The following is a 57671-nucleotide window of genomic DNA, read 5'->3' as shown; positions in this document are numbered from 1 at the left end:
GATCTTCAGGTCCATCACGTTAACGGCACTTTCTTCCTTTTCGGCCATACCTTTATATTGGTCGGCTTCTTTTAAAGCATCGGCATGGGCCTGTGCCGCTTTGGCGGCAAGGTCGTTACCTTGTGTAGCGTCTAACTGGCCGGCATCTATCCTATCTAATAAGCCATTGGTTTTGTTTTCCCATTCTTCGGCTTTGTTGCGGGCCTGTAATTCGGCGGCGCGATGCGATAACGCTAAGGCTTTTATTTCGGCTTCGCCTTGTATGGCTTGCTGGTAATTTGACCTCAGTTCGCGAAGGATCTGATCGGCCATTTTTGATGGATCTTCTAATTTATCTACTGCGGCATTAGCTTCTGCTTTGCCTATACGGAATAATCTGTCGAATATGCTCATTATATTACTGGTTTGTTTTAAAGTTGAAATGTTGTAATGTTACAAGGCTATAACCTTGAATACTAAATTATAGTTTTATCTTGATACTTGATACTAACTACTTGTTACTAAAAATTATCTTCTCCTGCCAAAGCTACGGCTGCTGCCGAAACTTCTGCGTGATGATGAACCGCTGCTGAAACCGCTTGAGCGCCTTGAACTACCAAAGCCACCGCTACGAACTCCAGAACCACTGCTACGTGTACCAAATGAACGTTGAGAGCTTGACCCGCTAAAACTGCGGCGTGGTGAACTTACAGCCGAACTTGTAGTTGGGCGATAGTTGCTCACTACCCTACGGCTGGTGTACGAAGCCGGATATGCACCATAGTGATACATTGGCATATAATATGGGTGCGGGCGTAGCATGTAGCTTAACAGCAATATTTCGCCTAAGCCAAAGTGTGAGTGGTACATGTAGTTATCGCCCACGTAGCTTGGGTTACCTTGTATGTTTAAGTCGGCACTGTTGTTATCGGTTGGATTAACGTTAATGCTGGCTACCGTTACCGATTGATCTTTGCTGATATCATCAACCACGGCCAATTGGTTTTTGCCCGGCTCGGTTACTTTAAGATAATCGATACTGCCGTTTTTATCCAGATCAAGGTTATTGATGTTATTTTTAGGGTCGTTAATCGCTTTTTCTAATACTTGTGGATCAGTACTGGTTTTCACCATATCGCCCAGCTTATTTACATCAAAACCTGCGGTAGTGTTGCTCTCGATGCTTACATTATTTTGTTGCGGACGGTTAGAACAGCCTGCCAATACTACAGCGAAGGCAATGCTCACTAATATTTTTTTCATAGATGATTTTTGGTTTGATAAAGATAGAGAATTGGAAGTTTTCATTTCCGTTTTAAATTCTTTTGAATTTAGATGATCGGCTTGGCCGATTGTTACATCAAATATATTCAATTTAACCGTGTGTTTTAAAAATTGTTGTACGCGGCAAATTAACGTTGCATTAAATTACTGGGCAATGGTTATTGGGTAGGCGGTGGTGGAATGTCGGTGAAGTGGATGATTAAGGCGGTGAATAATCCGTGCGGCATTGCCGGAACACGAATCAATGTGGGCTTTGCATACCCTGTACTTCCTTCTTTGTAACAATATCAACACATCAGCACACTACAGGACGGCTCAACAAATCCCGATAATTACATTAGTTTCCTGTAAACCAATTGCTAGATCTGATGCTTACAGATTTTGTTTAATGTAATTATGATGAAGAAATTTCTCTCCCTGACTATATCGGCATTGCTGCTTGTTACGGCGCTTAAATCAAATGCGCAAACTAACCCTCCGGTTACCGTTACCGATGATGGTGCAACTTATACCATGAGCAATGGCTACCTCACCGTGAAAGTGAATAAGGTAAGCGGCGATCTGGTATCTGTTAAAACGCCCAAAACCACTACGCCTAATATTGAGCTGATGGGCTACCAATCCGGTCACCATGCGGGGTATTGGGAACAAAGTCCCGCCAAGGCAGCCCGTTTGGAAGCGGGTATTACTATCGACCCTAAAAATGTGAATGGCGAGCGTGCCGAGGTTTCGGTTAAGGGATATTCGGATGGCAGATCTATCCTCGGGGCAAACCCTACAGCGGCGGGGCAAGGTGGCGGTTTGATCGCCGATCTTGAAATTCGTTATACGCTTGAGCGTGGCGCGCATGGTTTATATACCTACGCCATTTTTACGCATCAGGATACTTACCCGGCTGGTTCGGTGGGCGAATCCCGGTTCGGGTTTAAACTATCGGGGAAAGTGTTTGATTGGTTATCTGTTGATGATCAGCGTAATTTTATTATGCCAACTGGTAAGGATTGGGATGAGGGCACTGATCTGAACATGAAAGAATCGCGCAGGTTAACTACCGGGGTTTATAAAGGCCGTGCCGAGCATAAGTATGATTATTCTGCCGATCAATCTAAGATCCCGGCGTTCGGCTGGTCGTCTACCAAACAAAAGGTTGGTTTGTATATTATCAATCCTTCGTTTGAATATTTATCGAGCGGTCCGCTGCATTTTGAGCTTACCGGCCACCTTGACGATGGCGATGGCGGCGACCCTACCCTGCTGAATTACTGGCGCGGTACACATTATGGTGGCAGCGAATTAAATTTTGCAGCTAACGAGCTCTGGACCAAAGTTGTTGGCCCAATGTTTATATATGTACCTACGGGGAATGACCCTAAAAATTTGTTTACCGATGCAAAAGCTAAGGCTAAAGCCGAGCAGGCCCGGTGGCCCTATAGCTGGATAAAGGGTGTTGATTATCTCTTAGCGGCAGAACGGGCTACGGTAAACGGCCGTGTAAAGTTAGTTGACCCGCAATTGGCTATGCCTAAGTTTTCGAATTTACTGGTGGGATTATCGTTTCCGGATCAGGCGCCTATAGCGCGTTTGCCCCGCCCGCAACGAATGGAAGTACCTTTACCCAAAGCACCTGTTATAGATGAACCTGTAAAAAAACCAGATACCACGAGGGCTCCCAAACTATTGCCCAATGGCAAACGTGCCAACCGGGGTACTTATTTAGCGCCACGATCTAACAGGCCACGGAATTTCAACTTTCAGCCGCAGGCGGTTACCTGGCAAAACGATGCCAAGCACTATGAGTTTTGGACCAATGGTAACGCCGATGGCACCTTTAATATCCAGAACGTTTGCCCGGGTACTTACCAGTTGCATGTTATTTCCGATGGCGTTTTGGGCGCTTATGATGGCATTGTAAATGTAACGGTTACTGCCGGACAAAAGCTAAACCTGGGTACCATTGAATGGAGACCTGTACGTTTTGGTGAGCAAATATTCCAGATAGGAACACCCAACCGGTCGGCTAAAGAGTTTTACAAGGGCGACGACCATTGGCATTGGGGTATGTATATTGAGTATGCCAAATACTTCCCTAATGATGTGAACTTTACGGTTGGTAAATCTGATCCCGCTAAGGATTGGTATATCTACCATGTTCCGCATGATATTGATAATAAACCCGATGGGCGCGACCAGGGCCGCGCCACACCGTGGACCATTAATTTCACCGTGCCGGCCAATTTAGCTACTACGGGTAAGGCCACTTTACGTTTTGGGATATGTGGCTCAAGCGCGCGATCGTTAGATATATCGGTTAACGGAAACAACGTTGGGCCTTTTAGCAATGTTGGTGGCGGTGGTGCCAGCATGATTCGCGATGGTATTGAGGGTACTTGGGTTGAGCGCGATTTTACTTTTGATGCATCGCTGTTAAAGGCGGGCGAAAACACTATTGTGTTAACTATGCCTGCCGGTGGTGTTGCCAATGGGCTTTGTTATGATGTGATCAGGCTGGAGGTTGCGCCGAGTAAGTAAAAACCCCATTGTCATTTCGAACGAGGTAAAAGAGCGGGCAGCGCTCTTTACCGATGAGAGAAATCTTCTGCAAGTGCTTAGTTTACGGTAAACTCATCGCTCGCAGAAGATTTCTCTTTCGCGCAACGCTCAATCCCCCCTTGGCTCTATCGAAATGACATAAATAAAAAAAGCGGATAGGTAATCAACCTATCCGCTAACAATTTAGAAAAAAACTAACACTTTACAAAAACATCTTTATCCTATTATAACACGTAACGCAATGTTATGCCTACTGTTCTTTGATCGCCAAGTACGCCTGCGTATTGGCCTGCATTGCCAGTAGCAGGCAGCAATTGCTCATAGTAGTTTTGATTGAATACGTTACGGCCCCAAACATAAGCTGAGATACCACGGGTGGCTCTGAAACCTAACCTCGCATTAACCAAAGTATAACCGGCAATATTTAAATAAGCCGATGGGGTTGGGCTTGAAGAAAAACGTGAACGGAAGTAATCATCTACACCAACAAAGAATTTTGAGTTGTCGCTGATGAATTTAGCATCGGTTGCAAACTCACCACCTGCTGATGTTGTCCATTTTGAAACGCCGGGAAGTTGTGATCCTGAAATATCTTTAAAAAAGACTTGCGTCCCCCCTACCGTTAAGCCTGTTTCCTCAAGCGGAAGCGGAGCATTGGTAAACTTAATATACTTAGCATCGGTGTAAGCACCCGAAACAAAGAACGAGAAGTTTCTGCCTGCCAGGTAGTTGGCATCAAATTCAAAGCCTTTAACATTCACTTTTTCGGCAGTAGCCAAATAACCGCGGTTTACACCCGGATCAGGCGATTGAACGTTGGTTTGATAGTCGCTGATATCAGAGTTATGGAACGTAATGTTGAAAGTCAGGTTCTCGGCCAGGTTGGTTTTAGCGCCAATTTCATAATGTTGTGTTTTCTCTGGTTTAATTACAGCCAGATCAAGCGCCGGAGCGCCGCTGATAACCGGCAAGCCTGCTACGTTAACACCCGATGGTTTGTAACTGGTTGAGTAAGTAGCAAACGCGTTAATGCGTTTGTTTGGGCGGTAAGATGCTGTAACCTGATAGGTAAAGTTTTTCTCATCAAAAGTAGTAGCATAAAATTGGCTGCTGTATAAAGCTGTCCTAAAGCCTAACAATGTAGGATCTGTTATAGCGATACCACCATCGGCTGTTCTATTGTAATAAACATCCTTTTTATCATAGTTGTAACGAACACCCGGAATAATATGGAACGCGTCGCCCAATGTCCAGTCAACGTTGGCAAATATTGCCGCAGATTGTGATTTGAGGGATGAGTTGGTTGTTATGCCGTAACCTTCAAACAGGCCAGGTGTTTGCCACAATGCTGTGTTGGTTGTGCTTTGTGCAAAACGCCATTGGGCAGCACCGGCTTCTTCCCTACCGTTAACTGTTACTTCCTGATTTAAATAATACACACCAATTACGCCGCTTAATTTATCGGCCAGATTGCCCGCGTAACGAACCTCTTCGGATATCTGGTGTTGTTTTGATGGGTTTTGTGATTTAGTTAACACCGGCAAACCTGTAAAGTCACGGTCGCTTGATGGTTTCCAATCCCAGTAGCGCCATGCGGTGGTGCTTGTAAGCGTACCCGAACCTATTTTAAAATCAGCATTCAATGTTATACCTCCCAATTGATTACCTGATCTCCACGGAGCATCCGAATCAATAACCCTGTCGAACGCGTTGGTTGATGGCAGTGTATAACCCAAACTGGTTATAATATTATTGAATTGGCGGTACCCGGCACGCAGCGTAGGCGCTACACCCGCAACAACTTGCGCATAACCATTAGGGTTTTGGTTGGATACATCGCCCGATAAGGTAACGGTTAATTTATCAGACGGCTGGAAGAGTAACTGGGCACGGCCACCAATATTATTGATATCGTTAACCGGCACCTGGGTTTTTGTGTTTTGAATTAAACCATCGCGCTGTGTTCCGGAGAAAGATAAGCGTAGCGCGAATGTTTTGCTTAACGGACCAGTAACAGAGGCTTTTGTTTGCAAATAACCGTAGTTACCAAAACTGCTTTCGAGCGATACGCCGGGTGTAAAGCTGGCTTTACGGGTGGTAATGTTAATTGCACCTGCGGAAGTGTTTTTACCAAACAATGTACCCTGCGGGCCACGTAATACTTCAATGTTTTCAACGTCGATAAAATCGAGGGTAGCGGCCGCCGGGCGGGCATAATATACACCATCTACATAAAAACCTACACCTGGATCCAAACCATCGTTAGTTAAACCAAACGGTGAACCAATACCACGAATGTTAATACCGGTGTTACGAGGGTTTGATGTATAAAGTTGTACCGATGGAATAAGCTCTTTGATACGGTTAACGTTAAACCCTCCGGTTTGATCGATCTGAGCACCACCTATTACCGAGATAGGAATAGGAACGTCCTGGGCTATTTCTTTACGTCTACGGGAAACAACTACAATTTCTTGTAACTGGCTGTCGTCTACCAATACGAATTCTGTTGGCGCAGTTTGCAGGTTTAAGATTTGAAAATCCTGAGGTTTAAAACCTACAGAGCTTATCCGGATATAAAATGGCGGTTGTACGGTAGCCTTCAACGAAAACTGACCGGCTTTATCGGTACTGGCACCTTGCTTTGTGCCTCGTATTATTACAGACGCACCGGGTAAAGTTTGGCCCTTACTATCTTTAACCGTCCCGGTTATAACGTTTTGGGCGAATGTGAAGCCCGCCGTGAGCAGGAATAGAACCAGCGTAGGCACAGCTATTTTAAGTGTTTTAGGAGAAAAATTCATGAAGGTTGTTATTAGTATGATTGATAAAGTGATTGAATTATTGATTTCGGATATCTGAATTTCGGATTTCCATTTCTGTGCTTTTTATCAGCAACAGCAGCATGCAGGTGAGCACTGCATTCGAGAGATAAGTAACATTGATTGACGATTAAACATATAAAGTCTATAGAATTAATAGACAAATATAATACGATTATGTTTTTACAACCAAATTTATTTTAAAATAAAATATAAATCACTCTATTATAGATATTTATAACAAATAGAAACATATCTAACACTAATATTCATTATAAAACAATTGTAAAATAAATATGTACATTTAGTCAATATTCGATTTATATGAAATTCAGTTCCTTATTGATTAGCCTGATTTTGCTTTATTTCAACGCGCCTGGCCAACGAATAGATAAAAATTATACCATTACATCATTCGAAGGAGTATCTCAAAAGGTAGAATTATCCGAAGCCGATCGCGGACGTACTATCATCATTAAAAGCGGCGCCAACCAAATTGCTATTTATGACTGTTATGGGGTTACAGAGGTACACCGTCTGAATGATAAATTTTTGGAGATTATTTACGAACAGCGCGGCGGATCAGGGTACACTCCATATAATGTATTGATATTATGCCTGAGCGATGGCAAATTGGTCACGGCAATGAATACTACTTATTCTGCGTGGACCGTAGGGGCAGACGCTGAAAGAAAATATAGTACCAAATTGCTACTGAAAGGGGGTGATAAAAAAGGATACAAACTATTAATAAGTATTAGTGATCGAGTAACAGGCAAAAGCCTAAAATGGGGCGGACCCTATAACAAGCACCAAACCGTAACATTAGCATTTGACCCTGTAATGCATTTATTTTACTCCGGGCATAAAAATCTTGACCAGATGTTCAAATTTTACGGTACCCCGAAACAAAGGCATATTAAAAGTGTCATTCCGTTTATTGATATCAATGGCGAAGTGAGTTATTTTATTGATGGATTATGGTATACATTAAGCCATGCTGATGACCCACCCGGACCTTACCAAATGAAAGGAGACTATCTAAATGCGGAGTTAACACGTATTAATTAGCCACAAAAAAAGCCGGTGATTAGCCGGCTTAATTGATTGAATATAGGTTTGATTTGTTGAGTGCTATTTTTAAAATACTTGTTCAAACATGTTAACGGCATCCTTGCTTTCGAGCGTGGTGTGGCCCATTAAAAACTCGTCTACTTTACGTGCACATTCGCGGCCTTCGGATATAGCCCATACTACCAGCGACTGGCCGCGGCGCATATCACCTGCTGTAAATATTTTGCTTACGTTGGTGCGGTAAACACCTTCGCGGGCTTTTACGTTCTTACGTTCGTCAAGCTCAACGCCTAATTGCTCCAGCATACCTACGTATTGCGGGTTTAAGAAACCCATTGCCAAAAATACGGCCTGGCAAGGTATTTCGCGCTCAGAACCTTCTACCTCGTGGAATTTTACGGGGCGGTTCATTACGTCAAGTTCCCAATTTACGTCGGTTACTTTTAAGGCGCGTAAGTTTCCGTTCTCATCACCCAAAAATTGTTTGGTATTGATACCCCAGTGGCGTTCAACACCTTCCTCGTGGCTGCTGGTAGTTTTTAGTACCATTGGATAGCTTGGCCAAGGCATATGCGCTGTACGCGTGGCAGGCGGTTGTACCATCACCTCAAACTGGCGAACTGATTTTGCACCCTGGCGGTTTGATGTACCTACGCAATCGCTGCCGGTATCGCCACCACCTATTACTACTACATCTTTGCCTGTAGCTAAAATATCTTCGGCGGTAACTTTAATATCGCTTACACGTTTATTTTGCTGCTTTAAAAAGTCCATCGCAAAATAAATACCTTTTAACTCACGGCCCTCTATAGGCAGGTTACGTGGTATGGTTGAGCCTCCGGCTAATACTACGGCATCAAAATTGCGCTGTAATTCTTCGGGAGCAATGTCTTTACCTATTTCAGTATTTAACTTGAATACGATACCATCATCTTCCATCAGCTTTACGCGACGCTCCACTACCCATTTTTCCAGTTTAAAATCGGGGATACCGTAGCGTAGTAAACCTCCTGGTTTATCATCACGCTCAAAAACGGTTACCAAGTGACCTGCCTTTGCCAATTGCGCGGCAGCAGCCAACCCAGATGGACCAGAACCTACAACGGCAACCTTTTTACCTGTTTTAACTAATGGCGCGGTTGGTTTAACCAGGTTTTTTTGGTACGCTATTTCGATAATGTGTTTCTCAATTTCTTCGATAGCTACCGGCGGTTTGTTAATGCCTAACACACAAGCGCTTTCGCAAGGTGCGGGGCATATCCTACCTGTAAACTCAGGAAAGTTATTGGTTGACGACAGAATGGTATAAGCCTCATCCCAATCTTTACGATACACGGCATCGTTAAATTCGGGGATGATGTTACCCAGCGGGCAGCCTGAATGGCAGAAAGGTACACCGCAATTCATGCAGCGGGCCGATTGCTCGTTCAGCTTTTCGTCGGTATACAGGCTTTCAAACTCTTTGTAGTTTTTAACACGCTCCTGCGGAGCTATCTTATGTGGAAGCTCTCTTCCAAATTCTTTAAATCCAGTTGGTTTTCCCATTGTATTAGTTACTGATGGTTTGATATTGTGCCTGTTGCAAAACGCGTTTGTACTCTTTAGGGAATACTTTTACAAATTTAAGTAGCGACTCTTCCCAATTTTCTAACAACTCTTTAGCTACTGTACTGCCTGTAATTTGAACGTGCTTGCGCAGCAATGTAACAACCTCTTCTTTATCCCGTGCCGATAGCGGATCAAGATCAACCATTTCGGTATTACAGTTTTCGGTAAAGGTATTTTCCGGATCATAAACCCAGGCTATACCGCCGCTCATACCCGCGGCAAAGTTGCGGCCCGTTGCTCCTATAATTAACGCGCGGCCACCCGTCATGTATTCACAACCGTGATCTCCAACACCTTCAACTACTGCTGTGGCACCAGAGTTACGCACCGCGAAACGTTCACCTGCCATACCGCGAACAAATAACTCGCCGGATGTGGCACCATAAAGGGCTACGTTACCGATGATGATATTTTCTTCGGGAACAAAGGTTGCTTCTTTAGATGGGTAGATGGCTAATTGCGCGCCTGATAAACCTTTACCTACGTAATCGTTGGCCTCACCTTCTAATTCAAAGGCTAAACCCTTGGTTGAGAAAGCACCGAAACTTTGTCCGGCTGAACCTGAGAATTTGTAGTTGATGGTATTCTCGGGCAAACCGGCAGAACCGTAGCGTTTTGAGATCTCGTTTGATAACAGGGTACCAATGGTACGATCGGTGTTTTTCACATCGAATGAGGCGAATACCGGGCTTTGATCTTCGAGCGCGGCTTTTGCTGTTTCGAGCAATTTCCAGTCGATGATATCGGCCATGCCGTGATCTTGTTGTTCGCTGTTATACAGGGTTACGCCTTTAGGGTTGTAAACCGGGTGAAGTATGCCGCTCAGGTCGATCTTTTTAGATTTCCAGTGTTTCAATCCTTCTTTTACTTTCAGGAACTGAACACGGCCCACCATTTCGTTAATGGTACGGAAACCTAATTCGGCCATGATCTCGCGCATCTCTTCGGCTAAAAAGCGGAACAGGTTTACGATATGATCGGCATTACCTGTAAACAGTTTACGCAATTCAGGGTCTTGTGTGGCAACACCTACCGGGCAGGTATTTAAATGACACTTACGCATCATGATACAACCGCCTACAACCAGGGCCGCAGTGGCAACTCCCCACTCTTCGGCACCCATTAAACAAGCTATAGCTAAATCACGGCCTGTTTTCATTTGTCCGTCGGCTTGTAATACTACACGGCTGCGTAGTTTGTTGCGTACCAATGTTTGGTGAGCTTCGGCAAGGCCTAACTCCCACGGTAAACCAGCATGTTTGATAGAGCTTATTGGCGATGCACCTGTACCGCCATCATATCCGGCAATCAGGATCACATCGGCGTGAGCTTTGGCAACACCCGCTGCTATGGTACCTACACCTGCTTTTGATACCAACTTAACGTTGATACGTGCGGCACGGTTGGCATTTTTTAAATCAAATATCAGCTGGGCTAAATCCTCGATAGAATAAATATCGTGGTGTGGTGGTGGCGATATTAAGCCTACACCCGGTGTGGCGTGGCGTGTTTTGGCAATCCAGTCGTCAACTTTGTGACCCGGTAGCTGGCCGCCTTCGCCTGGTTTTGCACCCTGTGCCATTTTAATTTGAAGTTCGTCGGCATTGGTCAAATAGTTTGACGTTACTCCAAAACGGGCTGAGGCGATCTGTTTGATAGCCGAGCGCATAGAATCGCCGTTAGGTAAACGCTCGTAACGCATTTCGTCTTCACCACCTTCGCCGGTATTACTTTTAGCGCCGATGCGGTTCATGGCGATAGCTAATGTACTGTGCGCCTCGTGCGAAATTGAACCGAAAGACATGGCACCTGTAGCGAAACGCTTCATGATAGACTCTGATGATTCAACTTCGTCTATACTGATCGACTCGCGGTGATGGGCAAAATCCAGCAATCCACGTATGGTGAAATGCTTTTCGGTTTGCTCATTAACCACTTTGGCGTAGTTTTTATACACGCCATAATCGTTGGTACGGGTGGCGTGTTGCAATAAATGGATGGTTGTTGGGTTAAACAAGTGAGCCTCTCCCCTGCGTTTCCACTGGTAAATACCACCTTCGGGCAGAATGTGCTTTTTGTCTTTAGTTTCGCCGAAACCTATTTTGTGTTTACATAAAGCTTCGCGGGCAATTTCGTCGGCACCTAAGCCACCTATCCGGGTAACGGCACCTACAAAGTAGCGATCGACAACGGATTTGTTTAAACCTAATATTTCAAACTGTTGTGAGCCATGGTATGATTGTAAAGTTGAGATACCCATTTTACTGAAGATCTTCAACAAACCATCGCTAACAGATTTGATGTAATTTTTTGATAATGTTTTAGTATCCAAACTGGCATCTATCTTACCATCTGCTTTAAGCGAATCAATAGTTGCTAAAGCTAAGTACGGGTTAATAGCGCTTGCGCCGAATGCCAACAAACAGGCAAAATGGTGAACTTCCCAAATATCGCCGGCCTCAACAACCAAGCCTACCGAACCACGCATACCCTTTTTTATTAAGTGGTGATGCACGGCAGATACGGCCATTAATGATGGAATTGGCGCGTGCTCAGAATCAACAGCACGATCTTGCAGGATCAATACTTCGAAACCATCGTCAACAGCATCTTCGGCGTAACGGCATAGGCGGGCTATACCTTTTTCTAATGAGCCTGGCTGGCCATCGGCTTTGAAATAGGTTTGCAGCGTTTTAGCGTGGAACAAGCCGGTATCAATACTGCGGAGCTTTTCGAGTTCGTAGTTATTTAAGATAGGTTGTTTTAGCGTTACGCAATGGCAATGCATTTTATCCTCGTCCAGCAAATTACCGTTGTTGCCGATGAAGGTAGCCAAACTCATTACCAAACGCTCACGGATAGGATCTATAGGCGGGTTGGTAACCTGGGCAAAAAATTGTTTAAAGTAGCTTGATAAGTGCTGAGGCTTATCAGACAAAATAGCCAAAGGTACATCGGTACCCATTGAGCCGATAGGTTCTTTACCATCAACCGCCATGGGCATAATGATGGTTTCGATATCCTCGCGAGAGTAACCAAATACCTGCTGGTAGCGGAATATCGCATCGGAAGATAAATTGGAGAACGATACACGCGGCTCCGGCAACTCTTCTAACCTGATCTTATAGTTTTCTAACCAACGGCCGTATGGCTGTTTCGAGGTTATTTTTCTTTTGATCTCGTCATCGGTAATGATCTTACCTTGCTCGGTATCAACCAGGAACATTTTACCGGGTTGTAAACGACCTTTGCGCAATATGTCCTTTTCGTGCAGACTGGCCAGAACACCCGCTTCTGAACCTGCAATAACGCGGCCATCTTTGGTGATCGCGTAGCGCAGCGGACGCAAGCCGTTACGATCTAACAGCGCTCCAATCAGTTTACCATCAGTAAAGGAAATAGCCGCGGGGCCATCCCAGGGCTCCATTAAGGTAGCGTGATATTCGTAGAATGCTTTTTTGATAGGATCCATACGCTCATCGCCATCCCATGCTTCGGGAACCAGCATCATCATTACGTGTGGTAATGAGCGGCCAGAGTGAAGCAAGATCTCGATGATGTTATCCAGACAAGCGGAATCGGACTGGTTGTTATCGATAACCGGTAACAGCATATCCATTTCTTCTTGTGTGAAGTATGGTGACACGTATGATTTCAGGCCTGAGTAAAACCAGTTCAAATTCCCGGTAAGGGTATTGATCTCGCCGTTGTGGGCTATCATGCGGAATGGCTGGGCCAAACGCCATGATGGGAAGGTATTGGTTGAAAAACGTGAGTGGATCATACCAAAACCCGATGCCATACGCGGATCGGAAAGATCGGTAAAGTACTGGCGAACCTGATAAGTGGTTAGCTGGCCTTTAAATATAATGGTTTTGCAGGATAGCGAGGTGAAGTAAAAATGCTCAACCGCGTCCTTTAAGGTTTCGTTTACTGTTTTGGTGATGAAACGGCGCAATACATATAGCTTGCGTTCAAAATCATCATCGTTAGTAATGTGGTGCGGGCGGGCGATGAATAGTTGTTCAACATCCGGCTCGGCCTGACGGGCGGTTTCGCCTATGCCTGAGCTATCAACAGGCACCTTGCGGTAGCCTAAGTTAATGAGGCCTAATTTTTCGACTGAGGCTTGAATAATGGTACGGCACGCTTTTTTAACTACGGAATCTTTAGGGAAAAACACCATACCAACGCCATACTCTCCCGGCTCGGGAAGGCTAATTTCGAGGCTGGCGCATTCTTCCATAAAAAATTCGTGGGGCAGTTGTATTAAAATACCTGCTCCATCCCCGCTAAGGGGATCGCAACCGCACGCGCCGCGGTGTTCCATGTTCTCAAGAATGGTAAGGGCATCAATAATAATCTGGTTAGATTTATGACCGTTAATATTGGTTATAAACCCCGTACCGCAAGAGTCGTGTTCAAATTCGGGGCGATATAAGCCCTGTTGGTGAGAATCGGTTTGTTCCATAACTTACTAAGCCTTTATTAAAAAGGGGTGTAATAACGAAGTTAAGCAATCAGAATAAATTATAAAAGGATTAAAGATTTTTTAGATATACACAAAAATCAGCTTTAATAACGAATGTTAATTATAAATATATCAATATATAATCGATTTCATTATCAAAATAAAAATATCGCCCACAAAAAATTTCTATGTTTGCATAATACAAAGCCTATAAAACCAATAGAATTTATATCAATAATGCTTAAAAGTGTTAAAGTATGATTAAAATCATGTTAAATGTGTGGTTTTATCGAAAACATAAGGCATTTTAAATTGTATTAGTGTTGAGTTGAGCACTTTACGCGAATAATCAGCAAAATATGTTGTAAATTGATCCAATCACTACAAATTTTAATTTATAAGCGATGAAAATAGGCATTATTGGCGCAGGTAAAATTGGCTCGACGGTTGCTAAACTGTTTATCAAGGCGGGGCATCAGGTGGCTATCAGTAATTCGCGCGGGCCGGAATCACTGAAGGGCCTGGTTAAACAATTGGGCGATAACGCGATTGCGATGAGCGTTAATGATGCGGCGGTTTTTGGCGATATGGTTTTGCTGGCCATACCCTGGATAAAACCCGAAGCCCTGCCCAGCCCAAAACACCTCAAAAATAAAATTGTGATTGACGCGATGAACCCCTATAAAGCCGATGGTGGTGTGGTTGATATGGGTGACAACACATCGAGCGAGGAAACGGCCAGGCGTTTACCTGGTAGCATTATTGTTAAGGCTTTTAATACCATACATTTTACGCATTTAGCTAACGGCGCCAAAAGGGAACTACCTTTACAGGAGCGCAGGGCCATTTTTTACGCGGGTGATGACGCGGCGGCCAAGGCTAAAGTTTCGAGATTGATTGAAGAGATTGGTTTTGGCGGGATTGATACGGGAAGTTTACACGAGGGCGGTAGGTTACAGGAACCTGATCAGGAATTGTATAATAAGGAGATGAGTTGCGGAGAAGCGTTGGAGAAATTGAGGAGGTGAGGAAGTTGGGAAGTCTGAGAAAGCTCCAAAATTGTCATTTCGAGCGAGGTACGAGAGAGAAATCTTCTTCGCGCTATAGGTAAACTGTAGACATATCTTAAGCAGAAGATTTCTCCTATCGTCGAAATGACATAGCTTTTATGCATGATTTTTTGTATTTTTACGTGAAGGGATCGTGATTAGGAAAATGAAAAAAAGTCTTTTTTAAAATCCCCCCTTAATCCCCCCACCGCGTTAGCGATTGTAGTGGAAAGCCCGGACGAAGGAGGACTTGGAACGGAAAGCGCGGGCCGAAGGTAACGCCCACCTTGAATAATGAATACTGAATTTCGAATTATAAAAACGCCCACATTTACCCATGACCTTTAAAAAAACAAGTTTATTAATTTTAAGCTTAACACTATCATTCAGCACGTTAGCACAGAGCTTAAAGGTGGCGGTGGCGGCTAATTTGCAATCGGTTATTAAGGTTTTGGGGGCTGATTTTAAGAGCAAGACGGGTATTGTGGTTGAGTCAATTATTGGGTCGTCGGGCAATTTGGTAGCTCAAATTAAGAATGGTGCACCCTTTGATGTATTCCTTTCGGCGGATATGGGTTTCGCGGAAATATTGTTTGACGATGGCTTCGCGACTGATAAGCCCGCGGTTTATGCCACAGGTACTTTAATTGTTTGCAGTACCGAAAATATTGATGTAAAAAACTGGGAAAGCCTTATTTTAAGCAGTACAGTAAAAAAGGTGGCCATTGCCAATACTTTAACCGCCCCATACGGGCAAGCGGCCCAGCAAGCTTTAACCAAATTGGGTTTAGTGAGCAAAATAAGCGCTAAAATGGTTAACGCCGAAAGCATAACACAGGTTAACACTTATATATTTAATGATGTGGTTTCGGTTGGGTTTACCAGCCAATCGTTTGTGCATGATTTGGCACAGCGTAAAAAACTGTACTGGAGCAAAGTTGACCCTAAATTGTATGACCCGATTGAACAAGGCATGGTTATTTTGAAACACGCTAAAGATAATACTGCCGTTGCAGCAGATAAATTTTATAAATACCTGCTATCTTCATCCGCGAAAGCTATATTTAAAAAGTATGGCTACCAAACTAAGTAGATGAACGTTAAAATCACTCTTCGCTAATGGACTGGGGGCCTATTTGGTTAACATTAAGGCTTGCCGGTATCACCACTGCCATACTGCTTGTGTTTGGCTTGCCGTTGGCTTATTGGCTATCGCGGGGGCGCGGGTTGGTTAAAATCGTTATTGAGGCTATTATTACTATGCCGCTGGTTTTGCCACCATCGGTATTGGGGTTTTATTTGTTGCTGGCTTTTAGTCCGCAACGTGGCTTGGGCCGATGGCTGTCGGATCAGTTTGATGTGCAGTTCGTGTTCTCGTTCCCCGGATTGGTTTTGGCATCGGTTATTTATAGTATGCCATTTATGATAGGACCTATTAAATCGGCTTTGCAGGGTTTGCCTTTATCGCTCTCGCAGGCATCATATACGCTCGGGAAAAGTAAGATGGAAACCTTCCGGAAGGTGCTTTTGCCTAACATCCGGGCATCGCTGTTAACAGCTATTGTACTCACGTTTGCGCATACCCTGGGCGAGTTTGGTGTAGTGCTGATGATAGGCGGGAACATTCCGGGTAGTACACGGGTGGCTTCGATAGCTATTTATGACGCCGTGGAGAGTATGGATTATACGAGCGCCAATAATTACTCGCTGGTGCTGTTCGCGTTTACTTTTGTTATTGTGATGGCTGTATTTATTTTTAACCGGCATAAGGCCAAAAGTCCGTTAGAATGATAGCTATTGATATAGAGAAGAAGATGCGTACTTACGAGGGGCACACTATTTTGCGGATAAATACGCAAATAGCCGAGGGCAGCATCACTAAGGTTTATGGTGCATCGGGCTGTGGTAAAACTACGCTGCTTAAAATTATTGCCGGGTTGGTTATCCCCGAAAAGGGCAAGATAACGGTTAATGATGTGCTTTGGCAGGATACGAATGCAGGGTATAGTTTACCACCACAAAAAAGACAGGTTGGTTTTGTATTCCAAAACTATGCCCTTTTCCCTAACATGACGGCTTTGGAGCATTTGCAATATGCTACAGATGATAAGGTGTGGATTGACAGACTATTGCATTTTGGGCGGTTGGAAACATTAGTTAAGCATAAACCGGAGTACCTATCGGGAGGGCAGCAGCAGCGATTGGCTATTATACGGGCTTTGGCTATTAAGCCGAAGTTGTTGTTGATGGACGAACCGTTTTCGGCATTGGATATGGATATGCGCGGGGTTATTATTAGTGAGTTGAAAGGGTTAATTGTTGAGTTGGGATGTACTGCATTAATAGTGAGCCATGACTATAACGCAGAGGCCCCCCAACCCCCTAAAGGGGGAGCTTTTGAAAAGCATGGGGGCATTACATTTTCTTCTTTGGTTCCTCCTTTAGGGGGTTAGGGGGCTTATTTACTTGCTTACCATACCCATTTTCCTTAATAGTTTCCTGTTTTCGCGATAGTGGATGAGTTTGTAGAACATGCTGTAGATAACCGGTAGTATCAGCAAGGTTAGGATGGTTGATGTAACCAGGCCGCCTATTACTACTATGGCTAATGGTTTTTGAGTTTCGGAACCTATACCGGTTGACATGGCGGCGGGCATGAGGCCGATGGCGGCCATAAGGGCCGTCATTACTACCGGGCGAACGCGGGATATTACTCCGGTTAAAATAGCTTCGTCGAGGTGCTTGCCTTCTTCGAGGTTCTTTTTGAATACGGAGATGAGGATAACGCCATTCTGGATACATACGCCGAATAAGGCAATGAAACCGATACCTGCGGAGATGCTGAAATTGATACCTGTAATATGCAGGGCCAATATCCCTCCTATTAAAGCGAATGGTACATTGAGGATAACCAGGAAGGCATCTTTAACGTTGCCGAACATCATGAACAGGATAAGGAAGATAACCAATAGACAGATAGGCACTACGTGCGATAATGTTTTGGAAGCACGGATCTGGTTTTCAAACTCGCCGTTCCAGGTGAAAAAGTAGCCCTGATCCAGGTTTACGGCTTTGTTTACCTGTTGCTGTGCATCAGCAATGGTGCTACCCAGGTCACGCTCGCGTACTGAGAATTTTACAGCGATGTAGCGCGTATTGTTATCCCGATAGATAAATGCCGGGCCGGTGAGCTCTTTAATACTGGCAATTTCTTTAATGGCTATTTTGGAACCGTTTAAGGTTGGTACCATCAGGTTTTCTATCTTCTCTTGCGTATCGCGATACTGCCTTTGGTAACGTACGCGGATATCAAACTTGCGCTCACCTTCAAAAAGTTGGGTGGCGGCCTTACCGCCTATGGCCATTTCGATAACCGAATTGGCATCGGCAGTGCTTACGCCGTAAAGCGCCATTTTTTGCTGATCGAGCTCTATCCTAAACTCGGGCTGACCCAGGTTACGCAATACACCTAAATCTTCAATACCGCGAACGTGCTTTAATACGGCCATTACCTGATCGGCCTTTTTATCGAGCACATCAAAATCGGCACCGAATATTTTAACGGCCATTGAGGCGTTTACTCCCGCTACGGCTTCTTCCACGTTATCGCGGATAGGTTGCGAATAATTATATACGATGCCGGGGAGCTTTTTAAGCTGACCATCCATTTGATCGATCAATTCATCTTCGGTTAAACCGGCGCGCCATTCTTTTTTGTTTTTCAGGTCGACCTGGATCTGTACATCGAAGAAACCTTTGGGGTCGGTACCGTCGTTAGTACGACCAACCTGGGCGAGTGTTTGCTTTACCTCGGGGTATTTGGAGAGGATCTGCACCATTTTTTGGTTGATGCTTTCGGCTTGTTTGAGGGATACGCTCATCGGCAGTTCGGCTTCAACCCAAAGGGCGCCTTCGTTTAGGTCGGGTAAAAACTCGGTTCCTAAAAACTTCGCGGAAGCAAAGGTTAAGGCCATAAATATAAAGGCGATGAGCAGGCTTAATTTAGGATTGCGATAGGTGTATCCGAACATTTTGCGAATGCCGTTCTCGAAAAAGGAAACAACAACATTATGTTTCTCTCTTACATTTTTTTTGAGCAGAATACTTGACAAAGCAGGCACCAGTGTGAGCGTAAATATCAACGCGCCCAATAAAGCAAAACCTAAAGTATAAGCCAGTGGCGAAAACATTTTACCCTCCACTTTTTGGAACGCAAAAATAGGCACCAAACAGGTGATGATGATGAGCTTAGAGAAGAAAATAGCCTTCCCCATTTCGGCACCTACGTTTTTAAAGAGGCTGAGCTTGGCCAGCTTATTAAACTTATCCATACCAACCTCTTTGGCCCGATGATCGAGCGCGACGTAAATACCCTCCACCATCACCACGGCCCCATCTATGATGATACCAAAATCAACCGCCCCCATCGATAATAAATTGGCGCTCATGCCTTTGATATGCATACAAATAAAGGCGAAGAGCAGCGATAGCGGGATGATGATGGCTACGGTTATAGTTGTGCGCCAATCGGCCATGAAGAGGAATACGATAACTGTGACCAGGATGATTCCTTCGCACAGGTTATGGATCACGGTTTCGGTACAGTAATCCATCAGGTTGGTACGATCGTAAAAGGTATCGATCTTTACGCCTTTGGGGAGTACCGAGGTGTTGAGTTCTTTTACTTTGGCACGGATTCCATCTAATACCTCCGCCGGGTTTTCACCTTTGCGCATTACAATGATGCCTTCTATCACATCCTTCGCGGTATCGCGGCTAACCTGGCCTAATCGCGGCAAGCCACTTTCGTGGATATCGGCCACATCGCGGGTGAGGATGGGTACGTTATTTACGTTTTTGATGATGATGTTCTGCATCTCGGTGATGTTATTGATCACACCGATGCCGCGTACTACGTAAGCCTGATCGTTCTTTTCAATTACATCGCCACCTACGTTGATGTTGCTGCGACTCAGGGCGGTGTAAACATCCAGCGATGTTAGTCCATATTTTTGGAGTAAGGCCGGGTTTACGCTTACCTCGTAAGCTTTCTCTTCGCCGCCAAAGCTGTTTACATCGGCTACGCCGGGGATGGATTTGAACTGGCGATCCAGCACCCAATCCTGAATGGCGGTAAGCTCACGGATGGATTTGGTTTTGCTTTTAAGGGTATAGCGATAGATCTCGCCGGTTGGGCCATAGGGCGGTTCTATTTCTGGTTTTACGCCATCGGGTAAATCGGCATTGACTAACCGGCTTAGTACCTGCTGGCGCGCGAAAGCATCATCCACATCATCATCAAAAATAATGCGGACGTAGGATAAACCGAATGCAGAGGTGGTACGGAGATTAGCCTTTTTTTGTACCGAATTCAGCACCACTTCCATTGGTACGGTAATAAACTTCTCCACCTCCTCGGCACTGCGGCCAGGCCATTGGGCTATAATAATGATCTGGGTATTGGTTACATCGGGGAAGGTTTCTACCGTGGTATTGAGGTAGCTCCACACGCCTAAAACCGCCAGTACGCCCGTTAAAAAGAACACCAGGTAGCGGTGCCTTAACGAGAAGTATATGATGTTTTTAATGAGCTTATTCATAATGATCCTTTCGGGGACAAGAGTTTCTTATTGAAAATTGGTTTATAAAGCCTGCTATTCGTCAACCAAAGCATTATATAGCAGCAATTGATTTTTCGAGATCAATACCTCGCCCGGTTTTAAGCCCGATGCGATATAAGTGATACTATCAACCGTTTTAATTACCGATACTTCGCGCACTTCCAAATGGCATTTATCTTTATAAACCACCACGTAGTTTTTGCTGCTATCGAATATGACGGCGGCGGCGGGTATAGCTACTGATTGCTGCGCTTCGGTATTGCTGATGACCACGTTGGTGAACATTTGCGGCTTCAATAACATGTCGGTATTGGGCAGGGTGATCTTTACCTTCATTACCTTGCTATCCGGATCGAGCACCGAGCTTAGATCGTTAACCTTGCCTTTGAAAACCTTGCCAGGATAAGCCAGCGTGGTTATTTGCGCATCGTAGCCTTTTTTAACCTTGGATATATCCGATTCAAACACGTTGGCCCAGATCCAAACATCCTTCATATCCGAAATAGTGAACAGCGAAGCGGCGTTATCCGGACGGATAAAGCTACCCGGGTTGGCGGTGCGCTCAACAATGTAACCGCTGGTTGGGGCTTTTAATACATATTCGCCGGTGGCATTGGTACTGCCGTGGCCGTTGATGCTGATCTGCTGCTGAATTTTGCGGTCGGCGGCTACGGCTTTGTTGTAGTTCTCTTGCGCTTCGGTATAATCACGTTCGCTGGCTATGCCATTTTTGTAGAGGTATTCCGTTTGGGATAGCTGGCGTTTGGTGATGGCGATATCGGATTTGGCGGATGATAAGTCGGAATAGTTACCGGCTACATCGGCGCTTTTAATGGTGGCTAAGGTTTGGCCCGCGCTTACCCTATCGCCTAAGGATACTTTAACATCAACTACCTGTCCGCTTGAGAACGGGTAGATTTTCACCACATGGTTATCATCGAAAGAGACTTGTCCTGATAAGGCCAGCTCGTTTTTAATGGTCGACATTTTAACGGTATCCATCGTGATCATTTTAGCTAACGAGTCGGTAATACATACCTGTTTATTATCGGTATCGGCTGTTTTTTGCTCTTTGCAGGCAGCTAAAAATATGATTGCGGAGAGACTGACAATGGCTGCTTCTCTTTTCATTTGTTTATATTGAGATTATAAATTATTAAGGGTGAATTATGGTTGCGCCTACGCTGAAGTTCAAGTCGGCAATGGCTTTTTGCAGGTTGTATTGCTGACCGATGACCTTGAGCTTGGTATCTTTATAGGAATCAAAAAAATCGATAAACTCAACCAGGCTGATCTGCCGTTCTTTGTAAGCTTTGAACATGTTATCGAACAATTGATCGTACTGCTGATAAAAATCGATCTGGTTGGCTGATAGCATTTGCTGGCTTAATTTATATTGATTGATGGCCGATACCACATCGTTTTGTAACTGCAGCTCACTATTTTTATAGGTTGATTGCAGACTTTGGATAGTTGATTTGGCCGATTTGATATTGCCCTGGTTACGGTTGAAAAGCGGCAGTGGCAAACCAATGGTCAGGCCCCAATAGTTTGGCGCGTAGCTGCTGTTTTTATCGTACTCCACCCCTACGGTTACATCGGGAATGGCTTGTGCTTTTTGGAGGGCAAGTTTATGACCGGCCTGATCATACTGGTATTGCGCACTCAGGTAATCGCCACGGTTGGTTTTGGCGGCTTCTATCAGATTACTGGTATTTAAGTCAACATCAATTATGTTAACTTCAACTTTTGGTATGATGTAAACTGTTGGGTTGGTTGCCAATAAAGTTTTCAATTGACTTTGCAGATCATTTAACTGACGGTTGTTTTCGGTCAGATCATTCTCTAAGCTGTAGAGCAGGGCCTTTAAACGAATCACATCCTTCAGCGATGAATTACCTACACCGTAGGATTTACTTACGCCCGATATTAAGTTGTTAACCGAACTGATCTCGGTTGTATAAACTTTGCTTTGCTGGATTAGGTTAGCCAGTTGGGCAAAATCCAGTTGCAGGTTGTAGTGCAGGTTGCGCAGTAAATCGTTAAATTCGGCTTGCTGAATGCGGGCATCATCTTTGGCTACCTGGATCTCTTTGCCTCTCTTTCCGGCTGTTTTAAATAGCTGGGTTAGCTGGGCATAAATCTGCCCGTTGCCGTTGGAATGGTCGAAGAATTTACCGTTACCATCGTGAATGTTCTGATCGGTACTCAAGGTTGGGTTATCCCAGTATTTAGCCTGATCTGTTAAGGCCTTGGTTGCTTCTACATTATACTTTTGCGCAAGCAGGCTCAGGTTATTTTTAAGGAAGAGGTTTTCGGCCTCTTTAAAATCAATTCGCAAGGTATCGGTTTGGGCCTGGGTGCTTAACGCTGATCCTGTCAGGCATATTATTGCTACCACACTTATCCGGAGTATATTCATATCGTTTTTTGGAGAAATAACCATAAAGAGACGATCGGGATACACCAGTCACCAGTCTGGCATACCCGACCGATCTCTTATTCAACTTAAATTAATCAGGTATAATTTTATCGAATATTGCTTGTGGTTTTTGTTGGAACAAAGCTATGTTGAAATGCCTTTGAGGGCATTAAAAGGGCGTTAAAAAGGAGTTAAAACGGGATTAAAAAAGTTGGTGAGTGGGGAATGGTGAGTGGGGAGTTTTGGTAGGTGGAGACATACAATCCTCTCAAGAGGGAATTGCACTTGGCTTGCGCTTTGTTTATTGGCTACCCCTTTTCTATAGTATATTTATCGCGTGGAAAAACCCCTCCCTACACCCTCCCGTTGGGAGGGAATCGCACGAAGGCCATCACTTTTAGTTTAGGTGATTTATCTCAGTATTGATTATATCAGTGTAAACTGGATAGAAAATACTGTTCCTTTTTCCGGGGCGGGTTTTACGGTTAGTTTGCCGTTGTAGAGGGAGATGATGCTGCTGGCGATGTAGAGGCCCAAGCCATGGCCGGGGAATTGGGAGGTGCTTTTTGAGCGGTAGAATGGTTTGATTAGATTGGCGAGTTCTTCGGTGTTGATACCGAGGCCGCTATCTTCGGTATCGATGTTGATCTGTTTTCCGGTGGAGTTTAATACACATTTAACAGGTTGGTTGCCCGAGAATTTGAAGGCGTTTGATATGATGTTGTTTAGGGCTATGTACATTAAAGATTTGTTGCAGGTGATAATGAGTGATCTTTCATCATCGGCAATGTTGGCCATTTCGATAAATAACGAGTTGGGGGCCAGCTTTTCGTTCCAGTAGGCCCAAAGCTCCCAGAGTATTTCGTCTATGCGTACGGGGCTTAAGGTGGCGCGTGAAAAGTCCATATCAATTTCGGCGAGCTCCAGTAAGGCGGTTATGGTATGGTCGAGGCGTTCTGAATCAACCAATACGGAGCGCAGCACCCTTTGATATTCTTCGGCTTCGCGGGGTTTGCCAAGGGCTATTTCGGCTTCGCCGATGATGCTGGTTATGGGGGTGCGTAGCTCGTGCGAGGCATTGGCTACGAAGGTTTTTTGGAGTTCGAAGGCGTTTTCGAGATGCTCGAGCAGGTTGTTGAAATTGCGGGCCAGCTGGCTGATCTCGTCGTTACCTGTACCTTCGTCAACACGCATATTGAGGTTGTTGGCGCGGATGGTTTGCATACGGCTTATTACCTGGTTTATCGGCGAAAGCAAACGGCTGGCCACGCCCCTGCTTGCCAGAAAACAGAGGACAATAATGATCAGGAAGATGATGATCATAGTTTCGAGCAGGTTTTGCATGCGCTGATCGGTGGCGGAATCATGGGCAGAGGCCAGTACTACAAAATCGCCCTGGTTATCTTCAAAGAACAAGCCAACTACCTGCCTGTCGCCATTCATGTATTCGAGGTGACCGTTGTGGCGTACCCTTTCGACGGTTCTTTCGTCCCAGTGCGATGTTTTTTCGGGAATGAAGGTGGCTTTATTTTTCGAATCGTAAATGCGGATGATCTCGGTAGGCATCTTTTCGAGATATTTATCACGCACAACGGCTAAAGAATCCTGCGAAATCTCGTCGGCCTTGAGATAGAGTTGGGCTACTACGGTGGCCCTGTCTTTTAAGCGGTTAATAAACTCGGTACGCAAAATACCGAGGATGGTGAAATAAACCGACCCTATCCCCACCAGCAAAATAATGATACTGAGCGAGGTAAAATATAAGGAAAGGCGATCCTTTATTTTCATTATTATTTCATGATGTATCCCATGCCAATGGCGGTGTGAATAAGCTTACCATCAAAACCCTTTTCGACCTTGTTGCGCAAAAAGCTGATGTATACATCAATGGTGTTGGTACCGGTATCAAAGCCTATACCCCACACGCGTTCGGCAATGTATTGGCGACTTAGAATTTTGCCCTGATTGCGCAAAAAGAGCTCTAGCAGGGCGTATTCTTTAGCGGTAAGGGTTATGGTTTTGCCTGCACGCAAGGCTGTTTTACTGTCAGTATCCAATTCCAGATCGGCAAATTTAAGTACTTCGGTTTCGCTGCGTACGGCAGTTTGGCGGCGTAGCAGGGCTTCTATGCGGGCGAGTAATTCGTTAAAGTGGAAAGGTTTGACCAGGTAATCGTCGGCACCTGCTTTTAACCCGGCAACTTTATCATCAACAGCGCCCAGGGCGGTTAACATGAGTATGGGAACCTGGGGGTTGGTGGCACGCACTTTTTTGCAAACTTCGATACCACTTATAAGGGGTAGCATTACATCAAGGATGAGCAGATCGTAATTGTTGTTTTCTATCAGCTCTATGCCGCGGGCGCCGTCGGTAGCTACGTTAACCAGGTATTCGTTCTCTTCGAGGCCGGCTTTGATAAAGGCGGATACTTTATGCTCATCTTCTACAAGGCAAATGCGATTCATTGTTTCGGGATTATTTTACAAATATGGCATTATTGTTCATCAGGCAAATAGTAATACGTGTACGTAACACAATTTTCACGTAAGGGGGAGTTAAAAGTTTGATGCTTAAAGCATCGTAATTGGCAAATAAAACCTAAATTTGTATTTGACCTTAAATTATTAGCCATATGAAATTTAGTTTATTGTTGGTTGCATGCGTTTTAATAAGCACTTTAAGCTTCGCGCAAAGCAAAATTACGCCGGCCGCGCCGGGAGTTACTTACGGAAAAACGGTTACGGCAGATAAAGCTATAGCGGTGCCTGTATTGGCGACTACATTGAGTAAAGATTCGGTTTATACCGGTAAAATTAGCGGCGAAGTTGTTGAGGTTTGCACCAAAAAGGGTTGCTTTATGAAACTGAAACAAGCCAATGGCAGCCCGATAATGGTTCAATTTACTGATTATGCTTACTTTATGCCGCAAAACATTGTGGGTAAAAACGTGGTTGTTGAGGGGGTTGCTAAGGTGAGCGAAACATCGGTTGCGCAACTGCGCCACTACGCCGCCGACGCGGGTAAAACTAAAGACGAGATCACGAGCATTGTTGCGCCTAAAAAGGATATCAAAATTATGGCCGACGGGGTTTTGGTTGTTCAGTAATTAGATTTTTTTCCAGTATATATAAGAATTGTGTAAAGCATTGTAATGAAAGATATTTTAGGGCAAGCTTTACACGATCTTTATTTTCAGAATAACCCGGATACCCTTTGGATACATAACCACTATGGCCCCAAAGAAGAAATGCCTGTTGAGACCTTTTACAGGACGCCGGATGAAATGCCCGAATTAGAATTGATTGCCCTGAAAGAATGCCGCGGCAAGGTGCTTGATATTGGCGCCGGAGCCGGTAGCCATGCATTGTATTTACAACAACTAGGCTTTGATGTAACCGCGCTGGATATATCGGGCATGGGGGTTAAGGTAATGAAAGACCGGGGGGTGTTTGATGCTGTTGAGGTTGATATTTTCGCTTATCGCGAAAGTAAATATGATACGCTGCTACTATTGATGAACGGCATTGGCCTTGCCGGAAGCCTGGATAATTTGAGGAACCTCTTATCTCATTTTAAAACCTTATTAAAGCCGGGAGGACAGCTGTTGTTTGATTCATCAGACATTGCTTATCTGTATGAGGACGACATCCCGGAAGGTGATCAATACTATGGCGAGTTGAGCTATCAGTATGAATATAAGGACCAAAAAACTGACTGGTTTAATTGGTTATACATTGATCAACAAACTTTAACTAATATGGCTACCAAAGAAGGCTGGATTGTTGAAATACTGTTTGAGGATGAATATGACCAGTATTTAGTAAGGCTAACTTTTAGTTAATTTACTCCCTGTTGTTTTGATTTTTGAAGGCCTTGGCGTTGGTAATCTCCAATCGTTTAGTATTCCCGTTATTTAATACTGTTTGCAAGCTGTAGTTACTTAAACCGGTTTGCGAAATTGTATTTAAGCCCCTTGCAGTGTATAGCGCGCAGAGCGGTTCAAAAAACTCACCGTTGTTGTAAGCATAATAATTATAGCCAGAGTCTGTTGTTTGGATATCGACCAATTGTTTTAACGTCGGATAATCCATATCGATCATATCGCAAGCTAAAATAAGCAGATCATTGTTAGGATAGCTGGCATGTACACTTAATATCCCATTGAGCGGGCCGGGGATATCCATTGCATCTGTGACCAGATCAGTGGCGTTAAAAATGGAAGAATAGGTTGCGGTTTGGGTTGGGTTGATAGAAACCACAACGGGGATATTGAACTGTTTAAGTTTATTGAATATGAGTTGCGCCCAGGTTGCATCGCCCTGTTTGATGAGACCCTTATCGGTGCCCATCCGTTGGCTTTGGCCGCCGCACATTACTACACCCAACAATTTTTCCATTACTGTGTTATTGATATTGAATTGGCTAATTTAGCTATTTATTCGGCACATAAATATTATAGGATGAAAATACGGATCGGGAATAATTCATTACGCTACAGGTTAACACGTACCGAGGTGGAACGCTTTGCCAGCGAGGGGATAGCAAAAGAAACTGTGCAAATTGGCGATGAACAACTTACCTATATTTTGGAGCGGGTGCTATGCGATGAGTTGGCGGTTAGTTTTAAGAATAACATCATCCAACTATCTGTACCTGAACATTTGGCAAATGAATGGACCAATACTGAGCGTGTTGGCTTTGACAACAAGGATAGCAGCGGCTTGTATTTACTGGTGGAGAAGGATTTTAAATGTTTGGATAATGTAACGGAAGACCAGAGTGATAATTATGAAAATCCGTTAGCCAATAAGAAATAGTTAATGCCTTTTTGAGGTATTTTTTGTATATTTATGTATTAGCGGAGTGATTGCTGATGTTCTTTAAAAATTTCTTACTATTTCCCCCTCATTAATGATTGAAGGATTGAATGCCGGAATGATTGAATGAAAATCTTACTTTATCCCCCTCCTTTTGGTGGCTGAATGAAATTGAAGAATAAAATAGTATTCCTCAAATTTCTTACTATTTCCCCCTGGTAATGATTGAAGAATTAAATGCTGTATAGAAATATGCTTGTTATTAAAAACCTACTATTTCCCCCCGTTTGTTAATTTGGTTATTGGTGTTATTTGTTGCTTACGCAGCGAAAGCCCAGGTTTTCCATGCCGCTATCTTCGGTGGTTTTCATGCGGCGGGATACGCGGTAGCCGGAGCAGTAGCTATCGTTACATAAGAACGAACCACCACGGGTTACACGTTTGGTGGCATAGGGCTCATCAGGATCGTAGCTTTTTGCGGGGCCTTGCGGGTTTTTGGCGTTGGTGCTTTGGCTGTAGTAATCGGGAGCGTATTTATCGGCACACCACTCCCATACGTTGCCAGCCATATCATAAAGTTTGTAGCCATTGGGCGCGAATGAGGCGACCGGGGCTGCTCCATAAAACCGATCGGTCATGGTGTTTTTATCGGGGAAGCTGCCTTGCCAGGTGTTGGCTTTGATCTTTCCGGTGTTTACGCCTTCGTTGCCCCAGGGGTAAACGTTGTTTGCCAGACCGCCCCTTGCCGCCCACTCCCACTCCGCTTCCGTTGGCAAGCGTTTGTGCACCCATTTGCAATAGGCTTGCGCATCATACCATGACACGTGGATAACCGGGTAATTGCCCTTACCGGCAATATTGCTACCCGAACCATGCGGATGCTGCCAGCTTGCTCCGGTTTTCCACGACCACCACTGGCCGTAATCGTTTAAATTAACCGGATGTTTGGGTGGAGTAAATACTAATGCAGCGGGCACAAGCAGGCTTTCATCGGGTTTGGCAGTACCGGGTGGAAGTTGCTTTTTCATTTCATCCCAATCGGGTTTTTGTTCGGCTGTAGTGATGTAGTGGGTTGCTTTAACAAAGGCCGTGAATTGGTTATTGGTTACTTCGGTTTGATCTATCCAGAAGCCATCAATAGTAACTTTGTGTTTTGGGTATTCGTCCTGAGCGGCCTGCTTGTTATCGGCTCCCATTTGATAGGTTCCGGCGTTAATCCAAACCATTCCTTTGTGCGATGTATTGCCGGTTGTGGTTTGCTGGGTATCGGCCGGTATTTTTAGCGCGGTAAAGCGTTTAGGAATGTTTGATTGGGTACATACCACACCTTTATGATCGGCAGAAAGTGCAGGGATAGCGGGTTTAGCAGCCGAAGGTTGTTGCTTTGGCTTACAGGAAATAATAGCGATTATTAAGCTACCTACTATAATGAATGATGTTCTTTGAAACATAGTATACATACAGTATCAAAACTAATGAATTACTGCAAGGTTTGATAATTACTCATCAAGGTAATCTACAGGCACAATTTGCCTTGGTTATGATATTTACAACTGGAGCAAAAAATATTTTTTTTATTAAAATTTTTAAAGCTCTGAAAATCAGAGCAAATTTAAGCGATATTGAATAGTTATAAAAAAAGCTGTAAAAATCTTTCAAATACAATTTGCAAAAGAGGTTTAATCTTGTACCTTTGCAATCCCAAACGAAAACAAACGGGATGTAGCGTAGCCCGGTATCGCGCCACATTTGGGATGTGGAGGCCGCAGGTTCGAATCCTGCCATCCCGACTTAAGCGATACCAACCAGTATCAAAAAGCCTTTAAATCTATGATTTAGAGGCTTTTTTGTTTTATTCAAGCCCAATTCATTCAAGTTATATCAAGGAAAATGTGCCCTATTCGGTGCCCCAAATTTTAAATTTATATTTGGGCACAAATATCGCATTAAGTATTTGATAGTCAATTGATTAATTAGTTTATTTTGATGGTTTTTAGTGCCCTTTATAGCGCCCTTAAAAACCCGGCAGATTGCCCCTATTGCAAAAGCCGCTAAAGACCGTCAATCTATTGCTATTTGTAACTTAATAATTGACGAATATGAAAACAATGAACAACACCTTTGGCGTTATCTTTTATTTAAGAAAGTATAAAGCCACAAATGACGGCAAAGCCCCCATCTATGCAAGGATCACTGTAAATGGAAGTAGGATTGACTTATCGGTTAAACGCTCCATTGAGCAGGATAACTGGAATGCCAATAAAGGTATGGCAAGAGGCAGTAGGGAGGAAATTGTAAAACTCAACAACTATTTGGAGCAATACCGTTCCGGCATCGTAGAAAGTTATCAGGGGCTTTTATTGCAAAAGAAGCTAATTACCGCAGAACTGGTAAAGGATAAATTTACAGGGGAAGATCAAACCGAGTTTACACTGTGTAAATTAATGGAATATCATAATTCCGATCAAGGGCAGCTATTGGAGCCAGGCACGATGAAGAACTATTATACAACGCAGAAGTATATTAAAGAGTTTATCAAAGAACGGTTTAAGACCAGTGATAAATACCTGTCCGAGTTGAGTTACAAGTTTATCACGGACTTCGAGTACTATCTACGCAACAGAACGCCGGAGAAAGGCCAGAAAGGCCTGAATAACAACGGCCTGATGAAACACATCGAGAGGTTTTGCAAGATGATCAATCTTGCTGTAAGGTTGGAATGGATAGACCGCAACCCCTTTCACGCCTACCAGTTGAAGTTTGATAAGGTAGAACGGGAATACTTAACCAAAGACGAACTGGCAAGGATTGAAGCCAAGAAATTCAACATTGTCCGGTTACAAGTAGTTCAAGACCTTTTTATTTTCAGTTGCTACACTGGACTGGCTTATATTGATGTATTTAATCTAACACCAGCCAACCTGATCGAAAAATCCGAGAATAACATTTGGATTGCGACCAACAGGCAGAAGACCAATGAGGCGGTAAGAGTACCATTGTTACCTAAAGCTTTAGCGATCATAGAAAAATACAAAGGGCATCCACAAGCATTAGCCGAAGGAAAGGTATTGCCAACGCTTAGCAATCAGAAGCTAAACAGCTATTTAAAGGAAATAGCCGATATGTGCGACATTGTTAAACCGCTTACTTTTCATATTGCCCGACATACATTCGCAACAACTGTTACATTGACCAACGGCGTGCCCATCGAAACGGTGAGTAAATTACTTGGTCATAGCAAATTAACAACTACGCAGATTTACGCTAAAGTAGTAGAGAGCAAAATCAATGATGATATGGCTGCTTTAAGTGCCCGCCTGCAAGCGCATTAAAAAATAAATTTTGCTTGCGGTCACAATTTGTGACCGCAAGTTTTCTGTATGAACAGAAATCTCAAAAAAGGGCGATGAATTCACCTCTCTCTCACCCATTTTCATCCGCCATCGTTATATTATTAGTATTAGCATTGTTAAATGTGATAGATATAATCAACTGATTTTGATTTGTATCATCTAAGATAATTACGAAATCATTTGTTTTTAATGTCCTCATTATCCCTCCTCCTGTTGAATCGGTAAGCGGCCCATCCTGAACATTCCACAATACTTTTAACCTATTATAAATGGCATTTAGAATGTCGTTTCTTCGTTTAAATGCCAAGTCTTTCAAGTAATAATTAAACGTGGCTAACGATACTTGTGCATTTGGGTTAAGCGAAGCTTGTTGACCGGTTACAACCGGCTGCGACACATATCCGCCAGAAGCAGGATTATAAACTTGTTGATTTGTAGTCGTATTCGTATAGGTGAACAAATTATTAAAGTTCAGGTTTAAAAAAGGTCTTTCAATATATCTATTAGAAATAATTTCGTTTAAACTAACATTGGATACAGTATTGCTTGTCATGACTGGAAACTCTTTATTTAAGGTTTCGTATGTTGAAGTAGCATTAATTCCGAAGAAGCCGTTCTTCGTTGAACCTTTTAATATCACATCGACAATCGCCTTAATGTCCAAAAAGTCACTTTGAACGTCAAGACCATTGTCTTTATCTACCGAAATTTCATCGAATTGCGGGTTAACGACAATCTTACCCGCCTTATCGATCAGTCCATATTTATTAGCGATCTTAACAAAAGCTATATCATTATAAAACGATGATGAATAATCAAATTGTGGGTTAATTTGGTAACCGCCTTTTTCATCGACGTACCCATATTTGTTATCAGTTGATTGAACAGCAGCATAACCATTGTCAGCAAAACTACTCGAAGATTTGAATTGAGGATTTATGATTATTTTGCCGCTTTTGTCAATAAATCCAAACAAATTTCCCTGCTGTATGCTTGCATAATCACCGTCGAAATTAGATACCCATTCAAATTGGGGATTAATTACATAATTGCCTTTCGCATCAATAAAACCATATTGTTTGCCACTCATCACCGCAGCTAAGCCGTTTTTGAAGTTTAGTGCATAATCAAATTGAACAGGGACAATTTGATCACCATTTTTATTGATATAGCCATATTTTGCCCTGTTATTTTTGTCCCAAATTGATACCATTGCCATCCCATCATTGAAAGGGCCTACAGTATTAAACTTACAAGGAATTATCATTTTTCCTGATTTGTCTATAAATCCATATAAAGCCTTGCTTTTAACGGGTGCCAGTCCGTCGGAAAAGCTATTAGCCTCGTCGATTTGCGCTGGTAGATTTAATACGGTTTTTCCGTCTTTCCCGATGTATTCGAGCTGTGAACTATCTCTGACTACCAACGCTAATCCATCTGAAAAACCATGGGCAGTTTTGTAAACGGCGTTAATTACATATTTCCCATCTTCACCAATAAACCCAAATTTTCCCTCTGAATTTTGTACTAACGCCAAACCGTCATTGAATGTAAATGCCGCCGCAAATTGCGGGTTGATGATTATTTTTCCGTTGTTATCAATGTAGCCCCAATAATCCGAGGACTTAACGGGAATAAGTTTTAGATTAACGCTATCTTTTTTGTGACAACTTACCGCAAAAAATGCGATGATAATTAATAGTAATTTTTTCATAATCCTTTACTGAAGAAAGAGTTTAAATTATTGGGGGAATTGAAATGAGCACCTATCGTTTGCGGTTTAAAGCTATTGATCGACCAGTCCGAATTCCACGTTGATGTAGTTCCCACATTATATTTTGGAGGCCCGGCGGCTTGAATATTAATTTCGTTGATTTGTGATTTCACCATAGCATCTACCGTCTGCCTTGTCGCTTTAACTTCGAATTCGAGCGGCCCATTCATATATTTGAGAATTTTGGTGATGACCAGCGGGTAGCTTTGATTTGTTAAGCTATTTTTAAATTCTATGGTATAGCCATCTTGCATTAAATAGTAATAGTTGGTAATAACGGCAAACTTTAGGATATCCTGTCCTGGAGCAGTCTTTTCCAATTTTCCCGCTAATAAAAAATAAGCTTTTTCACAATGATCAGGATATGGTACATTATAATTAGCAAGTATTTCATACCCGGGTTTCAATTTGTCCACATAAGGTACATTGTCAGATTGTGTCCGCGCTAAAACGCCATTTAATTCATTTATAGCGTTTGTATAACATCTTTTTACATCTTGGGACGTGATATTACTTATTATAGTATTCTCTATTGTTGCCGCAGGTTGGCTGATGCAGTCTTTTAAAATTTCCGCCTTTAAGGCATAAGCGAAGACGCCTTCGAAATCTTCATTTTCGTTGATGGCTACATTGGGTTGTATAAGAAAATATATACGTTCTTTAATACGTCTTTGCGTGCCTATTTTATCTAAAAACAGCTTCGCTTGATCAGGATTAATTTGTAGTTGACTGAACGGTAGCCAATTATTAAAAAAGAATTCTACTCCTTTTGAACTTAGCATAAATCCGCCGCTATTAAGCCTTTTCGCGCCATAATAGTTATCGCCATATTCCATGCGGAAAAGGTTATATCGGTTGTTATTGAAATCGTATTGACCTATCTCAATGTCAATATCCTTATAGAAAATTTCCCCAAGATTTATCTTTTCCTTGCAAGCCCTTAATAGCTTGACTAAATCATTGATTTTTTCCTTTAGTACGAATTCATTATTACTGTACTGCGGATAGTTTTCATCAAAGTCTTGAAGAACAGACTTAAGCTTTCTTTCGTCATATTGATAGTATACAGACCTGAAACGAAGGATTTCTTTATAGAGGTCCATATTTTGCTTAAGCTTAAATTCTGAATTAGATGATAGAAATTGAGCAATACCATTGCCGTGTGGAAATGCTTCAGAATTAATATCTCCCGAAACGATTGGAATAAAATTCGTCTGCATCTTATACTCTTTCTTATAGTATTGAACTTTATCTTCAGGCTGTGTTTTTCTGATGCTTGTTAACCATGTTGCTACAGAAGTGGTGTCTAAGCCGATCTGTGGATATATTTCTAAAGGCTGTGATACAAAATATGGGGTATTTGCAGTTCTAAATTGAATTTTAATGTTTTCGTTATCATTACCATTGAAAAGCAAAACATAGTAGGTGTTTGAAGATGGATTAAAGACAGGATAACACTTAAAGTAGTTATTTAAAAACCCATTTGCTCTATTAGGTGACGTACAACTGGTTGAATAAAATCGGTTTGCGTTTACATTATTGTTTATCCGGCCAAAATACATTTTGTTATAAGAGAATACTCCTCCGGTCTTTTCATAGCTATCATAATTTCCATTCCGGTCAACGCACAGTAATCTAAAGTCAACAGCCAATAATAGGGAATCAACAGAGTTCCCCCAATTGGGAAGTATCTTTAAAAAAACGTCATACGTTAATCCATTAATAGAAGTTGGAGACTTAGCACGTAATATTTGTGCTCTTGCTTGTTGGTTGTTGAAAATTAATGTAATTAGAAACAAACCGAAAAAGACGACGCGCGTTTTTTTTATCGATGAGGAATTCATGGAAGGATAGGCCATAAGGTTATAAATTGCTTAGAGTCAAATATATATAAATATTTTTTGACAAATTATATTAAACAATAAAATTCCGTTCAAATAGTAAATAAACTATAACTTTTATTTGGCGTTTAGCATGTAATAGCAACTTAATAACCGAAACTATGCCTAACAAGTATTTTAAACCACACGAGGCTTTTGACCGCCATTCACATAAATTTGATATTGGTGTTTTTATTGGCTTAAAGAAAGGCTATGAAGATAACCTGTTTATTAAAAAGCTTTTTACGTTACCAATACGAGAATATGCCGAGTTTTATCAATACCACCTAATATATTTCTTAGGAAAAGAGGCGCAAGGCGAACAGGAGTTTTTTTCTTTTGTTTGGCAGGTGGTATTAAGGCGCATTAGATATATTGAGATCAAAGACCCGTTTAATTCAAGTCATGCCCTCGATATGGAAATGCTTGAAAAGTTAATACAGTTTCAAAAATATCTCCGCTCTATTGACCAGTGGAATACCCAAAAGACATTGCCTGAAATCATTGCCGATCAACAAGAAGAAATCAGAAAACAACAACTACAAATTGCCGAATTAAAGGAAGATTTAAAAACGGCAAGGAAACTGGAAACACAGGAGTTTATCAATATTGCGGACGGTTACCTGTTAAGCTTCATAGATATTTGCCTGCAAGCGCAGGAAGCCTTATTGCCGGACACGGGCAAAGAACTTGTTTTTTCTCAAACACAGATAGTTTGGAGCAAGATGATAGCCAAGTATTTCAGAGAGGGCAATAATGAGATCAGTTTGGAAACTTTACGCCGATATTTTCCCGGAAACAAGAAAGACCCAGGCATCAAATACGCCAAAGTACCACCGGAATTAAAGCTATTTAAACTTACTCCCGCCAAGAAGCGGAGTTAAAACTTGCATAACTTAACCATATTAGCCCATCCATTTACCAAGCTATAACCGCTTAAATTACAACCATATACAAGCTTGTCTTAGCTTGTTATAAACACCCTCAATTTAACCACGCAAATCTGCGTGGTCACGCCTGCGTTGCTTTTTTATTTTCATTTGCGGCATGGATTTAATCAACCACGAAGCCCTAAGCCGGTGTATCAGGGATGCAGTCAGGGCAGAATTACAGGAACATTTTAGAGCAGGCACTAGCCAGCCGCCACAGGATGAACGGCTATTATCCAAACAAGAACTGTCCGAGGAATTGGGCGTGTCGTTAGTAACGCTTACGGACTGGATGAAAAAGGGATTACCCTTTTTGCGCCTGCACAAACGGGTGTATTTTAAAATGAGCGAGGTACTCGCAATCATGCAACAAAAAACTAAAAATTAACAAGGAGGAAAAGATGAACATCGAATTTATCACCAAAGATGATTTACGGAGGATAGAGAATTTGTTAGGCGAGATCAAGGGTCTTATCAAACCGGGTCAGGGACAAAGTAAACAATGGCTGAAAAGTTACGAGGTCAGGAAGCTGCTAAACATTTCGCCCGGCACCTTGCAAAATTTGAGAGTTAACGGAACACTCCGTTATACCAAGATCGGCGGCCTGCTTTATTACAAATTAGAGGACATTGAAAAGCTATTAGAGGGCAACAGCAGGTGAGGGAAAAAATGGCAACTCCGATGCGAAGCATCGGAAACAGCAACGGGCGAAAACCAAAGCGAAGCTTTGGTAAAAGGCGGTATAGCATACCGCTTGCGGTATAGCTGTATAGATGTCTATACCGGCCGGAGGCCGTTAACAAAAGGCATTTGCCGATAAGAAGCAAGTTTGTGTTTTTGGTACCCAAAAACTCCGTTGCAGCCTACGGCTGAACGGCAAACTTGCTTTTTGCGCCCGCTGGTTGCAAAAAGGAAAAATTAAAAAAGTGATGAGATCAAGACAGCGTGAGGCGTATGGAAACGAATGAAAAATTATTGGTTAAGACCGATAAACCAAAACACAAAGGCGGCAGGCCAAAAGTCAGGGTGAGGCGTGAAACGCATGTAAAGGTCAGGTTAACCGCTACCGAACGTTTTTTGATTGCGGCGAGAGCTAAAGACGCGGGTATGCGTATTAGTGATTGGATAAGGGCGGCAGCAAAAGCCGCAAAAGTAGTGGCACGTTTAAAGCCGGAGGATTTACAGATCATGCGAATGTTGACCGGATTAGCCAACAACCTGAACCAGTTAACCAAGCTGGCTCATCGGGATGGCATCCTAACGATTGCCATAAAATGCGGTAATCTTCTGATAGAAATAGACCAGGCATTAAAATATTTTAACAGCGATGATCGGCAAGATACCTAAACCCGGCAAAAGCTTCGGCGGTTGTATTGAGTATAACGTCCTGAAAAAGGAGGCGGCTATTCTATATGCAGATGGCGTGCGCATCGACAAGATTGCGCACACCATTGTCGACTTTAATATGCAGCGCAAAATGAACCCCGGCTTAGGTCAGGCCGTAGGCCATATTTCGTTAAGCTGGAGTCCACAGGATAAGGAAAGGTTAAACGATGAAAAAATGGTCAGCATAGCCAAAGAGTACCTGCAAAGAATGAAAATACAGGACACGCAGTTACTGATCGTCAAGCATAAAGACCGGGCGCACCCACATATTCATGTTGTTTATAACCGGGTCAATAACGAGGGCAAAACCATTCCTGATAGTTTCCAGCACCTGAAAAACATGAAGATCAGCAAAGAGCTAACCTTAAAGCATGGGATGCACATCGGGCGAGGTAAGGAAAAGGTTAACCGTCAGCAGCTAAAAGGTATTGATAAGCTGAAATACGAACTACACGATACCATTAAAGCGGTTAGCCAAAAGGTTACAAGCATGGCAGAGCTTAAACAAGAACTTTTAAAGCAGGGCATCGGCATGCAGTTTAAATACAAAGGCGGTACGTTGGAAAAACAAGGTATCAGTTTCAGTAAGGGCGATTATAAGTTCAAAGGGTCAGAGATTGACCGCAGCCTTAGTTACGGCAGGTTAAGCAAACAGATCGAACAGCAGGCGCAGCAGAAACAGGCCGAAGATCAACGCCCAACCATAACGCAGCAATTGAGAGAAGTTATAAACAGGGGGTCAGTCAAAGAGCAATCCGGCCACCAGTCCGTAATTGATTTGTTTGGCCGCATTCCAATTATTACGCCGGAACCGGAACCTGATCCCTACCGCAGGAAAAAAAGAAAGGGTCAGGATATCGATCAAGACCAAAGCCAGGGCATCAGCAGGTAGTAAATTACAAATTAATGAACAACAAAAACACTAAAGACATGGAAAATCACGAAGAAAATAACATACAGCAAGAGATTATGGACAGTATGGCTAAAAAGGTTACAGACCTCGAAAAGAGGCAATCTAAAATTGAGGAATTAGATTTGCCAGCCCTACCCTCTAAAGTTGGTGAACTGAAAACTAAAGTATCCGGGATGGTTGAAATGAAGACACTGGAAAACACCAAACAGTTAGAACGTTTTGATAAACAGCTAAATGGATTTGACGAAAAAATCAATGCTATACCTAAAGAAATACCTGTCAGGTATAATGTTCAGTTTGATACCAAAGCAAAATTTGTCATCAGGACAATTTTAGGATTAGGACTTGCTACTGCCATTATGCTTGCCATCTCGATAAGCTTGTGGATTGCAAACAACCGGAGAGCTGATGAAACAAACAAATTTCTTATTTTAAGGGGCTTTTATCCCGATGTGGCAAAAGCTATTGACAGCGCTTATGTTACTGACGCTGATAGCCTGATTAAAAAAGCACAGGCTAATATTGATCAACAGAAAACGATGTCAGAAGCAGCATTTGAAGCGAAACAGGCCGCCGACCAAAGTAAGCTGGCAGATAAAAAGCTAAAAGAATTAAAAGGAAAAGCCCAAACAGCAGCAAAACAGAAACGCAAAAAACAATAGCAATAATCATTTAAAGAACCGTTTCTATTGGGTCAGTGCAAGACAGGCCGGGACGACCGAATTCCGGCAAGTAACTTTGGCCGGTGCGCCCGGCCAGTCGCCTGATTGATGTTAAAGCCGCACAGTCCGGCATACGCCCGAAGCTTAACATCAATCAGGCGAATCGGTTTATTCGCCTAACCCCTGTTTTTTTATTAGTCCAACGAGCATTAGAATTCTTGGCCAATAACTTTTCAAAAGTGTATTTAGCATCTCTAAATATGTGGGTTTTCCTTGAACTTCGTTAAAGGGCTTAACCATAAAATATTGTTGCAAGACATTTACATTGCCAATCGTTAAGCTATTATTTTCACCGTAATCAATTATACTCTTGTTTTGATGTAACAGATCCAAAGCAGAGAATTTAATTTCTGCCTGATTACCCTTTAAAAACCGATAATCTAGGGCTGCGTTCCAAATCGTGAATTTGTTTTCGGCTGAGTACGATGATTTATTTATGTTATACGTTATTGAGATTCCTTTGTGTTTATCATATGAATACTCCAGAGATCGAAATGCAAATCTCTGGAGTATAAAAAAGAGACTATCGTCGTCCAATTCTTATTGCGACTTCAATTCAAAACGATCTTCAGTTTCTCTTTTTAAATATTGTCCCTTAAAATAAAGTATCCATGATTTTGGAGAGGATTGGTGCCCTGCTGTTGTAACGTGTAGTACTAAACCCGATGTGGACACTTTATGGTTTCCTAGCATCACACTATCGGGCATGTTTTTCTTAGCGTTATCAAATTCCTTCGTTTGCTTATTGATATTAGCCCCAGTTTCAGCATCCGGTTTCAAATAAGTTTCTGTCAGGAATTTAATAAAATCAACATCTTTTACCATGAAGTTTTCCATCCCTGAATGTATCAATACAGGAGTTTCATCTATTAGTGTATAAGCGGATGGTGAAAAACGATTTATCATACCAGGTAATAATATTACATGTAATGTAAAAATTGTATTTTCTCCAAATGTTTGTTGATCTAAGGTTATCAGATAATTTCTGACATCTTTTTTAGGCGCGGCCCAATTTTTAACGTACTTTATATAACCTGAAATCTTTGTTTTGAGCACCTCGTTCTGAATTTCAATCTTTTTATCACTAAAGGATTGAGAAAATGAATAGCTTGATATACAAGCGAGGATTGCTATAATGAATATTTTCATCTGTTTATTTGCCAATTGACGCTATATGATCTTATTGTTTTTTGAAAAACTGTTTATACTCAACAAGCATATTTTTATAGAAAACAATTTCTGTTTCCTGCATTAAAGGATAACTATAAGGAAGTTGGCCGGGTATATATCCCGGCAATAAATCAATTTTTCGCCCTTTATCATCTGTAAATGATGAGTTATCCGGTTGAACCCGTTTTTTGACTTGTTCATCAATGAATTTTTGCTCGTCGATCAATTTAGATCCATATCTTAATTTTATATAATTTTCAAGTTCGACGTTATCTTCAAGGAAATTTTCCAAACCAGTGTGCATCAGAACGCACCGGCCTTTAATGACCGTAAAACAGGATGGTGAAAATTTACCAATCTCAGAATCAAGTACGAGCACGTGAATTGTATAAGTCTGGTATTCATAAGATCTTTGTTGTGATAAAGTGATCAAATAATCCGCTACCCGATTTTCTTTTGCCCACTGATCAGCCTGTTTAATGTAGATCTCAACATTCCGTAGAAGTCCAATATTCTTAATACGAACTGGATTCGGACTAATGGATTGCGAGATGACGTTTTGATTAAAAATTAGACTGATCAGTAAAATTCCTATTTTTTTCATGTTTCTAAATTTGCATAGGCTATCTGATTTTTCATATCTGTTAACCAATTATGTCCTAACTTTATGTACCGGCCATTTATTCATGTAAGAATGATATGATCTCACTCTATCTATACAGTATCCCAGACAATCTTAGTTTCCTTTGTGTTTATCATATTAATGCTCCAGAGATCGGAATGCAAACTCTGGAGTATAAAAAGGAGGCTATTGTAGTCCAATTCTTATTGCGATCTCAATTCAAAACGATCTTCAGTTTCTCTTTTTAAATATTGTCCCTTAAAATAAAGTATCCATGATTTTGGTTTAGGTAGGCTAAGATTCGATTCGATTGACATTTTCATACCAGAAGTGGGCACTTTATGAGTTCCGTTTTCATCGTGTAACACAACACTATCAGGCATGTTTTTTTTTGCCTCTTCAAATTCTTTCATTTGCTTTTCGATGTTAGCTTTATTTTCGGCATCCGGTACATCTTTCCAGTAAGTCGTTTTTAGAAAACTGAAAAAATCTTGATTTTTCACAACAAAACTTTCTATTCCTGAATGCAACAATACTGGAGTTTCATCTATTAGTGTATAAGCGGATGGTGAAAAATGATTTATCATACCAGGTAATAATATAACATGTAACGTAAAAATTGTATTTTCTCCTAATGTTTGTTGATCTAAGGTTATCAGATATTCTTTTATATCCTTTTTAGGTATCGCCCAGCTTTTAACATACTTAATATAATCTGAAATCTTTGTTTTGAGCACCTCGTTCTGAATCTCAATCTTTTTATCACTAAAGGATTGAGAAAATGAATAGCTTGATATACAAGTGAGGATTGCTATAATTAATATTTTTTTCATCGTTTTATTTTTTTTGGGATTAAATCAGTTACAATTGGAAGATGCAAATGTATTCAAATTAGTTTCTGTTTGCCATGAGGCCCCATCCGGGTTTCCGTATGTATATGCAGTGCCATTAGCTCCTAATACAACCCCATACACATCACTTGGAAAGGCCTCTAAGGTCGTCCAATCTTCGTCACTTGGTTCATCAATATAACTTCCTCCACTTGAATTTGACGGATCAATCAATCCAGTATTAGGATGACTATGGACAACAGCTTTAATTTTATAATACTGCCCATTTGCTTTAGCATATTTGTTTGGGTTATTAGCAAATGTATACGTTAAATCAATGGATTTGCCATCGGTATGATTAGCATCCGGGTTCTCGATAAACATGGTACCTCCGTGTTTGTCATCAACCAAATATCCACTCTGTTCTTTTTTAGATCCATCAGCCTTAAAACTCTTATTGTAGGTATCCTTAAACCCGCTGCATAAATCAGGTGCTGCTCCACCTAAATTAGGACCTGCCCCCTCTCCTGCAGGATATGGATTACCTCCACCTGGAGGTAATTCCGGAATTTGCCCGTTAGAACCACAATCAGGGTCAGTACTTGGCGTATAAGTTGGGTCTGAATACGTAGTTCCACCCCCATCAGATGCGGATATAGGCCCCCCGGTATCGCAATCAATTTCAGTCGAACCTGTAATAGTTTCGATATCTGCACATGGACCTTCATAAACCGGGTTCGAAGTTGAAACATCCTCTGTACAATATTCGCCATTCCCATCCCCATCATTATGATGCACAATTTCTGTACTAATTGTTTGAGCGTAAACTATTGATGGGCCTGAAACAAGTACTTTTCCGTTCTTAATATATGGTAAAATATTAAAAAACAAAACGATTAATAATATAAATTTTTTCATGTAATTACTGTTTAAATACAATTGTCGATTTAAATTTATTACCGTAACTTAACGTAAACACATACGTTCCCGGAGGGCTGTTGATTGGTATTGTACCTGTATGTTCGCCAGCCGCTAACTGTTGGGAGCTGGTTTGGTAAACAATGGCCGCATCCATTAACCGCGATACAATAAGCCTTACATTACACGCCGATTTTAAGGTATAACTATATTGCAAAGCGGTTGTAAAAGGGTTGGGGTAGGCAATAAAATGTACAGAATCAATTTTAGCGGTGGCTGCTGTATTGTTAGTTGTAGTATCGGCAGTATAACTGCCCTTATTGTCCGATCTTATCAGCATTATAAAGGTTGGCTTCTCGGGCTCTTTAAGTTTAGTGGAATATAATTGAAGTGTTCCGAGTATAGTCACCGTATCGGCGCTTTTTACCATTTGTAAATGTGCTTTCCTGAACTCAAAATCATTCGGGCTCCTAGCATTGTAATGATCATTGCGATTATAGTTTGTATTGTTAAACATTATCGAAGTATCAGTCACTTGCGCCCTAACATTCGCTATTACAGCATTATCTTCGATCCAGCTACCTGTTAAATTTTTTCCGGTCGAGTTTAATGTCAAATTCAATTCAGATTGATTGATAATATGCTTACCACTCCAGTCAAATTTTATCACAAAACCATTATAGTCCCCCGCAATGTCATGCTCAGTTATATGATGTTTAACATCCTTATATCCTGACTGTATGTTTATATTTCCGTCTTTTTCCAAACTGGATGCTACAACATTATTACTACCTAAATTAATATTCAGGTTTTCAGGCTGATCCGATGCCAGTTCGTCAGTTGCATACCGGTATCCTTTTGCTGATGCTTTAGTTAACCAATATTTAGCACTATCTATATTTACGCTCACGCCATACCCGTTACGGTAACATAAACCCAGCATATACATGGACCCTAACTCATCAAGTTGTGAACCTTTAATAAACAGTTGAATGGCTTTGTTGTAATCTTGGGAACAACCTAAGCCTTTATAAAGCATAAACCCTTGCCCATAATAGCCTGCTCCACTATTTAAATCAGCCCCGTTTTTAAAAGCCTGATAAGCTTTCCCATAATTTTGATCAGTTCCTATTCCGGCTTTATACATCAAACCGAGGTTATACCATGCATTGCCATAACCCGCTTTTCCCGCATTTTCAAACCATTTTATGGCTTCCTTTTCGTTTAAATCGGTACCGAGCCCCTTACTATAAAGTATGCCTAAAGCATTCATTGCTTGCGAATTTCCCTCTTGGGCGCATTGCATGTAAATATTAAAGGATCTTACAGGGTTGTAAAATGCCTTTTTCTCATTCAAACAAGTTTTGGCTTGCTTTAGTAATGGTGTAAAATCCTTGCCCGTTTGAGCCTTAGCCATACCGGCTGTCATTAAAATCGCGATCAATAGTTTTTTCATATTGGATTTCGTTTTTTTACCAGCTAAATGATTTTTTCACTTCGTTTGTAGCGGCCAGGTTCTTAAGCGTGGTTTGAAGATCCTGCAAAATGGATGGTTTACTATTTTCTATCTGTTGTAGCCTAAAACTGTTTTCTCTGGATTTTTCATTAAAAACACGTTCCTTCGCCACGTATAATCTATGCTCATACTCAAGTATTTCTTTATTTACTTTAATACTATCCAGCCCCTCTGTTAACTTCATTTCTTTTAGTTTTTCCCAATCTTTATAGGCTTGGGTCCTGGCTCGGTCGCCTACCTTATAATACAGGTAAAAGTCGTATTGCCTTGGAGATAAAACCTTCAATAGATTTTTCACCTCAAACTCCTTTATATTGCTATTATCAAAAATCTGATGCGCTTTATTATCTATTTTTAACTGTTCTAATGCAATAACTTTAGTTACCAAAGTATCTATCTGGTTATCGAGCAATGTTATTTGAGTTCTATATTTTACCACATCAGCGAACAGAGAGCCGGGCAACCTTCCATTATAAGCATCAAGCTTTAATAGTATAACAGGTTCAGACATTTGTAATTTTCTTAAAACAGAGTCAGTTTGCTGACGGCTAAAGTTTTTTGGGAACTTATCAATAGTTATAAGTTTTGCTAACTCATAATCAAAGTTTTGACTGCAAACGTTAGCACTATCAAGGTTTTGAGTTAAATTAAATTTCTTTAATTGGGCCCAATTATCAGCCGTGCTTTTTGATGCTTTAAGCTTCAATAAAATTTTTGGCTTTTCAGCATCAAGTTTTCTTTGCAAAGCATTTACTTTCTCTTGGTTTCCTGTATCAAAAGCATATTCCAACTCGGCATATCTGTTGTTAATATAACCCTTCATTTGTCCGGTAACAGATGCACTATCTAATCCCTTGGTTAGGTTTAGTTTTTTTAATTGTTTCCAATTTTCTTCAGTCTCGTGTATTGCTCTATCCCGGTTTTTAATTAACAAGAATGGTTTATATTTTTTGTCAAGGATTCGGATTAAATTTGAGTTTTCGAATTTTTTGGCGTCAAAGCCAGAATTGTCTGTTAACTGTTTTTTTGTTTGTTCCACTTTTAACAAATCAGCTGTCTGTTCAGCATTTAGATTAAGTTCTTTGCGATATTTCACCGCTTTTGACAAGGCATCTAATAAATAATTGTCGGCATCTAAATAATCCTTCAATTCTAAAGGTGAAAGTATACGACTATAAATTTCCTGAGTATTCTGATAGTTTTTACTCACTTCAGCGGCCGATAACCCTTTTGTCAACGCCGCATCAGCCAAACTATCCTGCTGTTTAAAACTATCGGCCAGCAGTAATTGCTTTTGAGCAGAGATACTAACTTTGGAAGTAACGGAATATACCCGGGACACCACGCTGCCAGAAAAACGCTTCATAATTTCCGGAGCTACCTGTGCGTTGGTCGCTATTGGAAATCCAATTATGAGCAACGGTAAAATTTTAAATAATGTTCTTTTCATAGATAATTGTGGGTTTAGGATTGTTTATTAGTGAGTTTATTAAAGTTTAAAACCATTGCCTTTGATTATTATCAGTTATTATAAATGGTCTTTCATTACCATTAGGATGGTCTGAAACTAAAAGTAGCAGGGCGTTTTTAGGTTGGTTTGGCACCAGCATACTTTTTGTAGAAAAGGTAGCTTTCATTTTTCCAGATAGCTTCCAGGCATTATCCCAGTAAAATAATTTATATACATAACCGGGATGGAAGGATATGTATTTGTCCTGCTCATTAATTGTAATGATCCTTTTGTTAGCGATATCTGGCTTTAAAACTGTAGTATGGTGGTAACCCTGAGCAATTGGATAACCTGCCGCTTTTATCTTACCATTTTGATAAAACGCTGGCAAATAAACTACTCCTTTGCTCATGTTATTAAAAGTGACCGAATGCTTTTTAACTTTCCCCCACCAGGCAGCATTCCAGCTTAAATTATTAAAGACACAAGCATAGGCAACCTTATTCCCGACAACTGCATTGAATAATTGTGCTTCAACATTACACGTTTGCCAGTACTGATCTGTTATATCAATGTAATTAAGGTCACGCATAAAACCCGGCGGGATATGTTTAGCATCTTCAAATTGGGCCAATACACTGGGTTGCTTTGAGTATGTTATCCGAAGTACTTTAGAAGGTTCTCTTTGCAATTCATTATTAAAGGCAGGAATTCTGGATACATCAAATTGAATAGGATGCATTTTTTCATCAAATACGCTGTTTATAGAATGATTGCTGGAAGATGTTGCCCAATAAGGGACGATATTTAGAGAAACAGGAATACCCTGAGAGCGGAACGTGAAAACTTCCAGATCGGCAATATCCTCACACGGCCCTTCTTTCCTTGCTAATAACTGTAAGGCACCTAACCGTGGTAATGGATCTTTACGTTGCGCTTTACCCCAAGTACTGCTGAACCAACTATTATAATCCGATGATACCTCAGGCAGTGCAGCCTGAATATTGATCTTTTTTGAAAATTCAGTAATGAAATTGAATTTTTTCTGATAGATACTTCGCCAATCCTGCAAAGGCTCTACACTCACCCGGTAAGGTAGTATATATTCGCAAAAATCTTTGAAAGGGATGTTTTTTGCCGCTCCATTCTTCCATACCTTAAATGCACTTTTAACATTTTCAATTAGAAAATCTGCTTTTATACTATTAATGTCTTTGTAGGTTACAGGCACAGGATGAATTTTGGGTATTTTGCTTTTAAGCTGATTGAATGCCTGAACCGCTAACTTAAAATCCGGATAGTCTAATTCATTATAAGCTATTTTTTTGTTATCCCCATCAGCCCAGTAATAATCAACTGAATAATGGATATCCATATTGGATATTAAAAAGTATATGGCTTTAAGCTTTAAAGGATCGCCAGTTTTCTTACAATATGATATTACTTTTTCAAGTTCTGCCCTATTTTTACCGGCTTTTGCCAAAACGGTTTTAACTGAACTGGGATAAGTACCCGATTGCTGGGCAAAACCGACTCTACAGAGTATAATAAACAATAACAGTAAATATCTCTTCATATTAGTTGTTGAAATTTTGTTGGGAATTAAAACCATATTTGGGAATTAACGGTATATTCAGTCTTTTAAGCAAGGAGATAGCGAGGTATTTATAGCGGCTGACCTGGGCTGATGGTATCTTAGGGTTCATGGCGATTATACTTTGTGCAATGGTTACAGCCGCCGTGGTATCTCCCGATTTCAGATAAACTTCTGTTAAAGCTGCTCTGGGTGCAAAATGCATTGGCTCCAGGTAGGCAGCTTCCTGATATTCATTTATTGCTTGTTGATATTGTCCAAGTTTTTGATAACAAAGGCCGGTTTCCATAAATAGTCTTGATTCCGTAGTCAGGGTTTTTGCTTTAGTTAGTATCGGTAAAGCTTCTGTATATTTCCTTGCGGCAACCAATGTGTATCCATAATTCTTCCAAAAGCTTTCATAATGAGAAAGTGTTGGTGCCAGGGAAGGCAGTATTTTTAATGCTGCATCAGCATGATGGTTTAAAGTCAGAGTATAAGCTTTGCGGTTTTGCATATCAGCAAAAGCTATTTTAAACTGTGCTATGCTGGTATATATTCCTGCTAATAACAGCAATACTCCACAAGAATATTTCAGATAAACTTTTCGGTGATTGAAGGCACTTAATAAAGAATAGGAGTTTGAACTTACGACTAAGGGGCTACTAATCAGCATAGCCGCATATATTATAAATAAGCACATGACCGGCTCAGCTTGAACAGTAAAATTCATAATGGACATAATTACAAAACAAATAATGCCTGAGTAGGCTGCTATAAGAGGATCAAGCGGATAGCCGGTAACCGGATCTGATGGGGATAGTGTTCTCATTTTCTCATTTTGATCTGCATTTACCTTAAATATCTTTAATGGAACTGAGAGGAAAGAAATAACAACGGCCGCAAATAGTAACAATCCAGGAATCCCTCCTTCTACTCCATTCTGTAAGAACTCATTATAAGCCATATTCACCATTCCGGCATTTTGAATCTCATCCGGGTTGGCATTTCCTTCTTTGATATAGTTTGCCTGGGCAAGGTTATATCGTTGTTTAAAACTGCCATAACCGACCCCGGTCATCGGCTTATCATCTAACATGAGCAATGACACTTTCCAGATCAGCTTTCTACCATCGGCAGATGCTTTTTTTGCGTTATAAAGACTAATAGTTAATGGAATGGCAAGCGCAATAATTACAAACGTAACCAGCAAGGCAAGTGCCTTGAATCGATGGTCTTTAAAATAGGTTAAAAGGTTATATTTTAGCTGCAAGAATATACCAGTGGCGATAAGTGCACCAATAATAGCTGTCCGGCAGTGAAGCAATAACATGGCAATAACCACGATTGCAATGACAATCAAAAATATTTTCCTTTTCATCCCTTTATTTCCAAAGCAGAAGGATATTCCACCAGGTAATGACATTGCCAGAAACATCGCGGTTACATTAGGATTTTCTGAAGTCCCGGTCACTAAAAAGAAGTTATTGTTACTCATAACCCAATGCTCATACTGAGTAATGCACACCAGAGATTCTAAAAAAGCCAATATCAGTATCCATATGAATACCTTATTTAACTTAAAGCTGTCAGAAGAAAATAAGGTAGTAGCGGAAAAAAGCAAAAGAAGATTAGTGAGTGCATAGACGGATGTATAATTAAACCCTTGTTTAGAATATACATTGCCAATAATATATAAGGTATAAAAAAGAAATAAAATGAAAGGTGTTTTTGATGGCATTCGCAACCCTATCTTTTTGCTGAAAATCAGAAGACAACCGGTAACACTTACTAAAAATGCAGATGATAGAAGATAAGCATAAAAGCCACCTAAAGAAGAGTAATAAAACCAATCACTGGTTATTAATGCACCGCCAATAATAAGTATAATAAGCAAATAAGAAAACCGAACAAGGTGAAACATAGGTAGTATACAGTTTACTAATTCGTCTATTAATTAAAACCCATTTAGTGAGCAGCCCAATAATTGTATTTTTTTATGCACCAATTTTTGTAATCGGCGGCGACGTAGGATAATACTTTGTTGACACCAAGTACCCTTACACTATCATCGCCCCATTTGTATTTTCTTGATATACAGAGCGCCAGTTTTGTATAGGCTCGACACTTACCCGGTATGGCAAAATGTATTCGCAAAAATCCGCGAAAGGTATATTTTTTGTGATCGACCCGCGCCAAGCCTGAAAGGCTTTTTCGATGTTATCAATTAAATAATCAGCCTTAATATTTTCAATATCTGGTAAAACAACCTGTTGTGCATTAATACCAGGTGCTTTACTCTTAATCTCTTCCAATGCATGAACTGCCATATCATAGTCAGGATAAGCAAATTCACTATATTTAATTTTTTTGCCAGCATTATCAGTCAGGTAATAATCAACTGAGTAATGGATGTCCGTGTTGGCTATTAAAAAGTAAACAGCTTTTAACTTTAATGGATCTTTGCTCCTTTTAAAGTATAGGATTGCTTTTTCAAGTTGAGCGCGATTGGATCCTGCTTTTGCCAGCACCGATTCTACATTTAGGGGATAACCGTGTGTTTTTTCCTGACCATAACAATAACTGGAAATAAATAATATAAAAATAAATATTTTCTTCATATGGTGTTTTGCCCTAGTTCTTCGCTCCACATTGCTTTCACTTGAAAGCAGAACAATTTTGAACCCGGCTAAATATTAATTGGTTTATTTTTCGATTAGCTGCGGTCAAAAATATATCTATATTTGAATACCTAAGGGGGTCAAATTGGCCAAATAGAGGCGTCAAATTGAGTAAAGTTGAATATCGGTTGTCTGGTAAAAAAGCACTTTTGTTCATTGGTTTTTTTGTGTGTAACTTAAAACTACCAATAAAGGGAGGCATTTAGATGCTTCCCTTGCTTTTTCGATCTTTACCGGACAGTAATAGTTTTATAACTTCGACCTACAATGTATTAAGCTTCCAGCTTAATAAAATTGCCCGGGGTATACGCTCTTAGTTACAAAGAATAATGAAAAATAAGAAACCAATACATAACGAGCAACCCCTAACTCCCCGATACATTTTCTAATTAATAGCTGTATTATAACGATGTCATTCGATTTAAAATGGACCCCTACTGTTGGGTTACCAAGGAGAAAGGCAGGGAGGGCTTACAGCCACGCTAATACCCTACGCTGACTCTTTATTTGGTAAAGCCCTATATGGATGCCAATGGTAACTACGGCAATCAATTGAGCGCAGTAACCGATGCAGCTAATAATACCAACACTTTACGTACTTATGCTTACGATTTGAATGGTAACGAAACAAGCGATGGTAATACCACAAGCGCTAATGGCGGCAGGAAAAACATTAGTTATAACCTACTTAATAATCCAGCGATACATCAAAAGCCCGGGCGACCTTTTTAGCTGCATCAATTGATGGCACGGCCTCTTGGTTGACCATAAACCGCACTTACTTTTGAGCATAAAAATCAATATCCTGCATTAGCCGGAATCTGAATATCTTATTATTCACCTATTCATATCCTTACTTTACAGTAGTAATAGCCCGCTGGTAGCCCATAGCCCCGTGCAGATCGGTACCCTGCATGATGACGGTGTACCGGGCAGGTTTATCGGCACTGTAAAAGGATATGGTTGCGCGGCCTGCCGTATCTGTAACGATGTGCGGTTTCCAGTGAATGGTGGAACGCACATCGGTACCGTTGGGCTTGTCTTTTACGGTATATCGAGGCCGGTAAAACTGTTTGGGCATTGAAAAGGGCAAGGGTTTATAAACGTATATCCCCGGTGTTTTCTTTAAAACAGGCCCTGCACCTGAGCGTGTAGTGATCTCTATGAACGCCCATTGAGATACAAAATCCCTTGGGTCCAGATATTGGCTATAACTACTGGTGTAATGCTCACTGGCAATCACTTCAATGCCTTTAATATCTTCGGCAGTGTAATAATCCAGATAGTCTTTTACATATTGATAATAGTCATCCATAGAGCGTTGGTAACGCTCCAGCGGCATACCGTCAAAAAGGAACACTATTTTTCTATCTTTAATCATATAATACATTGGCATCGGAGGACTTGCAGGCTTTAGACTCCAAAAACCAAAAACATTATAGCCTGCCACTTTTTCTTCCAGCAGATCGCCGAGGGTTTTTTTGCCGGCTTTTTCCATGGCTTTTTCATCCAGCACCTGGTCAGCCTCGCCCGGTCCGTTTAGGTTGTGAGAGCCTTTGATAATTTTTTTGCTGACGATGTTCACCTGCTTAAGTACCCGTCCCAGGCCATCCATTTTATCCCTTACCGCCTGTTTGGCCTGAATGCTATTCAAGTTCTGTAGCATTGCCGTATCGGTGTTAAGGTACCAGGGCCGCTGCAATATAGCGGTTTGGGCAAAAACGGGAGGCGTAAATTCGTCTACCTCTATCCCTATATTAAAGCTTTTTCCATGCTTGTTGAAGGCTTGTATAAAAAAAGAGGCGGTGTCGACCGGTGAAAAGCCTCTAAAGGTAAAACGGCCATCGTTTCCTGTAAGCGTATTAAGCAGCAGATGTGGTTTTTTAGACAACAGCCTGATCTCTGAATTTGCAACTGGTTTATTAAAAATATTGGTCACCTTACCATGGATGGCAAACTCAGGTTCAGCGGCAAAGGCCGACGGTTTTACTGGACCGTAAATTTGTTCCCAATTATACCCTACCCAACCCTGGGTGAGCAGGAGGTTATCAAGCGCCGCGGCAGTTTCGGGACTGGGATAATCAAAATAATAATTAGGATCTTCGATAGTACCTTTCAGGCAGGAGCTAAGCAGGATATTACTCATTAAATTATCTGCATTACTGTCGCATTTCACTTGGCTATCATCGGTTACAGCGAGTGAGAAAAAGCCGCGAACGGGCTGTCCTTTCCGGTCGGTCACCTGTAGTTTCAGGGCAATGCTGTCGTGCGGGGCATAGGTGGTACGGTCTGATCTGATATAAAGCTGTAGCTGGTCGTGCTGGTCAATGTATATCATGCGTTCGTTCAGCGGCCGTTTGTCGGTACTTAACAGAGTAAAACGGGCAACTCCAGTTGGGAATAACGACCGGACTATAGTTTTTTTGATAATTCCCTTATTAAAAACGATGAGCGCGCCATAGCAAACCATGTTACGTGCCTGGCCGAGCAGATAAAAGCTATTGCCCCGTTTTGCCAGATCATTTGTGGCCGTGATGCTTACTTCCAACGAATCAGCATCTTTTGACCTTATCTGCAAGTGGGTACCCGTGGATTTTACGCCGGGCAGCGGATAGCTCTTTCGGCCGCCCCCAGGCAGATCAACCATGGCCGAATAACTCTCGTCAATTTCAGGCGTTAAGTAAAAAGCGCCCATTCCCTTATGTGTCGATTTTAAACCCGTGATCAGTTGCTGTTTATTGTTGTATATTTTTCCTTCAATTTCCACACTTCTTCCATCCTCGCCAATAGCTTTGAAACCTATAAGCGTCGGCAAACCAGCTACCAGGTTACCGCCTTCGGGCATAAACTGCAGGTCGACTTTTTCAGGGCGGTTAATGGCCACAGGCAAGAGCCACTGACGGGCATTCTCTTTTTTATTGATCTCCTGAGCTTGGATCATCAGTTTTCGGGTATCCATTTTGGCAGAAAGGGCATAGCTAAGGCTGATCTGCCCGTCAAATGATGTTGATGCCTTGAAGCGATAAAGCCTGCGTTTGCCTTCCAGTACATTCAGCTGCATATCCTGTAACAGCACAGGGTGTTTGTTAACGCCGGTAAAAAGCAGGCTGGTCATGATGCTGTCTTTCGGGCCCGATGTTACCTGTTTGTTGCGGATGCCTACCAGCAAGGGATCGTTGGTGAGCGAGGTAATGTACAACTGCTTTTTAAACACGTAGTCCTCGCCGAAATTGCGCATCCAGTTGGTATAGGCGCGCAGGGTATAGCTTCCGTCGGGGATGTCTTCGGGGTTTAAGGCGATATTGCCCCAACTCAGGCCCGATGATACAGGGGCCATTATTCTTTTTACACACTTATTGTCTAAGTCGTCCAACTCAATGTAGAGCAGGCCACTACGTGTGGACGGTGTCAGGTAGTCGCCATTGAGCAGATAAGCCTTGAACCAGATGGTATCGCCCGAGGCATAGTTTGGCTTGTCGAGGTGCAGGAACAGTTTTTCCACAGGTAATTTGCTTTGCAGGGTGTCCATAGCCGATACGATGTCTTTGAGCTTAGGCTGCGCTTGCGCGAAGGTCATTAGGCACTGCAAAAACAGAACAAAAAAGAATAGCTGCTTTAAATGGTTCATCACTTCGTGCTTTTTATCTTTATCATTTGCCTGATGCTTCCAATATTTCCATTCATATCGCTGCCTTCAACGGTTAGGGTATAACTGCCGGGGATGTCGGCGGCATAAAAGGATACTAAAGCTTTTCCTTCTTTATCTGTAATAATATCCGGCGCCCAGTATATGGTGGAACGGGTATCGGTGCCTATACCTGTATTGTTGGTTTTTATTGTATACCGGGGGCTGTAAAATTGTTTGGGCAGCGCTATAGGCCAGGGGCGATAAACGTACATTCCATTGGTTTGGTGTTCGGCAGTCCACCTAATCTCATTAGCGCTAACATCAATATACTGAGGGGTAGTATGTACCAGGTAATCACGGCCTGACATCGTGTTAATGTTCATAATTGCGTAGACTTCGTTAGGGCGGTCATTGTAAGTTACCTGGATCCTTCTTATTTTTTTCGCCGGATAAAGTTCAAAACCTTTTTTGACAAAACCGGGAGACTCTACCGCCTGGGCATTTATTTCGATAAGATCGAAATAAATAATCAAATAATTTTTATTGATCATAAAAGTCTCTGTTGGGGATACAGTATATTGAGTAGGGAAGCCTTTCCCTACATGTAAGCCTTTTGCCCGTTGTCGCAACAATTGATAAAGGCTAATATCTCCCATCTTCCTGATATCCTCTTCTTCCAGCACCTGGTCCGCATTCCCGTTGAGCTCCCAATTTCTAATCGATTTTGCTTCTTTCTCCCTTATCGTTATTTCTTTATCCTTTATCGATACCGCGTTCAATGAGAACAGACGTTCATTCAATGCTGCTTTATCCTTATGCCTCCAATAAGCCAGCATAGCCGTATCACAGTTAACATACCAGGGCATTATCCGGTTGCCACGGGAAGGGTTATAGATGAGCGGCTTTATTTCGTCCGCGAATACCCTGCACTCAGTAAACTTCGATCCGTTTGCCTTGGTCGCATTAATCCTAAACCACGATCCGTTCGCGGGCACCCCCGTAAACACAAAATTACCCCGGCTATCACTATTGGTATTGGCTTTGTATATGGGTCTTTCTGATAGTAAACTTAGTTTTGCCCCGGTCAGGGGTTTATAATCTCCATCCATTACCCTGCCCGTGATCCAGGTTTCACTTTGGGCTGTGTATTTGGGGACTGGCAAATTGAATACATCTTTCCAGTCGTAACCCGTCCAGCCCTGGGTCAGCAGCAAATTGTCCAATGCCTGCCAGCGTTGCGGGTCGCTGCTGTTCTGGTAATAGCCCGGCTCTTCTACCGTCCCCTTTAAATCTGCCGTCAACAGCATATTGGTGATGATGCTGTTATGGCAGGCCGTGTCCGCCCTTACCTGCGAATCATCAGTTACCGAAAGGGAAAAACTCCCCTGTACCGGCCTGCCATCTTTATCTTTAACTTGTATAGATAGCGCTATGCTGTCCCGTACGCAGTATGCTTGTTTATCCGGCGTGATTTTTACTTTAAGGTTATCCTGATGGTCAATATAAATAACGCGCTCGTTCAGCGGCAACTTGTCTTTGTTCAATAGCGTAAAGCGGGCTATTCCGCCCGGGAAAAGGTTTTTGTTTAAAACGCTGCGGTTTATCCCTTCTTTAAGATTAATGGTAGCGGCATAGCAAACAATGCCCCTTGATTGCCCCATTAAGTAATAAGCGTCGTTTGACTGAATTATCTCCGCGCTGGCGCTGACCTTTATCATTATGGAATCTCTATGCCCAGGATTTTCAATGCTTAGTTGTGTTCCGCTTAGTTTTACTTCGGGTAAGGGATAGCTTTTAAAGCTTCCTTCGGGGCTTATAAGTTTTGCCGTATAATGTTCTCCCGCTTGGGGTGTTATTTCAAAGCTGCCCATACCTTTATGCAGGCTCTTAAAACGGCATATTTCTTTATCCCCGCTGTCATATATCTTTCCTGCCACGTCTGTTCCTTTGCCATCTTCGCCAATGGCTTTAAAGCCTATTTTACACATTAGCCCGGCTACTATGGCGCCCCCTTCGGGTAAAAACTGGAGATCGGTGTTCGTCGCCCGGTTTAGGGGTACCGGGATGACGATTTTCCGATTGCCCGCTCCTTTTAGCAGGTCCGTAACGGTGACGCTTAGTTTTTTAGCTACAGTATTAGGCGGAAGACCGAAACTTATATCCATTGTACCATCCGCCAGCGTATGCCCGGTTTGCCGGTATAGTTCCTGCCTGCCATCGCTAACCTTTATTTCCACTTCCCTTAAGCCGAGCGTTTCGCGATTGGGTTTCCGCAATTGCAGGCGCATATTAAGCCGCTCAGCGCCCGCTTCGGACAGTAAGCGGGTTTGTACATCAATCAGCCAGCTCTCCGAGGCTGCAGGGCCGATATGGAATTGTTTAATGAATACATAGTCCTCACCAAAGTTCCGCATCCAGTTGGTAAAGGCGGTTAGGGTATAGCTTCCTTCGGGGAAGCTATTTTCATCCAATATAATTTGCCCTCGGCTAAGGCCGGCCGCTACCGGGAAACGCCAGTGCCTCACCATGGTATTGCTGTCGCTCTCTAATTCTACATACAAAAATGCGCTCTGTGCCGATGCGGAAAGATAGGCAGCATTGAATAAATAGGCTTTAAACCAAAGCGTATCTCCCTTAAAATAGCTTGATTTGTCGGTTTGTAAATAAACTTTCTCTATAGGTAGCTTGCTTTGCAGGGTATCCATAGCCGATACAATGTCTTTGAGCTTAGGCTGCGCTTGCGCGAAGCTCATTAGGCACTGCAAAAACAAAACAAAAAAGAATAATGGCTTTAAGCGTTTCATTATGGGTGTTATAAATAGGTATAGCAATCATTAAAAATGATTGCTAAATTGGTTGTATTATCTATGGATGTTTTTAATATTACGCATAAAAAATAAATAATCCTTGTTCCGGCAAGGTTTCTTACAAACCAAAAATTCTATTGGTAATATTTGCTGATAACAATAGCAAAATATTCATCTGTCTTTTCCGGTAATTCTTTTAGCGGGATAAATACCTGCGATGCTTTCATATCCTTGCCCAATACAAACCATGAATAGCGATATATACTCCCCAGGCTGCAATAAGTATGATTGGCAGGGTGAAAAAGCCGGCTCTAATATAAAACAATACCCCGCCAAAAGAATAAGAAGTGATGCGCTCATAGTGTAAAGATGGTATACCGTTAAGGACGAGTAAATAAAAAATCCCTTGACATTGATGAGCGTGTACGAGATCATTAAAACCAGGTGAACCATGAAAACAAGCTTCATTACTGGCTTCAATGTATAAATGTTGCTCGTTTTTTGAATCATTGTACGTTTAAAAGCACATTAAATTATTGAACATAAGACCTCTATAGTCCTACCTATGATTTTTTCAAAAAACTTTAAATTATATTAATTAGCACAAATTATTACTCGTGTAGGCGATTTACTAAATCAATTTAGTAAAAGTATATATTAGAAATTGTAAAACAAATTTTTTTAATAGTATTTATTATTTTATGAAATATCGGCACCGTATTGTCAAACAGGATTTTTTAACATAGATTCATTAACATAGGTAAGAAATAGAATACATGCCAGTATGTTCAAATGCTATTATAGCTTTTGTCAGATCAGAAATTTTACCATGTTTTTTCACCATGCTAAAAGAAATGCAAAACCTTTTTCGTTGTTGCTAAACGTTTTAGAAACATAATTAAATGTAAGTGGGCATCAATAGTAAGCTTTGATACCTCCACACCAATAAACGTGTGGTATTTCATGTTGAATAATTAATTGATGTACCCAGACTAAAACCTTTATAAGACCTTATGTCTAAAATTCTAATTTGTCATTGACATCAACTTGCGACTCGGAATAGGGACTAATACGAAGCATCGGTCGTTAACCTGGGCCTTGACTTGGTTCAGCCCATTCTTTGTCAACAAAGTAATTGGTTGTTAATATTTACACAATGAATCTAATTGACCTGAAACAGGGACTAATACGGCCATAGGTCTCTAGCCTAGGCCTTGACTTGGTTCACCCTATTCCTTGCCATTTAGTTCATTACTTTCAACCTTAACACAAAAAAATGTTGGTCAAAAAGGAAAAAAAGCAAAAAAAAGGTGTGGAAATATGGAAAACTCTACCGAGTTTACCACATTCCCACACCTCAAAAACAACAATCTTTTTATTAATGATTTCATTCTGCTAATCTAAAGGTTGCTTAACAGTTGAATAAGTAATGGTGGGTTCTTGACTCGCAGGACATATAGCATGATGGTAAAAAAAGTAGTCTTGTGGTCTTAAAAAATGCCTTTTTTTATTCAAAAACATTCATTATATTTGTATAACGAGTTCATTGACTATCACTTATACGGATAAATAGGCTTCAAAAGCCACCAAACAAAAGCACATTATATGTGCCCGATTCGGTGCCCGTTCCTATTTATTTTCGATATAAAGTACTGAATATTATAGATTTAAATGGCCGGATAATCATCCTGCCATCCCGACTAAAGCGATACCAATCGAGGTCAAAAACCCGCAAATCACACTGATTTGCGGGTTTTTTGTTTTAATTCCACCCAAAAAACACCAATCAATATCAAAGAAGATGTGAGCAATTGCGTGAGT

42 protein-coding genes and 1 tRNA gene (1 of these 43 running past the window's edge) are annotated in these 57671 nt (G+C 41.7%); 18 read left to right on the top strand and 25 right to left on the bottom strand.

The window, feature by feature from the left end; translation table 11 throughout:
• Positions 1 to 393 carry the 5' portion of a PspA/IM30 family protein gene (locus tag ABIN91_RS23350; RefSeq protein WP_348054037.1) on the bottom strand. The gene continues 348 nt to the left of window position 1, outside the view, so 393 of the gene's 741 nt are visible here — the first part of the coding sequence; its start codon is at positions 391 to 393; its stop codon lies beyond the left edge, outside the window.
• 114 nt (positions 394 to 507) lie between these two features.
• The gene (locus ABIN91_RS23345; RefSeq protein WP_348054036.1) at positions 508 to 1242 is read right to left on the bottom strand and encodes a hypothetical protein; all 735 of its coding nucleotides are present in this window, start codon (positions 1240 to 1242) and stop codon (positions 508 to 510) included.
• Positions 1243 to 1659: 417 nt separating this feature from the next.
• Between ABIN91_RS23345 and ABIN91_RS23340 the strand changes: the two genes are divergently transcribed.
• The gene (locus tag ABIN91_RS23340; RefSeq protein ID WP_348054035.1) at positions 1660 to 3792 is read left to right on the top strand and encodes a polysaccharide lyase family protein; all 2133 of its coding nucleotides are present in this window, start codon (positions 1660 to 1662) and stop codon (positions 3790 to 3792) included.
• Positions 3793 to 4037: 245 nt separating this feature from the next.
• On the opposite strand, the gene ABIN91_RS23335 is transcribed toward ABIN91_RS23340, so the two are convergent.
• Positions 4038 to 6617: a TonB-dependent receptor gene (locus ABIN91_RS23335; RefSeq protein ID WP_348054034.1), complete on the bottom strand. Its 2580-nt coding sequence runs from the start codon at positions 6615 to 6617 to the stop codon at positions 4038 to 4040.
• Positions 6618 to 6959: 342 nt separating this feature from the next.
• On the opposite strand from ABIN91_RS23335, the gene ABIN91_RS23330 reads away from it, so the two are divergent.
• Positions 6960 to 7706, top strand: coding sequence for a hypothetical protein (locus tag ABIN91_RS23330; RefSeq protein ID WP_348054033.1), 747 nt, complete (start codon positions 6960 to 6962; stop codon positions 7704 to 7706).
• Positions 7707 to 7775: 69 nt separating this feature from the next.
• On the opposite strand, the gene ABIN91_RS23325 is transcribed toward ABIN91_RS23330, so the two are convergent.
• Both ABIN91_RS23325 and gltB read right to left on the bottom strand, forming a co-directional pair.
• Positions 7776 to 9254 (bottom strand): glutamate synthase subunit beta, encoded by a 1479-nt coding sequence (locus ABIN91_RS23325; RefSeq protein ID WP_348054032.1) that lies wholly within the window; start codon positions 9252 to 9254, stop codon positions 7776 to 7778.
• Between the two features lie 4 nt (positions 9255 to 9258).
• Positions 9259 to 13788: a glutamate synthase large subunit gene (gltB, locus tag ABIN91_RS23320; protein WP_348054031.1), complete on the bottom strand. Its 4530-nt coding sequence runs from the start codon at positions 13786 to 13788 to the stop codon at positions 9259 to 9261.
• Between the two features lie 404 nt (positions 13789 to 14192).
• Between gltB and ABIN91_RS23315 the strand changes: the two genes are divergently transcribed.
• The 4 genes from ABIN91_RS23315 (at position 14193) to ABIN91_RS23300 (ending at position 17290) form a co-directional block, all read left to right on the top strand.
• Entirely contained in the window at positions 14193 to 14816 is a 624-nt protein-coding gene (locus tag ABIN91_RS23315) for an NAD(P)-binding domain-containing protein (RefSeq protein WP_348054030.1), read from the top strand.
• Positions 14817 to 15174: 358 nt separating this feature from the next.
• Positions 15175 to 15930 (top strand): molybdate ABC transporter substrate-binding protein, encoded by a 756-nt coding sequence (gene modA, locus ABIN91_RS23310; RefSeq protein ID WP_348054029.1) that lies wholly within the window; start codon positions 15175 to 15177, stop codon positions 15928 to 15930.
• 26 nt (positions 15931 to 15956) lie between these two features.
• Positions 15957 to 16628: a molybdate ABC transporter permease subunit gene (gene modB, locus ABIN91_RS23305; protein WP_348054028.1), complete on the top strand. Its 672-nt coding sequence runs from the start codon at positions 15957 to 15959 to the stop codon at positions 16626 to 16628.
• Positions 16625 to 17290 (top strand): ATP-binding cassette domain-containing protein, encoded by a 666-nt coding sequence (locus tag ABIN91_RS23300; protein ID WP_348054027.1) that lies wholly within the window; start codon positions 16625 to 16627, stop codon positions 17288 to 17290. The genes modB and ABIN91_RS23300 overlap by 4 nt, the downstream gene beginning before the upstream one ends.
• A 9-nt stretch (positions 17291 to 17299) precedes the next feature.
• Here ABIN91_RS23300 and ABIN91_RS23295 read toward each other — a convergent pair whose 3' ends face one another.
• From ABIN91_RS23295 to ABIN91_RS23275, 5 genes are all read right to left on the bottom strand, one after another.
• Positions 17300 to 20437 (bottom strand): CusA/CzcA family heavy metal efflux RND transporter, encoded by a 3138-nt coding sequence (locus ABIN91_RS23295; RefSeq protein WP_348054026.1) that lies wholly within the window; start codon positions 20435 to 20437, stop codon positions 17300 to 17302.
• A gap of 54 nt (positions 20438 to 20491) precedes the next feature.
• Positions 20492 to 21589 (bottom strand): efflux RND transporter periplasmic adaptor subunit, encoded by a 1098-nt coding sequence (locus ABIN91_RS23290; protein ID WP_348054025.1) that lies wholly within the window; start codon positions 21587 to 21589, stop codon positions 20492 to 20494.
• Positions 21590 to 21614: 25 nt separating this feature from the next.
• Positions 21615 to 22880 (bottom strand): TolC family protein, encoded by a 1266-nt coding sequence (locus tag ABIN91_RS23285; RefSeq protein ID WP_348054024.1) that lies wholly within the window; start codon positions 22878 to 22880, stop codon positions 21615 to 21617.
• 426 nt (positions 22881 to 23306) lie between these two features.
• Positions 23307 to 24668, bottom strand: coding sequence for an ATP-binding protein (locus ABIN91_RS23280; protein ID WP_348054023.1), 1362 nt, complete (start codon positions 24666 to 24668; stop codon positions 23307 to 23309).
• A gap of 2 nt (positions 24669 to 24670) precedes the next feature.
• A complete protein-coding gene (locus tag ABIN91_RS23275) occupies positions 24671 to 25345 on the bottom strand; it encodes a response regulator transcription factor (protein ID WP_348054022.1) in 675 nt (224 codons plus the stop codon).
• 167 nt (positions 25346 to 25512) lie between these two features.
• On the opposite strand from ABIN91_RS23275, the gene ABIN91_RS23270 reads away from it, so the two are divergent.
• Both ABIN91_RS23270 and ABIN91_RS23265 read left to right on the top strand, forming a co-directional pair.
• Positions 25513 to 25986 (top strand): DUF4920 domain-containing protein, encoded by a 474-nt coding sequence (locus ABIN91_RS23270; RefSeq protein WP_348054021.1) that lies wholly within the window; start codon positions 25513 to 25515, stop codon positions 25984 to 25986.
• Between the two features lie 45 nt (positions 25987 to 26031).
• Positions 26032 to 26721, top strand: a complete 690-nt coding sequence (locus ABIN91_RS23265) for a class I SAM-dependent methyltransferase (protein WP_348054020.1) — start codon at positions 26032 to 26034, stop codon at positions 26719 to 26721.
• Position 26722: 1 nt separating this feature from the next.
• On the opposite strand, the gene ABIN91_RS23260 is transcribed toward ABIN91_RS23265, so the two are convergent.
• Positions 26723 to 27277 (bottom strand): molybdenum cofactor guanylyltransferase, encoded by a 555-nt coding sequence (locus ABIN91_RS23260; RefSeq protein WP_348054019.1) that lies wholly within the window; start codon positions 27275 to 27277, stop codon positions 26723 to 26725.
• Positions 27278 to 27340: 63 nt separating this feature from the next.
• Here ABIN91_RS23260 and ABIN91_RS23255 point away from each other — a divergent pair, with 63 nt between their 5' ends.
• Positions 27341 to 27697, top strand: coding sequence for a hypothetical protein (locus ABIN91_RS23255; RefSeq protein ID WP_348054018.1), 357 nt, complete (start codon positions 27341 to 27343; stop codon positions 27695 to 27697).
• 308 nt (positions 27698 to 28005) lie between these two features.
• Here the strand turns inward: ABIN91_RS23255 and ABIN91_RS23250 are convergent, their stop codons facing one another.
• On the bottom strand, positions 28006 to 29148 hold the full coding sequence (locus ABIN91_RS23250; RefSeq protein WP_348054017.1) for a formylglycine-generating enzyme family protein: 1143 nt from the start codon (positions 29146 to 29148) through the stop codon (positions 28006 to 28008).
• A 265-nt stretch (positions 29149 to 29413) separates the two neighbouring features.
• Between ABIN91_RS23250 and ABIN91_RS23245 the strand changes: the two genes are divergently transcribed.
• Positions 29414 to 29487, top strand: a tRNA-Pro gene (locus ABIN91_RS23245).
• A gap of 309 nt (positions 29488 to 29796) precedes the next feature.
• Positions 29797 to 31029 (top strand): site-specific integrase, encoded by a 1233-nt coding sequence (locus tag ABIN91_RS23240; RefSeq protein ID WP_348054016.1) that lies wholly within the window; start codon positions 29797 to 29799, stop codon positions 31027 to 31029.
• Positions 31030 to 31120: 91 nt separating this feature from the next.
• Here the strand turns inward: ABIN91_RS23240 and ABIN91_RS23235 are convergent, their stop codons facing one another.
• Positions 31121 to 32764 carry a WG repeat-containing protein gene (locus ABIN91_RS23235; RefSeq protein ID WP_348054015.1) on the bottom strand — a complete coding sequence of 548 codons (1644 nt, stop codon included), beginning with the start codon at positions 32762 to 32764 and terminating at the stop codon, positions 31121 to 31123.
• Positions 32761 to 34683, bottom strand: coding sequence for a DUF4852 domain-containing protein (locus tag ABIN91_RS23230; protein ID WP_348054014.1), 1923 nt, complete (start codon positions 34681 to 34683; stop codon positions 32761 to 32763). The genes ABIN91_RS23235 and ABIN91_RS23230 overlap by 4 nt, the downstream gene beginning before the upstream one ends.
• A 143-nt stretch (positions 34684 to 34826) precedes the next feature.
• Between ABIN91_RS23230 and ABIN91_RS23225 the strand changes: the two genes are divergently transcribed.
• From ABIN91_RS23225 to ABIN91_RS23200, 6 genes are all read left to right on the top strand, one after another.
• Positions 34827 to 35588, top strand: coding sequence for a hypothetical protein (locus ABIN91_RS23225; RefSeq protein WP_348054013.1), 762 nt, complete (start codon positions 34827 to 34829; stop codon positions 35586 to 35588).
• A 163-nt stretch (positions 35589 to 35751) separates the two neighbouring features.
• A complete protein-coding gene (locus tag ABIN91_RS23220) occupies positions 35752 to 36021 on the top strand; it encodes a helix-turn-helix domain-containing protein (RefSeq protein WP_348054012.1) in 270 nt (89 codons plus the stop codon).
• Between the two features lie 13 nt (positions 36022 to 36034).
• Positions 36035 to 36295 (top strand): helix-turn-helix domain-containing protein, encoded by a 261-nt coding sequence (locus tag ABIN91_RS23215; RefSeq protein WP_348054011.1) that lies wholly within the window; start codon positions 36035 to 36037, stop codon positions 36293 to 36295.
• A gap of 293 nt (positions 36296 to 36588) precedes the next feature.
• Positions 36589 to 36981: a hypothetical protein gene (locus ABIN91_RS23210; RefSeq protein ID WP_348054010.1), complete on the top strand. Its 393-nt coding sequence runs from the start codon at positions 36589 to 36591 to the stop codon at positions 36979 to 36981.
• Positions 36962 to 37912: a relaxase/mobilization nuclease domain-containing protein gene (locus tag ABIN91_RS23205; RefSeq protein WP_348054009.1), complete on the top strand. Its 951-nt coding sequence runs from the start codon at positions 36962 to 36964 to the stop codon at positions 37910 to 37912. The genes ABIN91_RS23210 and ABIN91_RS23205 overlap by 20 nt, the downstream gene beginning before the upstream one ends.
• A gap of 14 nt (positions 37913 to 37926) precedes the next feature.
• Positions 37927 to 38595, top strand: coding sequence for a hypothetical protein (locus tag ABIN91_RS23200; protein WP_348054008.1), 669 nt, complete (start codon positions 37927 to 37929; stop codon positions 38593 to 38595).
• A 600-nt stretch (positions 38596 to 39195) separates the two neighbouring features.
• On the opposite strand, the gene ABIN91_RS23195 is transcribed toward ABIN91_RS23200, so the two are convergent.
• The 9 genes from ABIN91_RS23195 to ABIN91_RS23155 all read right to left on the bottom strand — a co-directional run bounded on the left by ABIN91_RS23195 (position 39196) and on the right by ABIN91_RS23155 (position 49355).
• Positions 39196 to 39804: a hypothetical protein gene (locus ABIN91_RS23195; protein ID WP_348054007.1), complete on the bottom strand. Its 609-nt coding sequence runs from the start codon at positions 39802 to 39804 to the stop codon at positions 39196 to 39198.
• Positions 39805 to 39835: 31 nt separating this feature from the next.
• Positions 39836 to 40429, bottom strand: coding sequence for a hypothetical protein (locus tag ABIN91_RS23190; RefSeq protein WP_348054006.1), 594 nt, complete (start codon positions 40427 to 40429; stop codon positions 39836 to 39838).
• 221 nt (positions 40430 to 40650) lie between these two features.
• Entirely contained in the window at positions 40651 to 41280 is a 630-nt protein-coding gene (locus tag ABIN91_RS23185) for a hypothetical protein (protein ID WP_348054005.1), read from the bottom strand.
• 24 nt (positions 41281 to 41304) lie between these two features.
• Positions 41305 to 42195, bottom strand: coding sequence for a hypothetical protein (locus tag ABIN91_RS23180; RefSeq protein WP_348054004.1), 891 nt, complete (start codon positions 42193 to 42195; stop codon positions 41305 to 41307).
• A 4-nt stretch (positions 42196 to 42199) separates the two neighbouring features.
• Positions 42200 to 43651 (bottom strand): tetratricopeptide repeat protein, encoded by a 1452-nt coding sequence (locus tag ABIN91_RS23175; protein ID WP_348054003.1) that lies wholly within the window; start codon positions 43649 to 43651, stop codon positions 42200 to 42202.
• 16 nt (positions 43652 to 43667) lie between these two features.
• The gene (locus ABIN91_RS23170; RefSeq protein WP_348054002.1) at positions 43668 to 45161 is read right to left on the bottom strand and encodes a hypothetical protein; all 1494 of its coding nucleotides are present in this window, start codon (positions 45159 to 45161) and stop codon (positions 43668 to 43670) included.
• A 46-nt stretch (positions 45162 to 45207) separates the two neighbouring features.
• Positions 45208 to 46644 (bottom strand): hypothetical protein, encoded by a 1437-nt coding sequence (locus ABIN91_RS23165; protein WP_348054001.1) that lies wholly within the window; start codon positions 46642 to 46644, stop codon positions 45208 to 45210.
• A gap of 94 nt (positions 46645 to 46738) precedes the next feature.
• Complete coding sequence (locus ABIN91_RS23160; RefSeq protein WP_348054000.1) at positions 46739 to 48658, bottom strand: O-antigen ligase family protein; 1920 nt, start codon at positions 48656 to 48658, stop codon at positions 46739 to 46741.
• A gap of 136 nt (positions 48659 to 48794) precedes the next feature.
• On the bottom strand, positions 48795 to 49355 hold the full coding sequence (locus tag ABIN91_RS23155) for a hypothetical protein (RefSeq protein WP_348053999.1): 561 nt from the start codon (positions 49353 to 49355) through the stop codon (positions 48795 to 48797).
• A gap of 567 nt (positions 49356 to 49922) precedes the next feature.
• Between ABIN91_RS23155 and ABIN91_RS23150 the strand changes: the two genes are divergently transcribed.
• Positions 49923 to 50147, top strand: coding sequence for a hypothetical protein (locus ABIN91_RS23150; RefSeq protein ID WP_348053998.1), 225 nt, complete (start codon positions 49923 to 49925; stop codon positions 50145 to 50147).
• A gap of 121 nt (positions 50148 to 50268) precedes the next feature.
• On the opposite strand, the gene ABIN91_RS23145 is transcribed toward ABIN91_RS23150, so the two are convergent.
• Positions 50269 to 53043, bottom strand: a complete 2775-nt coding sequence (locus ABIN91_RS23145) for a hypothetical protein (protein ID WP_348053997.1) — start codon at positions 53041 to 53043, stop codon at positions 50269 to 50271.
• Complete coding sequence (locus ABIN91_RS23140; protein ID WP_348053996.1) at positions 53043 to 55847, bottom strand: hypothetical protein; 2805 nt, start codon at positions 55845 to 55847, stop codon at positions 53043 to 53045. The genes ABIN91_RS23145 and ABIN91_RS23140 overlap by 1 nt, the downstream gene beginning before the upstream one ends.
• Positions 55848 to 57671 lie beyond the last annotated feature (1824 nt).

Source organism: Mucilaginibacter sp., from assembly GCF_039921305.1.
In the GTDB taxonomy this organism is placed as follows: Bacteria; Bacteroidota; Bacteroidia; order Sphingobacteriales; family Sphingobacteriaceae; genus Mucilaginibacter.
The sequence above is the reverse complement of the archived record's forward strand: the minus strand, read 5'-3'. Positions and strand labels throughout refer to the sequence as shown.

Bases quoted from the DNA above. Each gene is read 5' to 3' on its own strand.
- modA (WP_348054029.1), top strand. From the start codon at position 15,175: ATGACCTTTAAAAAAACAAGTTTATTAATTTTAAGCTTAACACTATCA.
- ABIN91_RS23265 (WP_348054020.1), top strand. From the start codon at position 26,032: ATGAAAGATATTTTAGGGCAAGCTTTACACGATCTTTATTTTCAGAAT.
- ABIN91_RS23235 (WP_348054015.1), bottom strand. From the start codon at position 32,764: ATGAAAAAATTACTATTAATTATCATCGCATTTTTTGCGGTAAGTTGT.
- gltB (WP_348054031.1), bottom strand. From the start codon at position 13,788: ATGGAACAAACCGATTCTCACCAACAGGGCTTATATCGCCCCGAATTT.
- ABIN91_RS23230 (WP_348054014.1), bottom strand. From the start codon at position 34,683: ATGGCCTATCCTTCCATGAATTCCTCATCGATAAAAAAAACGCGCGTC.
- ABIN91_RS23290 (WP_348054025.1), bottom strand. From the start codon at position 21,589: ATGAAAAGAGAAGCAGCCATTGTCAGTCTCTCCGCAATCATATTTTTA.
- ABIN91_RS23200 (WP_348054008.1), top strand. From the start codon at position 37,927: ATGAACAACAAAAACACTAAAGACATGGAAAATCACGAAGAAAATAAC.
- ABIN91_RS23255 (WP_348054018.1), top strand. From the start codon at position 27,341: ATGAAAATACGGATCGGGAATAATTCATTACGCTACAGGTTAACACGT.
- ABIN91_RS23250 (WP_348054017.1), bottom strand. From the start codon at position 29,148: ATGTTTCAAAGAACATCATTCATTATAGTAGGTAGCTTAATAATCGCT.
- ABIN91_RS23215 (WP_348054011.1), top strand. From the start codon at position 36,035: ATGAACATCGAATTTATCACCAAAGATGATTTACGGAGGATAGAGAAT.
- modB (WP_348054028.1), top strand. From the start codon at position 15,957: ATGGACTGGGGGCCTATTTGGTTAACATTAAGGCTTGCCGGTATCACC.
- ABIN91_RS23160 (WP_348054000.1), bottom strand. From the start codon at position 48,658: ATGTTTCACCTTGTTCGGTTTTCTTATTTGCTTATTATACTTATTATT.
- ABIN91_RS23260 (WP_348054019.1), bottom strand. From the start codon at position 27,277: ATGGAAAAATTGTTGGGTGTAGTAATGTGCGGCGGCCAAAGCCAACGG.
- ABIN91_RS23300 (WP_348054027.1), top strand. From the start codon at position 16,625: ATGATAGCTATTGATATAGAGAAGAAGATGCGTACTTACGAGGGGCAC.
- ABIN91_RS23270 (WP_348054021.1), top strand. From the start codon at position 25,513: ATGAAATTTAGTTTATTGTTGGTTGCATGCGTTTTAATAAGCACTTTA.
- ABIN91_RS23140 (WP_348053996.1), bottom strand. From the start codon at position 55,847: ATGAAACGCTTAAAGCCATTATTCTTTTTTGTTTTGTTTTTGCAGTGC.
- ABIN91_RS23315 (WP_348054030.1), top strand. From the start codon at position 14,193: ATGAAAATAGGCATTATTGGCGCAGGTAAAATTGGCTCGACGGTTGCT.
- ABIN91_RS23205 (WP_348054009.1), top strand. From the start codon at position 36,962: ATGATCGGCAAGATACCTAAACCCGGCAAAAGCTTCGGCGGTTGTATT.
- ABIN91_RS23180 (WP_348054004.1), bottom strand. From the start codon at position 42,195: ATGAAAAAATTTATATTATTAATCGTTTTGTTTTTTAATATTTTACCA.
- ABIN91_RS23325 (WP_348054032.1), bottom strand. From the start codon at position 9,254: ATGGGAAAACCAACTGGATTTAAAGAATTTGGAAGAGAGCTTCCACAT.
- ABIN91_RS23220 (WP_348054012.1), top strand. From the start codon at position 35,752: ATGGATTTAATCAACCACGAAGCCCTAAGCCGGTGTATCAGGGATGCA.
- ABIN91_RS23345 (WP_348054036.1), bottom strand. From the start codon at position 1,242: ATGAAAAAAATATTAGTGAGCATTGCCTTCGCTGTAGTATTGGCAGGC.
- ABIN91_RS23145 (WP_348053997.1), bottom strand. From the start codon at position 53,043: ATGAACCATTTAAAGCAGCTATTCTTTTTTGTTCTGTTTTTGCAGTGC.
- ABIN91_RS23330 (WP_348054033.1), top strand. From the start codon at position 6,960: ATGAAATTCAGTTCCTTATTGATTAGCCTGATTTTGCTTTATTTCAAC.
- ABIN91_RS23335 (WP_348054034.1), bottom strand. From the start codon at position 6,617: ATGAATTTTTCTCCTAAAACACTTAAAATAGCTGTGCCTACGCTGGTT.
- ABIN91_RS23225 (WP_348054013.1), top strand. From the start codon at position 34,827: ATGCCTAACAAGTATTTTAAACCACACGAGGCTTTTGACCGCCATTCA.
- ABIN91_RS23185 (WP_348054005.1), bottom strand. From the start codon at position 41,280: ATGAAAAAAATATTAATTATAGCAATCCTCACTTGTATATCAAGCTAT.
- ABIN91_RS23340 (WP_348054035.1), top strand. From the start codon at position 1,660: ATGATGAAGAAATTTCTCTCCCTGACTATATCGGCATTGCTGCTTGTT.
- ABIN91_RS23240 (WP_348054016.1), top strand. From the start codon at position 29,797: ATGAAAACAATGAACAACACCTTTGGCGTTATCTTTTATTTAAGAAAG.
- ABIN91_RS23155 (WP_348053999.1), bottom strand. From the start codon at position 49,355: ATGAAGAAAATATTTATTTTTATATTATTTATTTCCAGTTATTGTTAT.
- ABIN91_RS23190 (WP_348054006.1), bottom strand. From the start codon at position 40,429: ATGAAAAAAATAGGAATTTTACTGATCAGTCTAATTTTTAATCAAAAC.
- ABIN91_RS23280 (WP_348054023.1), bottom strand. From the start codon at position 24,668: ATGAAAATAAAGGATCGCCTTTCCTTATATTTTACCTCGCTCAGTATC.
- ABIN91_RS23275 (WP_348054022.1), bottom strand. From the start codon at position 25,345: ATGAATCGCATTTGCCTTGTAGAAGATGAGCATAAAGTATCCGCCTTT.
- ABIN91_RS23295 (WP_348054026.1), bottom strand. From the start codon at position 20,437: ATGAATAAGCTCATTAAAAACATCATATACTTCTCGTTAAGGCACCGC.
- ABIN91_RS23210 (WP_348054010.1), top strand. From the start codon at position 36,589: ATGGAAACGAATGAAAAATTATTGGTTAAGACCGATAAACCAAAACAC.
- ABIN91_RS23175 (WP_348054003.1), bottom strand. From the start codon at position 43,651: ATGAAAAAACTATTGATCGCGATTTTAATGACAGCCGGTATGGCTAAG.
- ABIN91_RS23285 (WP_348054024.1), bottom strand. From the start codon at position 22,880: ATGAATATACTCCGGATAAGTGTGGTAGCAATAATATGCCTGACAGGA.
- ABIN91_RS23195 (WP_348054007.1), bottom strand. From the start codon at position 39,804: ATGAAAATATTCATTATAGCAATCCTCGCTTGTATATCAAGCTATTCA.
- ABIN91_RS23170 (WP_348054002.1), bottom strand. From the start codon at position 45,161: ATGAAAAGAACATTATTTAAAATTTTACCGTTGCTCATAATTGGATTT.